This window comes from Micromonospora solifontis, from assembly GCF_003725545.1.
In the GTDB taxonomy this organism is placed as follows: domain Bacteria; phylum Actinomycetota; class Actinomycetes; order Mycobacteriales; family Micromonosporaceae; genus Micromonospora; species Micromonospora solifontis.
On record NZ_RJLN01000041.1, the window covers coordinates 1 to 48359 of the forward strand.

Genomic DNA, 48359 nt, shown 5'->3' on the forward strand with positions numbered 1-48359 from the left:
ACTCCGCTCAATAGACCGACCCGCCTACGACACCGTCGTCCAAGACCAGATCACCACCGCGAAGACCAACACCGACCAAACCCCCGAACAACAACTCGCGGGACTCCTCGCCAGCGGCGACACCTGGACGATCATGTAGCTCGACCGGAACACGGAAAGGGCCCGCGACCGTGAGGTCGCGGGCCCTTCCCGTTCAGCCGAACCGCGTCAGCCCGATCAGAAGACCAGGTTGAAGCCGCCCCAGCCGGCGGAGATCACCTTGCCGCTGGCGTCGATCCACTTGCCGTGCCCGTCCGTGGTGTACAGGCGCATCTGGTTGCTGCTGTTGACACCCAGCAGGTCCATCATGTTGTCGCCGTTCCAGTCGCCCGGGGTGAGGATGTTCTTGTAACCACCCCAGCCGCTACCGATCTGCGTACCCGACGGGTTGGTCCAGCCACCCTTGCCATCCGACTGGTACATCCGCAGGTAACCGGTCGAGGTACGGCCGATGATGACCTCCAGGCCGTCACCCTTCCAGGCACCCGGGGTCAGGAACAGGTTGAACCCGTTCCACCCGGTGCCGATCCGGGTACCCGACGGGTTGAGCCAGCCACCCGAACCGTTGCTCGTGTACCGCCACAGCTCACCGTTGGACTTCCGGACCATCAGGCTCGGCAGGTTGTTACCCAGCCAGTTGTTCGTCACCATCAGCGCCGTGAAGTTACCCCAACCGGAACCGATCTTCTTCGCACCGCCGACGAAGTTACCCTTGCCGTCGGTGTTGTAGATCAGCAGGTCACCGGCCGTGTTCACCGCCATGATCGACGGCTTCTTGTCACCGTTCCAGTTGTAGACCCGGAACACCCGCTTGAAGCTGCCCCAACCCGCGTTGATGTTCCGCGCCGACCAGAAACCGCCGTACCCGTCGTTGGCGAACCCGCTACCCACATACAGCCGCAGATTGCCCGACGAGTCACGAGCGATCAGATCGGTGTGACCATCACCGGTCCAATCCGCGTTGACCAACGGCGGACGAGTGAAATCCGCCTTGATCACGTTGGAGTAGTAGTTGACCTCCTCGTAGAAGCCCGGGTGCTCACCGCAGTTGCCGTAGCCCCAGTCGGTGATGCCGACCTGCTTGCCGTTGACCAGCAGCGGACCACCGGAGTCACCGTTGCAGGTGTCGGCGGACGGCGCGCTGGGCGTGCCGTCACCGGCGCAGAGCATCCGATCGGCGTAGAACGAGGAGCCGGCGTCGTTGGCGCAGTAGGTGTCGGACTGGATCGGCACCGACGCCTTGCGCAGCCGGCTGTCGCCGTTGTCGTTGATCGAGTCGGTGATGCCGTACCCGACGATGTCCGCCATCTGACCGGCCGTGTACGCCGCCTCGCCCTGCCCGGCCAGGGTGACCGGGGTGTAAGCCGAAGGCAGGTTCGTCTTCAGCGTCAGCACGGAGACGTCGTCGAGGATCGGCGCGTACGGGTCCGACTGCTGGGCGATGTTCCAGCTCTGGTGGGTCCAGGTGGAAGCGACCTCCGCGACGTACCCGACGTTGGAGATGATGTTGCCGGAGCTGTCGAGGAGCTGGTCGTGCCCGGCGATGACCCGGGTCGTACCGGCCCCGTCCGCGGTGCAGTGTGCCGCGGTCAGAATCTTGTTGGGGGCGACAACGGTGCCGGTGCACCAGCCGTAGCCGAGGTTGCCGTCGAGGTAGGTGACGACGCCGACGATCCACGGGTACTGCGAGGCGCTGACGGTGCTGCCCCCGACGATCCGGGGGGTGGCACTGGTCGCCGTCGACTGGAACAGCGGGCCCTTCAGACCCGGGGTGGGCGGGGTGAACTTCCCCGCCCGGAAGTGCGGCAGCTTGGTCGACCGGTCGGCCTGGACGGTCGACGCGTCGAACGCACCGCCGGCCGGAGCGGCCTGACCGGCCGTACCCGGCGCGACCGCCGCCGCACCACCGAGGGCGAGACCGGCAGCCAGGATTCCGGCCACCCGCCGCCGTCGGGCTCGTGCGATGTTTGCCTCTTCAGCCACTAGTTTTCCCGTCGTTCGGTTATCGAGGCACTCGAAATTGCCGATGTGGCGGGGCGCCGCAGGAGCTGACGACGAGACGCGAGGCGCATGGCCTCGCATGACAGTGGATCCCCCGTGTCGAGCCAATCAGGAGACGTCGGCGACAGATCGGGCACCGCGCCCATTGGCAATTCCAAGCGGCCTGACCGTAGCAAGCCTCGCGACGGATGCAAAGATCCGAGTGGTCAATTGTTCGATGTCCGACTCGCGGCGCGCGGCCCTGCCGAACGGCCATGGTCGCGCGGCGACGGACGGTCACGGAAAGGCGGTCGCGGTCGGCCGGTCGTCGCGGACGTGGACCAGCATGTCGCCGGTCTCGATCACCGCACCGGCCTTGTCGTTGAGGGTGACCACCTTGCCCCGCCGGACCAGTGCGATGACCAGGGACTCCAGTTCGCGAGGCGACCGGCCCACCTCGTCGCGCTCGGCCGAGCGCATGGCCAGCGCCATGCCCTGACCGGGGGTGAGCAGGTCCTCGACGACGTCGATCAGCGGCGGCGCGGAGGTGGAGAGGCCGAGCAGCCGCCCGGCGGTCGCCGAGGAGACGATGACGTGGTGCGCCCCGCTCTGCTTGAGCAGCGGCGCGTTCTCCGCCTCGCGGACCGCCGCGATGATCCGTACCTGTCCGGCGGTCAACTGCCGGACGGTCAGGGCCACCAGCACCGAGGCGTCGTCACTGTCGGTCGCGATGATCACGGCCTTGGCCGTCCGGACGTGCGCCTCCTCCAGGACCGACGAGCGGGTCGCGGAGCCCTCGATCGCGACCAGCCCGGCGGAGGTGGCCTGCCGCAGCCCGGCGCCGCTCCGCTCCACCACCACGATCCGGGACTTGTCCAGGCCGTTCTCCAGCAGCGCGGAGACGGCGCTGCGGCCCTTGGTGCCGTAGCCGCAGATGATGACGTGGTCCTTCACGGTTCTCCTCCACCGCGACAGGCGACGGCCGGTCCGGTACTGCTCGGTCAGGACTTCCAGGGTGGTGCCGACCAGGATGATCAGGAAGAGCACCCGGGCGGGGGTGACGAACAGGACGTTGACCAGGCGCGCCGACGGGGCGGCCGGGGTGATGTCGCCGTATCCGGTGGTGGAGAGCGAGACCACCGCGTAGTAGAAGCAGTCGAGGAGGGTGAGGCCGTCCTCGTTGACGTCGCGGTAGCCGTCCCGGTCGAACCAGACCGCGGCCACCACGGCGAACACCAGGCCCAGGGCGGCGAGCAGGCGCAGACTCAGCGCACTCAGCGGCCCCCGCCGTTGCGCGGGAAAATGGATCACCGTCGGTCCTGCTCCGCCGCTGTCGCCTGCACGTGCACAAGATAGCCGGTACGCGGCCGCCGGGCCCCCCGGGCGGCCTCCGGGGCGGCCTCCGGCACCCGGACGGGGCATGATGGGAGGGGCCAGGACGCCGACCACGAGGAGGCCCGCATGTCGTTGCTGCGACGGGTGATCGGCGGGGTGCTGCGTCGGGTACGGCTGCGGCAGGGCCGCACGCTGCGCGAGGTGGCCCTGGCGGCCGGGGTCTCGCTGCCCTACCTCTCGGAGGTGGAGCGCGGCCGCAAGGAGGCCTCCTCCGAGGTGCTGGCCGCGATCTGCCGGGCCCTCGGCATCCACCTCTCCGACCTGCTCGAGGAGGCCCGCGACGAGCTGCGCCGGGCCGAACGGCGGGCCCCGGTGACCTCGGGCTCCGGTCTGGTCCGGCTGGAGCGGGCTCCCGCCGGCCGGGGCGACGTACGCCTGCACGTCGGGTCGCGCCCGGGTCGGCCCCAGCCGCACCTGTCGCGCCGGCCCCGGTTCGGCGGTACGCCGCTGCTGGGCACCCGCGGGACGCTCACCGATCTCGGGCTGGCGGCCGGCGGGCCGATCGGCGCCGGGACCGGTTACGCCGTGCCGACCGTGCCCGGCACGGGCACCCGGATCTGGTTGATCCCGTCCCCGGCGCCGGCGCACCGTCGGCCGCGTACCGGCCGCCCGACGGCCCGGCGACGGACCGCCCGCGTCTGACGGCGGCCACCGGGCCGTCGGCGGCCGCGATCGATCTCCCGCGCGGGTGTCCCGGCAGCTACGGTGTGTGCCATGACCGGCGTAGCGCCCCTCATCGACGCCCTCATCGGGTTGGGTCTCACCCAGTACGCCGCCCGCGCCTACCTGGCCCTGGTGGCCCGCGAGCGGTACACCGCCGCGGAGCTGGCGCGGGCCTCCGGTGTGCCCCGGCAGCGGATCTACGACGTGCTCAACTCGCTGAACGAGCGCGGGCTGGTCCGGGTGCGTCCCGGCCCGGTGGTGCGCTACGCGGCCGTCGACCCCGAGGCGGCGGTCAGCCGGATGATGGAGGTCCACCGCACCGCGTACGAGCAACGTGAGCGGGCCGGCGCCGAGCTGATCGACCAGCTCGCCCCGCTCTGGACGCGCGGACGGTCCGAGGACGACCCGCTGGACTACGTCGAGGTCATCCGGGACCGGGAACAGCTCGGGGAGCGGTTCGCCGAACTCCAGTCGGGCGCCCGGCACCAGCTGCTCACCCTCGCCAAGATGCCCTACCTGGTGGTGGAGAATCCGGCCGGGATGGCGGCGGCTCAGCGGTTGGCCCGCGAGGGTGGGGACGTCCGCTGCGTCTACGAGCACGCGATGCTCGACGACCTGGCCCTGGTGGCGCACACCCGGGGCTTCGTGGGCGCCGGCGAGCGGGCCCGGCTGGTCGCCGAGGTGCCGATGCGACTCTGCATCGCCGACGGCGCGCGGGTGCTCATGTCGATGCGGGACCCGCGCGCGGACGAGGCGTCGAGCACGTCGCTGCTGATCGAACACCCGGCCCTCGCCCAACTGCTCATCCAGGCGTACGAGTCGATCTGGGCCGCCGGCGAGGAGTTCGAGGCGGCGGTGGCGCGGGTGGTCCCGGCGGCCGGCTGACCCTCCGGCGCCGGCCCGGCCGCTTCTGCCCAGGGCGGATCTGCCGGGGGCAGAATCGCTGGGCCGCGGGCCACCGCGCGCCGGAGGCTGGAGGCGGCCGGTTCCCGGGCGTCCCGTCGCCCGCCGGCGGCACGGAGGGTGGTCAGGTCATGGGGTACGGCATCTGGATGCTCGACGAGGGGCAGCCGTCGTTCGGCGACCGGGTCTTCGAACGGCTGCTCAAGGAGCGCATCATCTTCCTCGGCACCGAGGTCACCGACGCGTCGGCCAACCAGATCTGCGCGCAGATCCTGCTGCTGGCCGCCGAGGACCCGGAGCGGGACATCTTCCTCTACATCAACTCGCCGGGCGGTTCGGTCACCGCCGGGATGGCCGTCTACGACACCATGCGGTACGTCAAGAACGACGTCGGGACCCTGGCGCTCGGGCTGGCCGGTTCGATGGGGCAGTTCCTGCTCTGCGCCGGCGCGGCCGGGAAGCGGTTCGCGCTCCCCCATTCGCGGATCATGATGCACCAGCCGTCCGGCGGCATGGGCGGTACGGCCGCCGACATCACCATCCAGGCGGAGAACATGCTGCACGTGAAGCGCACGATGCAGGAGCTGATCGCCGGGCACAGCGGGCGCACGCTGGACGAGATCCAGCGCGACTGGGACCGGGACCGCTGGTTCACCGCCGAGCAGGCCCGCGAGTACGGCCTGATCGATCAGGTGGTCACCCGCGCCGAGCAGCTCGCCGGGTGAATGGAGGGGCCCCTGTCAACGGGGCCCCTCCATTCATCGGTCAGGGATAGTTGATCACCGGGCTGGTGCCGTACGAGCCGACGACCGGGGTGCCGGCCTCGTTGATCGTGCGTTCGATGCCGCCGCTGCCGTCCAGGAAGACGGTGATCGCGTCGTGGAACCGGACGCCCGCCCGGCGGGGCGCCTCGATCGCCCGGTCGCAGCGGATGTCCACGCCCTGGTTGAAGTACGAGTAGACGCCCAGCCCCCACGCCTCGTGCTTTCGCACGTGCCCGGCGACCTGGTAGGAGGCCCAGCCGTTGCCGGTCGGGCTCCGCCAGGCCGCCTGGCTCGGCGGGTCGTACGGCAGTTCGCTCTGGTAGAAGACGGTGCGGCCGCGCTCGCCGCGCCACACCGTCTGCCACCGCTGGTAGTGCTCGACGAAGAGGCCGTACGCGGTCACGTCGTCGGCGTTGACGACCACGCCGGTGTCGGCGGTGTTGACGGTCCAGCCGATGGTGCCGGGCCTGCCGTGGTCACCGCGCCAGGCCCAGATGTTGTCGATCAGGGTGTGCCGGCTGTTCACCACCAGGCTGGTGCGGGCCCTGCCGACGGTCGGGCCGCCGATCCGGAAGAAGACGTCCTGGAGCGAGATCGGGTTGCCGGCGTGCGGCCGGTGGCTGTGCGGCTTGCCGACCTCGACCAGCACCTCCGATTCGACCGGCCCGGCGTCGACCAGCACGCCGGCGATCCGTACCCCGTCGACGTCCTCGATCCGCAGGGCCGCGTCCCCGGTGGTCGGGGCGAGGCTGGGCATGCCGAGGCCGAGCACCACGGTGTCCGGGTGCTTGACCCGCAGCGCCCGGTCCAGGTGGTAGACGCCCGGGGTGAGCAGCAGGTGCCGGCCCCGGGACAGTTCCTGGTTGATCCGCTTGGCCGAGTCGGTGGGTCGGGCGACGAAGAAGTCGGCCAGCGGCAGCGAGGGCACCGGACGGGCGCCGGCGGCCCAGGTGGTGCCCGCGGTGTCGTGCCGCAGCGCGGGCACGGCGACCCGCCAGCCACCGGCCGCGTCCACGAAGAGGTACGGCTTCTCCCTGGTCACCGGGCTGGTCGGCAGGGTGGTGTACGGCGGGTTCGGGAAGCCCTGCGCCGGCGCGCCGAGCACCCCGGAGAAGACCTGGTTCCAGACCCCGTTGGTCCAGTCGCCGCCGAGTTCGCTGTCCCGGGTCAGCCACTGCTGCTGGGAGCCGTTGATGGTGATGCCGTCCACCTTGGAGTCGGCGATGTACCCGCCGCTGGAGTAGCCGCCGTTGCCGGGCTCCAGCCAGAGGATGCCCTTGATGTGCACCCGGCGCATCGGGGACGCCTGGGAGACCGCCCACTGGTTCGACCAGTCGGTGGGGGTGACGGCGAGGTTCTCCGCCGAGCGCCAGAAGTTGGTGAGGGCGGAGATCCCCGCGGGCGAGTTGGGGTCGGGCTGGCCGATCACCCGGACCGCGCCGTGGATCTCCACGTCGTCGGGGTGGGCGCCGAGGCCCGCGACGGTGGTGTAGTAGCCGAGCCGGGCGTTCACCTGGTACCGGCCGGGCTTGAAGAGCACGGCGTAGCGGTCGGCGCCCATCTCGTTGTGTTCCTGCGCGGCGAAGAGCCGGTCCAGGGTGGACTGGATCTCCTCGACAGGAGTGGTCGGGTCGTACACGAAGACGTTGGGGCCGAAGTCGGGCTCGGCGGCCCGGTCGCCGGCCGCGGGCGCGGCGGCAGCGGGCAGCGTGGGCAGTCCGAGGGCGGTCAGCGACGCCGCCGAGGCGGCGGTGACGGTGAGGAAGCGGCGGCGGGAGGGGTCGAGTGGTCTCATCTGCCTGCCTGTTCGGTGGTGGGGTACGGGCCGGCCAGCAGGCGTGAGAGCGCTCTCCTGACCGGACGTCCTGTTCCTACCCCATCGATCCCGCCCGCGCCAGACTCCGCCGGTTCCGGAACCGGGTCAGCGAGCGTCGTAGCGGGCCCGGGCGGCCTCCACCTCGGCCAGGTGGGTGCTGGCCCACGCCTCCAGGCCGGCGACCAGGTCGAGCAGGCTGCGACCGAGGTCGGTGAGCGCGTAGTCGACCCGGGGCGGCACGCTGGCGTGCACGGTGCGGGTGACGATGCCGTCGCGCTCCAGGCCGCGCAGGGTCTGGGTGAGCATCTTCTGGCTGATCCCGTCGACCCGCTCGGCGATCTCGCCGTAGCGCCGGCCGCCCTCGGCGAGGGTGAGCACGATCAGCACACTCCAGCGGTCGCCGATCCGGTCCAGGACCTTCCGGCTGCCGCAGTTCCGGTTGAACGGGTCCGCCTGCACGACTCACTCTCTCTCAGTGCGTACCGAACTTCAAGGTGCCTACTCTCCAACGGGAAGTAAGGCGGGAATGTTCCCGTTGCCGTGGGAAGACAGCTGATGTCGCAACCACAGGGAGTGCCCATGTCCATCGCCGTCACCGGTGCCACCGGTCCGCTCGGCCGCCTGATCATCTCCTCGCTGCTCGACCGGGGCGTACCCGCCGACCAGATCACGGCGGTCGGCCGGAACATCGACCGGCTCGCCGAACTCGCCGGGCGCGGCGTGGCCACCCAGCGGGCCGACTACGACGACCCCGGGTCGCTCCAGGCGGCCTTCGCGGGCGCCGAGAAGCTGATGTTCGTCTCCGGCAGCGAGGTCGGCAAGCGGGTGGTGCAGCACGGCAACGTGGTCACCGCCGCCAAGGAGGCCGGCGTCCGGCTGATCGTCTACACCAGCATCGCGCACGCGGACACCTCCAGCCTGGTGCTCGCCGCCGAACACAAGGCCACCGAGCAGCTGATCACGGATGCCGGGCTGCCGTACGTGTTCCTGCGCAACAGCTGGTACCTGGAGAACTACACCGGCCAGCTCCCGACGTACCTCCGGCACGGGGTGACGGGCGCGGCGGGTGACGGGCGGGTCAGCGCCGCCACCCGCGCCGACTACGCCGAGGCCGCCGCGGTGGTGCTCACCGCCGAGGGCCAGGCCGGCAGGGTGTACGAGCTGGGCGGCGCGCCCGTCACCATGACCGAGCTGGCCGCCGAGATCTCCCGGCAGGCCGGCCGGACCGTCTCCTACCTCGACCTGCCCGTCGACAAGTACACCGAACTGCTGGTCACGGCCGGCCTGCCCGAGGGGTACGCGGCCATGCTCGCCGACGGCGACCGCGGTCTCGCCCAGGGCGAGCTGGAGGTCGGCGACGACCTGACCACCCTGCTCGGCCGCACCCCGACCACGCTCGCCGAGGCGATCCGCGCCGCGCTCTGACGGCTCTCCCCGGCCGCCGTCCCGGACCAGCCGGGGCGGCGGTCAGCCGCGCTCGGCGCGCAGCTTCACCAGGTCGTCGACGAGGGCCTCCACATAGTCGGCCGTCTCCTCCCAGCGGGTCACCGGGATGCACTGGATGCCCATGGCCTTCACCGGGTAGTCGTTGCCGCCCACGTCGAGCCGGTCGCCGACGAAGAGCACGTTGTCCAGCTTCAGGTCCAGGCACTCCAGCAGCTTGCGCATGCCGTACGCCTTGTCCACACCCTTGCGGGTCACATCGATCGAGGTCGAGCCGCCGCCCCGCACCTCCAGGTCGGGCAGCTTCGCGGCGACCGCGTCCCGCAGCCGCTTCTTCCTGCTGCCGTCCGGGTCCCAGCCGTACTTCTCCGCCGGCGGGGCGGACTGGCCCAACGCGGAGAAGGTGATCTGGCTGCCCCGGTCCTCGATGATGTCACCCCAGGTCTTCGACTCCCAGAGACCGAGCGCCTGCGCCGACTCGGTGAGCGCCGCGACCACCCGGGCCTTGTCCGCCTCGCTCAGATCCTCGGCGTAGACCTGCCGCCACCCGCCGTCCAGCCAGCGGTAGTAGCGGGTGCCGCAGGTCGGCATCAGGTGCAGCCGGCCGCGCTGCTCCTCGGTGAGGTCGAGGTGGGCCAGCACCTGCATCTCGAACTGCTCGAACCGGCCCCCGGAGATGATCAGCACATCCACCTCGGTGAGCAGGTGGCCGAGGAGTTCCGCCATCCGACGATCGATCCGGGACTTGGAAACCGCCAGGGTGTCGTCCAGGTCGAACGCCACCACTCGAAGATCGTTCATCAAGTACCACCATGTCGTCGCGGGCAGGCCAGGACTTAGCAGGGTACCGACGGTGACCATCCGGCACCCGCGAGCCCCGATCGTCACGCTACGCAGTCCTCGAAGCAGGTTATCGCCTTCTCTCGGGTCAGCCCGCCGGAATGCGCCCGGCGGCCGCATGGACGGAGATCGCCAGCCTCGCGGTACCGCTTCCGCTCGACGCGCTCCGGCCGGCCGGCGAGGCACCGCCGCGGGTCAGCGGTCTGACCGCTACCCGTGGCGGCCGGGCCGTCCGGACGAGCCAGGCTTCGACCGGATCGCGCCTGCTGGTCATGGCCTCCTCACGCGACCTCCGCCACGGTGACGGCCCCCTTCAGGTCAGCTTCACCAGCGCGAGCCTGCTGTTCCTGGTCGGCGGTGACGGCGCGCTCCAGACGTGGCGGCTCGGCTTCTCGATCGAGCTGCCCCCGGCCTCCCGGGTCATCGTGAACCTCGAACACTCACCCGAGCTGTCGCTCCGGTGCCGGGTCGACTCGTCGGAATACCACTCCCTGGCGCAAGGCGTGGCGCAGGGGACGGTTCGGAAGATCGGGTTCTACCCGTCCGGCCGGGCGGACATGACCTACCTCTTCGGCCTGCACAGCGAGTCCCGCTTTCGCAGCCTGGCCATGCTGCCTTTCGCCGGCTCGGTGGGCCTCCTCGCCACCGGGCTCACGATCGCGCTCATGTACGCGGGGTACACGGACATGGCCGCGGTCGCACTCGCGTTGGCGTTGGCGCCCCCGGCCCTCCAAGCGGCTCGACCCTCGACCGGGTTCTACCGCTCGGCCGACATCCACAGTCGAGGCCCGGCGGTCTGGATATTCGCGCTCTCGATGGCGGCATACGTTCCCACCACCCTGTTCGCCATCCTCACCTTGACCGACCTCAGCCACCTCCGCCGGCTCAGCCAGTCACTCTGCTATTCCCTCGGAGTGCTGCTCGGCCTGTTCGGGATCGGCATCCTCGTCGCGGTTCGGGAACAGGTTCTCCCCGCTCACTACTGCGACGTCTGCACGCACCGGCTCTTCTGGCGCCGTCGCAGTCGGCTCCACTGGGCCAGCAGGCGTACCGTGTGCCAGGGGTGCTTCGCGGACATCGAGGCCCGCGAGCAGGCGGAGGGCTGAGCAGGTGGCGCAGGGACCGCTGTCGTTCGACATAGCCGCGGAGATCGCCGAGACGATCAGACCGGCCCTGGCAGACGCCGCCCGCACCGAATCGCTCGGCGAGATCACTCAGGACAAGGGTGGCGACCACACGGCACACCGGGTCGACGATGTGGCCGAGCGCGTGCTGTTCGACGCCCTTGAGCGGCGGCGGTTCGCCGGATGCGTCTTCTCCGAGGAGGCCGGTCTCGTTCGGCTCGGCGACGAGCCGCGGATCGTCGTCTGCGACCCGTACTGCAACACCACCCTGACCTTCCACGGCGTCCGCGAATCGGCAGTGGCGGTGTACGAGTACAACCTCGCCGGGGATTTCCTGAGCGGCGCGATCGCGGACATCCAGATCCCGCGAGTGGTCTGGGCCACGACCCGCGAACGGACCCGCGTCACCGCGTTGAACGGCAGCACCCGTCCGTCCCCGGCGTCCTGCTCGAAGATCCCGCAACTGGACCAGGCCTTTCTCGTGGTCTCCCTGCTGAAGCGCCGCCGCCGGCAGAACCCGCCGCTGAAACTCCTCAGCGGGCCGAAGTTGCTCAGCACCATCGACGGAGCGATCGTCGCCGCACGGATCGCGGTGGGCGAGGTCGACGGATTCGTGGACCATCAGTTCGGGCAACCGTCCTACGAGACACTGGCGTACGAGCTGGTCGTCCGCGCGGGCGGCGTGGTGACCGATCCCGCCGGGGCACCGATCGACTTCGGGGCGATCGTCCGTGGCCTCGGGCGTGGCGAGGTGGGCCGGCACCGGTTCGTCGCCTCAGCGAACCCGTCGCTGCACAGCGACGTGTTGGCACACCTGGCAGCCGACTGACGGCCGGCCGCCCGGGTCAGAAGTCGATCCGCATGACCACACGGCGGGGCGTCGGGTGGCTGACCTCGACCAGGCCGGCGTCCGCGAAGACGCTCGGGCTGCCCACGTACAACTCTCCCCAGGTGGCCTCCCGCCCGGGTGGCAGGACCAGCGGGTAGCCCTCCAGGGCGCGGGCGCCGCGGTCCCGGGCGAAGTCGACGGCGGCTCGGGCGAGTGCCCGGCTGACTCCCCGGCGCCGGTAGCCGACCCGGGTCACGAAGCAGGTCACCGCCCAGACACCCGGGTCGTCCCGGTCCTCGTCCCGGCCGGTCCACGGCACCCGGGTGAACCGGAGGCGCGGGTACGCGGTGCGCGGCTCGACCGCGCACCACCCGACCGGTTCGCCGTCCAGGTAGGCGACCAGCCCGCTGGTGGTGCCGGACTGCGGGTCCCCACAGTCGGTCTGGTCCCGCAGCCGCTCGGCCCGTGCCTCGACCGGCAGAGATTTCCAGTCCCGGTCGCGGACCTTGAACCACTGGCACTGGCAGCGTGCGGCCTCACCGCGTCGGCCGAACACGGCCTGCAGGTCGTCCCAGCTCGCCTCGTTGGCCGGCACCACGGTGATCGCCATCAGACCGCCTTCCCGCCGACCGTGCCGACGCAGGCCTCGTTGCCCTCCGGATCGGCCAGCACCCAGAACGAAGGAGCGTGCGCGTCGGTCACCAGACGGCCGCCGGCCGCGAGCGCCGCCGCGATCCGGGCCTCGGCCACGTCGTACGGGACCCAGACGTCGACATGCATCCGGTTGCGCTGCGGTCGCGGCGCGTCCATCCGCTGGAACCAGAATGCCGGCCCGCGCCCGTGCGGGTCGACCAGGTCCTCGGGGCTGCCCGCGCGGTACGCGTACCCGAGCAGGGCCCGCCAGAACGTGGTGACCGTGGGCAGGTCCAGCGCGTCGACGGTCACCTGCACGCTCTGCACGCCCGACGGCTCCCCGGGCACGCCCAGCTCACGCGCCACCGCCGAGATCGCGCGGGCCAGGTCCAGGTCCCGCCGGGTCAGCCCGTAGTGGTCGGCGGTCAACGTGACCAGGCGGACGAGCACCCCGTCGGAGCGCAGGTCGACGTCGGGTCGGTGGTCGTCCGGGCCGGGCAGCTCACCGATCGCCCGGATCAGCCGCAGCCCGGCCGCGAACGACCCGGTACGGAACCAGGCGCACGCCCCCTCGCCCAGCACCCGCCAGTCCGCCACTCCGTCCGCCGCGTGGAACTGCTCGGCGGTGATCCGCTCGGTCAACGTCACTCCCCTCGTCGGTGCCGTTCAGTCTGCACCCGGTCACCGACACCTTCCGGCGTACCGGTGGGCCACCGTGACGCCGCGGGTAGTGCCGGTCCGGCCTGCGGCGCGGTCCGCCGGGGCACGCGAAGGTCCGGCCCGGCTGCTGGCGGCGGGCGCTCGCCGCCCGCCGTCGCCGGGAGGAAATCGGTCGACAGGGCCGATCGCCGCGGCCATCGTCGGGGGCATGCTGAGTCAGGAGGAGATCTGGGACGCCGAGGCGGCCCAGCGATACGACACGCCCGGCACCGGTATGTTCGCGCCCGAGGTGCTGGGGCCGACCGTGGCGCGCCTCGCCGCGCTCGCCGGGGACGGGCGGGCCCTCGAGTTCGCCATCGGGACCGGCCGGGTGGCCGTGCCGCTCGCCGAGCGGGGCGTACCGGTCACCGGCATCGAGTTGTCCCGCGCGATGGTCGACAGGCTGCGGAGCAAGGTGGACGAGGCGGCCATCCCCGTGCTGGTCGGGGACATGACCGCCACCGTCGCCCCCGGCAGGTATTCGCTCGTCTACCTCGTCTACAACACCATCTCCAACCTGCAGACGCAGGCGGAGCAGGTGGAATGCTTCCGCAACGCGGCCCGCCACCTCACCCCGGGCGGGCGGTTCGTGATCGAACTCTGGGTACCGGAGCTGCGCAAGCTACCGCCGGGCCAGCAGGCCACCGTCTGGCACGCGGAGCCCGGCTACCTCGGCCTGGACACCTACGACGTGCTGCACCAACACGTCGTGTCCCATCATTTCCATTTCGGCGAGGGGACCGAGGCGCGGCTGTTCCGCAGCCCGCACCGCTACATCTGGCCGGCTGAACTGGACCTGATGGCGCAACTGGCCGGGTTCGAGTTGGAGTCCCGGCACGCCGACTGGTCCGGCGGCGAGTTCACCGCCGACTCCCGCTCCCACGTCTCGGTCTACCGCCGGCCGGAGTGACCCCGGTCGGCTGGCGCCGGCGCCCCGGCAGGATTCGAACCGGCGACACTCGGTCGAGGAAGTCTGGACACCGCGCCGGACCCGGGCGGCGCAGGCGCCGGCACGCCTCGGCCACCGCCCAGGGCCGCTGGCCGGCGTACCGCGGGCGGCTCAGCGTCCCGGCACCGGGGCCGGTCGAGGTGGTCCCGACGGCGCGGTGGCCGGGGCGCGCCACCAGCGGCGCGACGCCAGCGCGGCCAGCCCGGCGCCGGCGGCGTTGAGCAGTACGTCGTCCACCGAGGACACCCGGTCCAGCCGCAGGACGTACTGTGCGGCCTCGACCAGCATCGAGCAGCCCGCCGCGAGCGCCAGGATCCGCGGCACCGACGCCAACGCCGCGAACCGCACCGGGGCGAGGAACCCCAGCGTCGCGAACACCAGTAGGTTGCCGATGACCTGGAGCGTCACCGTCAGCGGCCCGGCGGCGAGGATCGTGAGCAGGTCCCGCAGCGGTACCAGGCTCACCCGACCGGGGACGTTGCCCGCCCGGTCGCCCGGCAACATGATCATCCACACCCACGGCACCGTCCCGTAGACGATGCCGACGTCGGCCAGCGACATCCGCCATGCCGCAGTGGTGCCGGTGGCACTGCGACGGTGCGCCAGCGCCCAGACCGCCAGCGCGGCCAACGGCAGTGCGGCCACCGTGATGAGCGCCACGCCGTTGAACGTACCCAGCCAGCCGTGCCACCCCCGGACCATGCCACCCCCGCTCCCGTCCGATCGCGAAATCTACCCCGGCCCGGGCGGTCGTGATGGTCCGCCCTGCTCTCGGCAGCCCTGGAAGCGATCGGGCAGGAAGCGGGCACGGAAGCCCCGGAAACCGGCGCGGTAATCGGTGATCTGGTGCCCCCGGGGTGACCCGCAGAGCATCCGCGACAATATCTGACCTGCGGAAACGCGCCCGGGCGGAGATCGAATACCGGTACGGGCTGCCCCCGAAGTAGCTTGCCCGGCAGCTCACGGCTTACGGTGCTGCGGTTTCGACGGGCACGTGTTCGTCCAACCCTGGCCCGCCGGCCCCGGCGACAAACGCCGCGACCACACCATCTTCTACCAGTACAAGGCGGATCGGGCCCGACGCACCCTGCGGGGGATCGACCAGCAGATCACCAAGGCCGAGAACGCCGACGCCGGCAAAACAGCGGTCAAGCGGAACCGGTACGTACGCCTGACCGGCGCGACCAAGAGCGTGAACCGGGCCCTGGAGGCCAAGAACCGGGCCCTCGCCGGCATCAAGGGCTACATCACCAACCTCCCGAACCCGGACCCGCAGCAGGTGATCGGCGCCTACAGCCGGCTGCTCCAGGTCGAGAAGTCCTTCCGGATGCCCAAGACCGACCTGGCCGCCCGGCCGATCTACCACCACACCCGCGAATCGATCGAAGCGCACCTGACCATCGTGTTCGCCGCCCTCGCCGTATCCCGCTGGATCGAGCACACCACCGGCTGGACCATCAAACGCTTCGTCACCACCGCCCGCCGCTACCGCACCATCCAAATCCAAGCCGGCGACCACACCATCACCGCAGCCGATCCCATACCCGCCGAACTCCAAGCCGCCCTCGACCTCATCCACGGCACGCACTAAATGAGCCAACTCGGGTCCAACACCCGCACCGAGTCGAGCTTGCTGGTCGGTTCAATGATCCTGGCCAGCACCAACGCCTTGAACACCTCGTCCTGCTCGGCCGCCACGGCGAACCCCAGGACGTCGTACCCACGGCCCAAAGCATCCAACAGGTGCCCGGCCCTCGTGGACGTGATCGGCAACGGGTCACCCCCGTTGGCCGGGCTGCTCGGCAGACGCAGATCCAACTCGCCCTGCCCCGCGGCCATCCGCTGCCGAGCCACCGCATTCAACAGTTCCAGGTCCGCATCCGTGTGCGCGGACCCGCTGTGCTCGATGTCCCGCGAGCCCCGCCGCTGGGAGTGCACGATCTGCACCGCCCGCGCCCCGGACGCCGTCTTCACCGTCCGCACGTACGCCACAGCCGACACGATAGAACCCGACCCATTTAGCGCGTGCCTACCGACACAACACCCCAGGTCACAGCCTCGCAGACCCCAGAATCAGCCGACCGTGAGCCAAGTCGGGTCTCACGACCACCAACGATGGACAAAACGGTCCAGCCGAAACGGTCAGGAAGGGAGCAAAAGCCTCTGACGGATCGAGGCTAGCCTTTACACTGCTTTCGGGCATCTGCGGCGAACTTCTCACGATCCATCGCTACCGCGCGTCCAGGCCCTCCAGTAAGAACCTCATTCACCTTCAGCTTATCTAGCCCACTGGAGTCGAAGTGGAATCTCATCAACAGCCCCACAGCGTAACCGACGATGTCCAATGTGTATTGTCTACCTGGAGTCAACTCCTTAAGGGAATTACTTTCGGACGTCCAGCCGTCCGCCTGTGCGAGCAACGGCACGTCGACCAACCGCGAGGACTGAGCCTCCTCACGACTCCGGCTAATGTGCCAAATCTCGCTCCCATCATCACTAGCGAATGCCTTGATCCCCACAATCGCCTCATCGGGGCAGCCGACGACCAATACGTGAGTCCGCCCGTCACTGTCCGAAATGAGCGCTGCGCGAGTATCGCGCGGCGGCTGACACGCTGAAATTGACAGCACGACTGACAAGGCAATGCCCAAGACAGTTCCCTGCCACCGCCTTCTCCCATAAATCATTCTTGGGATCCGTTCCACGAGAACTTAAGAACGAGGATTCCTGGGCCTACCTGAGATAGAGCCGGTAGTCCGGGACAGGGTTGCCGCCTTGCACAAATTGCCCGTTCACCTCTTTTGGCGCTTTCCAGTAACCACCCTGGAATGGCTGCGCCCCCACCTCGTAGTCGTTGCAGGCACTCCAATCGAGACACCTGATATACGAAGCACCGCTCTCCAGCTCGTAATCTGCGGCATAGGTCTTCCAACTCTTAGCCTTTGCCCATTGCTCCGAGTGCCTCGCCTCGTGCGCCAACAGATTTCGCGCGTAGTAGTCAGGATTAAGGCACTTTCCGCGATTATCACACGTCTTCGCGATGTCGGAATAAGCAGTCTTCTCGTCTTCCAACTCCTGATCGAGATCGGCGGGAGATCCTGGATAGAACAATACGTCACCAACGGTCATCGGGCGCCCCTGCATTGTCGGATCGAATCCAAAGCAAACGACCTGCTCTGCCTTGACCTCACATGCATCAATCGAGCCGAAGAGACGTACGTAGGCAAGGGCAAGGGCATCGCTCCCGTTGTCCACATTTCCCGGACGAATCTGCGGCGACTGTCTCGTGAGGCATCGACCCTGCACAAGCAGGCCGAAGCAGGTAGAAGGAGTTGGCGCCGCTTGCGGAGACGGTGCGGGCCGGGGGCCCTGTCGGCGATCGCGCCGCCGGTTGTCTTCTCTCTGCTGCGCCTTGCATGCGCTACCGCAGCCGGACCCGCCGTATCGGAGTTGAGTGTTGATCTCTGACTGTTGCGATGGCTTCCCACCACTCCATTGTGCGTCTTCTGGACTCAGGCCGGTCGGGTCGCTGAGGGTGGCGGGAGAGTTGTTGGAGTAGCTGTACCCATTCCACTGCTGAGGGTCTGCATTACTCATGATCGGGTCGACGCTGATGAATCGGCCGATGGTGGGGTCGTATTCGCGGGCGCCGAGGTGGGTGAGGCCGGTGGGGTCTTGGGTTCCGCCGACGAAGCCTTTGTCCAGGGTGGGGGCCCAGGTGCCGGTGGTGGTGCCGCGTTGTTCGCCGTAGGGGAGCATGTGGCGTTTGGCGACGGCGAGGGTGGTGGCGTTGATGGTGAGTTCGGCGGTGCCGTGGTGGTCGTTGGTGATCCAGTTGACGCCGGTGCCGGTGCGGATGGCGATGGTTTGGCCGGCGAAGGTGTAGTAGCGGGTGGCGGTTTTGGTGGTGGTGCTGGTGGTGTAGCGGACTTCGGTTCCGCCGGGCAGGTAGAGGGTCTTGCCGGTGGAGTCGGTGCGGATGAGCCGGTTGCCGTCGGCGTCGTAGATGTAGCTGCTGGTGGTGGCGCCTGACGTGCTTTGGAGGTGGCCTTCGCGGTCGAAGGTCAGGTTTTGGGTGGCGCCGGTGGTGGTGGGTCGGGTTGTGGTGTTGCCGGCGTTGTCGTAGCTGTAGCCGCGGGTCCAGGTGGCGGCGCCGCTGGCGGTGACGCTGTTGACGGCGTGCGGCCGGGCGGCGCCGTCGGTCGGGTAGGCGTAGGTGTAGGTGGTGTCGGTGGTGCTGTGGCGGACTTCGGTTTTGCGGTTGCCGTTCGAGAAGAGGTTCCAGGTGTGCCAGTAGGGGTAGGAGCCGCCGATCTGGGTCCAGGCGGTGGGTTTGGTGGCGCAGCTACCGGTGGCGGGGGTCCAGGCTTCGGTCATGCGGCGTAGGTAGTCGAGGGTGAAGCACTGGTGGTCGGCGACACCGCCGCCGGGGGTGTCGTGGATTTCGGTGACGTTGCCGGCGTTGTCGTAGGTGTAGTTGTAGTTCGCGGCTTCGGGTTTGAGTTCGGGGACGACGTTGGTGCTTTTGAGCCGGCGGGTGGGTTCGTCGATGTTCGAGGTGACGATGACACGTTTGCCGTATTCGCCGAGCTGGTACTGGGTGAGTTGGCCGAGTTTGTTGTAGGTGACGTCGTAGGTGTAGATCTGGGCCGCCGACAGCGGGCCGGCGGGGTCATCGACGTCGGTGTAGCCGTTGATGATCTTTTCGGAGGTGAGGTCGGCGGCGGCGGGCATGGTGACCTGGAAGGGCTTGCCGTTGGCCCGGTACGTCATGGTGGTGGTGTAGGTGCAGGTGTTGGGGCTGGCGGCGGCGCACAGGTTCGACTCCGCGGCGGGGAGCACGACGGAGGTGGAGGTGGGCCGTCCGTAGGTGTCGTAGGCGTCGACCTTGGTGGTGTATGGGTTGCCGCCGGAGTAGCGGGTGGCGGAGGTGAGTTTGCCTGTGCCGTTCGGGAGCGTGTCATACACCCAGGTGGCGCGCAGAGCGCCGGTGGCGGTGTCGTCGCGCATGCTGGTCTTGCGGCCGAGTTCGTCGTAGGTGTAGGCGGTGGTGGCGGTGCCGGTGCCCAGGGGGCTGGTGGTGGTGGCGACGTTGCCGGCGGCGTCGTAGGTGCTGGTGGTGGTGCCCTTGTCCGGGTCGACGGCCCGGGTTTGCCGGCCGCGCAGGTCGTAGGTGTAGGACCAGGTGTTGGCGCCGGTGACGTCGGTGACGGTTTTGAGCTGCCCGAGCAGGGTGTAGGTGTGGGTGGTTTTGTCGAACTTGGTGGTGTCGTCGCTGCCGACGTCGGCGCGGTTCTTGTACTGCCGCAGCGTTGTGGTGCGGCCTTGGGCGTCGCTGAGGGTGGTGGTGGCGGTGCCGCCGGCCGGCGGGGTGATGCTGACGCGTTCCCCGTTGTAGGTGGTGGTGGTGCGCCATTTCTCGGTGCCGTTGGCGAGCAGGATCTGCGCCGTCTGGCGGCCGGCGCCGTCGTAGGCGTTCTGGGTGATGGAGGGGATCTGCCCCTGCGGGGTGGCCAGGCTGGTGTTGACCGCGGTGTTGGTGGAGTCGTAGTAGGGGGCGGACGTCCAGGCGGTGGCGCCGAGGGTGTTGGTCAGGGTGTCGGTGATCGTGCGTCCACCGCCGGTGGCCTGGAGTTGGTTCTGCCGCAGGCGCAGGAACCCGTCATACAGGTTCACCGACTTCCGATACGCCGTCCCCGTCACGAGCAGTGTTTCCGTGGTGACCGCTGACGGACCGCCGCTCTTGCGCACCAGATACGTGAACTTGGCACTGGGCGTCTGGGTGGCCTTGTTCCGGCCGGGGATCCAGGTGTTGGTGAGCCGGCCGAGCCCGTCGTAGGTGAGGTCGGTGACCGCGCCGTTGGCGTCGGTGATCTTCGTCGGCGTCCCCCACGCCGGCTCCACCAGCGTGGTGGCGGTGTGGCCCTTCGCATTGGTCGCCACGGTTTGGGTGACCAGGCCGCCGTTGGCGGTGGTGTAGGCGGTGGTGGTGGTGTAGCCCCGCGGATCGGTGACCGACGTGACGCGGCCGTTGCCGTCGTAGGTGGTGGTGGCGGTGCGGGTGTAGACGGGGGTGCTGCCGTTGAACTTCTCGAGTTCTTCAGTGCGGACGAGGTTGCCGTGGGTGGGCGCCTGCCCAAAGGAGGTGTCGTCGACGTAGGTGTCGTAGAACGCCCGCGACCGGTTGAGCACGGTGGCCGGATCCGCGGGGGTGGGGGCGCCGGTGCAACGGACGGACAGGGTTTCGGTTTGGGAGACCCGGTCGATCATCCAGATGCTGTCGTTGCGGGCGTAGGTGTTGCGGGTGCAGGTGTCATCCGTGGTGATGGCCTCGTCGCCCTGGTCCTCGACGGTGGTGGGCAGGCCGTCGCTGTTGAAGCTGGTGATGGTCTTGGTGTAGCGGTAGCCGCCGCCGGCGAGGGGGGTGCGGGCGCGGGCGATGTCGGTGTTGGTCATCCACGCCCGGGTGGTGATCCCGTCGCGGGTCCGCGTCGCGGTGGGGCCGTTGATCCACGGGTTGTTGCGGGTGGAGGAGATCTCGGTGCCGCCGGGCCCGTTGTAGGTGATGGTTTGCAGTTCGAAGCCCTGCAGGGCTTCGTGGTCTTCGATGGCGCCGCCCCACGAGTCGGTGACCCACACGTCCTTGACGCCACTGGTCGCCTTGTCGCCGTCGAGGCCGCGTAGGTAGCGGTGCTCGACCGCGGTCTGCTGCCCGGCCGGGTCGCCGTGGCGGACGGTGACCTTGCCGTAGCCGCGCCAGTCGCTCCAGGTGCGGTACTTGTCCTTGGTCAACTCGTCGGTGTTGTACGCCCAGGCGGGGGTGTCGTAGTCGTACTCGGTGACCTCGGTGGGTTGGTCGGTGACGGTGTCGTCGAGGTCGATGCGGGTGACGACGTACTTGTGGAACCAGTCAAGCGTCGGGTTCACGCCGTCCGGGTCGTAGTACGACGGCATGCACCGCTTCGTGTTGCTCGCCGGTGACGGCAGGGTGGTACGGGTGCAGTCGGGTCCGGAGTAGGTGACGATGATGTCCCCACCGCTCTCGGTGTGCACCGCCTTGATCCGCCACCGGTTCAACGCCGACCGCTGGTCGGCGGGCCCGTCGACCCGGTTGGGCAGCGGCAGCGACCCGGTGTCGAAGGTGATCTCCGGGTCGGAGACAGCGGCGCCGCCGGCGGTGGTGACATGACCGGTGCGGGTGATGCCACGCAGCCACATCGGGGTGGACTCCCCGGTGCCGGCGTTGACGAACTCCTGCCGCAACGACCACGACTCCACATCCGCGTATGTGGTGGCGCCGTTACGGGTCTGCGCGGTGACCTTCGTCAACCGGCGGGCCGTCCAGAACGTGGGCGAGCCCTGCGTGGTGCACTGGTCGCCGGCCTTGCAGTACTGATCCCACGGCGTGTCATACCAGTTCGCGGTCACCGGGTCCGACGTCCACGCCGCCCCCGACCAGCAACTAGACAGGCATCGTTCGGCGGTGGTGAACACGACCCGCAGCGGTGCGGCCTGGGCGTACTCGGCGTTCTTGCGCATGCCGTACTCGATGCGCGCCAGCCAGCCGCCGCGGTCGTAGGTGGTGCGCTGGCTGGGGGTGTTGTCGCGGGCGTAGGCGCCGGTCTCCTTGCCGTAGAAGTACGCCATGCTGTTGCTGTTGGGGTCCACGACGTAGTCGAGGTTCCACCGCCACGCCTGGGAGCAGTAGGCGTTGGCGAACGTCGCGTTGTAGCAGGGCTCGCCGGAGTTGTTGCCGAACACCGGCACGGTCCACACCGAGTCGGTGACCGCGTTGCCGCTGGCCCAGCCGGGCAGCTTGTGGTAGCCGAAGTAGTACTGGGTGCCGTCGGTGGTGGTCACCTTCCAGTACTCGTTGTCGTTGTCCCCGTTATCCCGCGCGGAGCTGGTCAGCTTCTCCACCCGCGTGCCGTCGTCGTTGCGCAGCCGCCACACCGACCCGTCCTTGATCAACTCCCCGGCGTGGCCGTTGAGGGACAGGGTCGCGTTGTCGGTGAACCAGCACAGGTCACCGGTCTTGTGACCCGGGTTGTCATCCGCGCACGACTGGTACTTGCGCTCAATAAAGCCGGGCCAGGAGTCCCAGCCGTCACCGACCCACGAGCCCTGGTTGTTCGTCAGCGCCGTGCGCCCGTCGAGGCTGCCCGAGGAGTAGGAGAAACTGATGTTCGGGGCCGGCCCACCAAGGGCGGGTGGCACGCGCAGCGGATACGACCAGGAGAAGTCCCCGGTCTGGGTCGACACCTGCCACTGGCCGGCCGCCGACAGGCTGGTCGCGGTGTAGTCGCCGCTGTCCCCCGACGCGCCGGCTTCGGCTGCCAGCAGCATGTTGGTGCTCGACGTGAGCGAGATGTCCGTCGACAGGAGGCTGTCGGGGGTGTCGTTGAGCGTCGGCAGCGGGGTGCGCGTCTGACACGACGGCACCTGCGGGGTGGTCAGCGCGCACGCCGGAAGCGCCACCAGCCGCAGCCGCGATGCCCAGTCACCGCCATAGGCGTCCGCGAACCGGGCATAGTCCACCTGCAGACCGGTGTGCCCCGTGCCGGTCTTACCGTCCGCGCGGCCCACCGAGAACAGCAGGCCCCGCACCCCGGCCCTACCGGTCGTGGCCCGGTCATGCACCGTCACGGTCACCGAGGTGACAGCGTCACGCGGTGTCGTGTCGGCGCCGCCGCCGGACGGGACCGAGATCAGCACCGGAAGGGTTCCGGCGCGCGCCCGCACCGGCCCGGTCAGACCCGCCCGTGTGCTCTGCGCCTTGTCAGCTGCCCCGGTGGCCTGGGCGAGGTCGGCGATGCTCGTGCCCGCCGGCCAGACGATCTTCTTCGTGCCGGTCACCACACTCGAGGAGGCGTGATAGGAGCGGCTCTTGCCGGGCTTGGCGTCGCGCACCGGCACACCGGCGGCCTCTTTCGGCTTCGGAGGGTTCCACGTTGGTGCGGCTTGCGCCCGCTGCACCGGCTGCCCCAACGCGCTCGCTGTCAGCGCCACCGACAAACCGCCGGCCAGCAACACCGACCGCCACACCCGTCGACCGAAAACCATCTCCCGGCCCTGGCCGGAACCTGTTCCACTCACCACGACGCTCCCCTATGCGTACGGAAAAAGACCCTGACCGGCGCTGCCGGTGTGCCACGACGTCCTCAGGTGCCGGGTGGCCGTCACCCGTCTCGTGCCGCGCCGCCCGTGTGGGCCGGCGTCGCCGCCGCGCGCCCGGGGACGCTGGCCCCGGCCGCGGCGGCGCGTGTGTTACTGCGCTGCCTGCTGGCAGATCTCGAAATCCGTCAGCACCCGCTGATAAGCGCGGGCATCGTCGATATCACCGCGCCAGTAGGAGGTACCGGCCCCGGCCGACCAGCCACGCCCGATCGCGAACGACCCGGTCGCCGACCACGACGCCGCAGCGTTCACCTCGGCGACCTCACCCCCGCACGAGCGGGGGTCACCCATCACGTAGACGCGCATCTTCCCGGTGGCCTGGTCATAGCGGCCCGCCACGTGCACCCAGGTGCCGGTCGTTGGCAGCCCCGCCGACTGGCCGTCGGCGCAGGCGCTGACCGCGCCGCCGCCGCTGCTGTCACCAGTCATGGTGAAACACCAGCCACCCAGACCGCCGTTGGCGTTCTTGTTGTACTGCAACTCGAACCGCGAGGCCGTCGGACCGTCCTGCGCGAGGATCGTCTGCTTCTGCTGCGCCGCCAGGTCGGTCGGACGCACCCACGCCATCACCGTGAAACTCTTCGTCGTGTCCAACACCGGCCCGCTGGTCGTCACCACGTCCGGTGAACCGGACAGGTGCACCGCGTTGCCCAGATAACCAGACACGAAACGCGCCCCGCCGCCGAGACTGCCCGGCTTCTTAGCGCTGAAGCCGCTACCCGAATCCGCCGCCGTCTTCACCGGATCGGCCTCGTCGAACTTCCACAACGAGTAGGCCTCCGGCACGGGTGAGACCCAGAACTGGTAGTCGTAGGTGCCGCTGGTGTTACCGGCCTTGTCCTTCGCCTTCACATGCATGGTGTGCACCATGTCCGTAGTGGGCGTGTAGTTCGCCGACGCCGCCGTCGTCGTCGTCGCGGCACCACCATCGACGTCCCACGTGTACTCGTCCGCGCCCGACGCGGTGAAGGAGAAGGTGCCCGGCGTTCCCACCGTGGCCCCCCACTGCTTCCACTTGTACTGGTTGGAGGTCACGTTCGACACCGTCGGCGGGGTCGTGTCGACCGTGAAGCTGTACCAGAGTCCCCAACTGCTCCACAGACCCGCCTCGTCCCGACTCGAGGCATGCCAGTAGTACGTGCCACCCGACGACAACTTCCCGGCCGGCACCTGCGCCGTGGCCACACCCGTCGCGTTACCGACCGTGGTCACCACCGGGCGGGGCATCGTGGTGCTGTCCACCACGATCGGCGCGGCGAGATCCGCAGCGGTGCGGATCTCGAAAACCGTCAGCAACTGACCGCCATAAGGATCCTGCACCTGCACCCGCAACGTCGGAGTCACATTGCGCACCAGAGCAGGCGAGGAACACTGCTGGTAACAGTCCGACGTCGTCGTGAACGCCAACCCGACGGGCTTGACCGGCGCGAGATCGTAGGTGGCAACCAGATACGTCTTGTCGGTGTAGAACTTCTTCCACCGATCCTGACTCGACTCGTACTAATCAGTCGGGTTGCACGCACACAAACCCACCCAGTACGAACTACTGCTCAACACCTGCGCCTTCACGTCGTTCAACAGCGTCGATCCCTCGAACACCGCGCTCGCGTCCGGCTGGGTCGACCCGCAGCCACCGGTCTTGTTGGCGTTGCCCGCCCACGAATCCAGCCACGTCGCCGCCGAACCCAACGGGTGGGCCGTCCAACTCATCCGACCGCCGCTGGCCGTCGACCAACTCGACGTCCGATACAGATGCACCCACGTCGGATCACACGACCACGAGTGATACAGCTTCATCTGGACCTCAGCGGTCAACACCGTCTTGCCGGACATCGCCGACGTGTCGAAACTGAAATACGACCGGTATCGCGCCCCCGAATCCGGGCTCAAACCCACCCGCGCGTAGGTCGTGTCGTTGTTCTCCCCGTTACTCGTCGCGTACGCCCACTTCGACCGCTGCTTACTGAACGCCGGATCGATGAACAGCGGAAACACCGACGCCGGCGCGGACAACATCGCCGTGTCCGGGGTCAACACCAGATCACCCGTCGACACCGCCACCCCAACCGCAGCCGACGAGGCCACCTCACCCGGCCCCCGCGCGGTCGACACCAAATCCCCGCCGTCGCCGGCATCGGCAGTCGACGCCGCGACCGACGACTCCGTCCCCGACCCGGTCGCCGCCGGCTGCACCGCATCAGCCGACAGCGACGAGTCCCACATCACCGCCGGCGACGCCTGCAACAGCGGCTCACCACCCGCACCCGCCAGATCCAGGCCACCATCCGCGGTCCGCGTCACCCGCATATCACCGCCGAGCCCGTAACGGACCTGCCGCACCGCCGGACCCGCCGCCGCCTCCGGCGTCAACACCTCCAACACGTGACGAAAACCGTCCCTGCCCGCGATCACATGCAAATTCACACCCGGCAGAACACCGTCGTAGATCGCCGTGTCGCCGGCGATACGCGGCGCCGGCAACACCCCCGGCCAGCGCAACTCGAACGTCGAACCGGCCTCACGCCACGTCACCAACGGCCCCCAACCGCCACCCGAAAACGTGAGGTCAGCCGTCGTCGCCACCGGCGCGAAACCATCCCTTACCCGCCGCAAAGTGGTATCGACGTCAGCCCAACTGCCATCCGGACGGTGCACCCGCTGCGGCACCACCGACGACACCAACCTGCCCACCCCAGACGCGTCGACGAACACCTGCGTCGTCTCCGACCGCTCGCTCAACACCTCCACGCTCTTACCGCACTCCGCAGCAAACTGCCTCGCCGCCTGGACGTCCTCCACCACAGACCCCGAGCAATCCACAGCAGCCGCACCAGCCGACGTCGGCGCCACCACCCCGATACCCGCAGCCAACAGCACCGCCGTGAAGGACCCGAAGAACCCTCGACGCCGCCGCGTCGACAAACCGGACGCAGCTCTGAAGCGAAGATGCACAGCAACCACCGCAGACCCCCGTTGATCACACTCGATAGGTGGCCGAACTGTAGAAACTCCGATGAACACCTGTAAAGAGCGACTACAACTTGCTAGGACGAAACGGACGACAGCACAGCCACCCGGCAGCCGCGCAACGGAAAGTGACGGACGAAGCCCTCTGGGTCAAGGTCGGCGCCCGTCAACTCGCGGTGTGGATCGATGCGGTGCAGCAACGCTGGGTACGGATGGTTTGCGGCAACCCACCACCTATCCGCGTCGGTGATCTCATCATCGAGCCAGACGAACAGACGACCCGCGACGTACCGCATCAGCGGTACGGTCTTCCAATGCACGCAACGCGCCTGCTCGTCGGTGTCCCGCCAATCGACGAACGGCAGAGCAGGAAGGCCGAGCCGTGGCGCTACCTCGCTCACCTCCGCCATCCACGTACCAGCCCACACCAGACCGTCCAGCAGCGCCCGCAACCGGAGGCCGTCACCAGGTTCGAGCCGGTCGAGCAACGGATTGCCGGCGCCGCACGGTGGGGCCGCCGCACAGACGCCGGCGCGGCAACTCGTGCCGGCCAGCCGAGCCCGGAACGGCAGCAGCACACCGTCGACATCCACGAAGATCAAAGACCGAGCGGCGCCAGCCCCTCTGTCTGCCCATGCCGATGGCGGGCGGGCACATCCCTGCCATCGGTTGGGTGATCATCATGACCACGGCTCGAACCTGCGACAATCCGCACAGCACTGACCTGCTACGACGGGCCGGACGCGGCTCGGACTGCGACAACTCCTCACGACCCGCTCAGCCATCTTGACCAGCCCATTCGCCAGACCATGGGCGATATGTCCGAATGGGTGCCCCCGGCAGGATTCGAACCTGCGACACACGGTTTAGGAAACCGATGCTCTATCCCCTGAGCTACGAGGGCGCGAGGGCCTAGTCTAGCGACCTGGGGGTTCACCTGGGGTGGCAGGGAGTGGCCCACGTTCACCCACGTTCACCCGACCGCCGTTCTCGCAGCCCAGGACCACACCTGGAGCACACGAACCCCGGTTTGCGACCGGCGGTCGGCCGCAGTGCCCCGTGTTGGCACCGGTTCACCCGGGTTGGCATTCGCTGGAGAGCACACACCGCGCACATCATCGGAGATCATGATGTGCGCTCCCTCGGCCCGGTATCCAAGGGCCGGGCACCGGAACGTGGTGACCGACGCCTGTCAGCCTCGGCCTCCCCCGGGCCGAAGACTCCGACGAGGCAGCGCCACGAGAGGCGCGACGCCCGGCTCCACGTCGAACGGCCGCTATGGCTGTGTCGTGTCACGCCAAGCGCTGGTGAGTTCAGCAACGCTGGAGTACCGGTCCTCGGGCACCTTCTGTGTCGCGCGATCCACGACATCACGCTGACGGGCGGACCCTCGCCAGCCCGCTGGGGAGTCAAGCAGGTGCCCGACCATGCGACCGAGGGTGTAAACGGTGGTGCGCTGGTCGATGACAGCACCGCGAACGAACTCCTCGGGCGCCATGTAGCGGCGAGAGCCGGGCAACCGATCGGCGTCGAGGACGAACGGGCCGGGCCGGTACTCATCCAGGTCGATTAAGCGCATCCGGCGGGCGACGAAGTCGTACAGGAGACAGCCGTCGTATAGGTCGACCGCGACGAACCCAGCGGTGACGACGGCCTGGTGTGCGTCAAGAATCGTGTCGACGGCTGCCTCCACCTCGCCGATGGGAAGCTGCTGGAACCGGGCCAGCGCCGCACGGTCCGACCCGTGGATGGTGGCTCGGTTCAGGACGCTGCCGTCGTGCCACGGGTACACCAGCACCGGTCCGTCCGGGCCATCGAGGATCTGGTCGGGGCCGACGATCGCCGGGTGCGCGACTGCGGCGTGCAGTCGGCTGGCCCGCGCCAGCGAAAGCCGGGCTTCGGGTGTGGTGGCACGCTTTACGAACCAACGCCGCCCCATTACCTCGATGCCGTGGGACAGGCAGCCAGAGCCCTGAGCGTCGAAGGTCACGAACGCGGACGACAGTGGCAGGTCGAGCACCGATCTAACCTACGGCAAACAGCTGGCCCTGGGTTGACTACTCAGGGTGGGCGGCACGCAGAGGCTACCGCGCCTTGCGCGGCTCAAGGGATGGTTGACACGATCGGGGCCCACTGCCCTTCGCGCGCATCGCGGCACCCGTCAGCCCACAACACGACGCCGCCGTCTGAGATGATCAGCTGTTGCCGAATTGTAGGAGAGGCACGTCGTACAACGCGGGATCGGGGACACGGCGCATTGTCGGCGCGGCAACCTCCATAACCAACATTTCGGTGAGGAACTGGACGGTGGCGGCAAGCAGGTGGCTGGTGTGGCCGGAGGCGCTGTGTTCCTTGAGGCCGACGCTGACGTGGATGTGCGGCAGGATCCGGTCCTCGGCCTCGTCGTAGGCGATGGTGCCGCCGCCGAGTGCTTCGACGTTGGACAGGTGCACCCGGTCCCACACGGGTGCCTGGGGGTTGTCGAGGCGTTGGCATGTGCCGACGATCTCGACACTGCTGAAGCCGGCGATGAAGACGGGGATGTAGCCGTGGCGGATGCCGTTAATGCGGCAGGCGTCGGTGAGGGCCGTGAAGAAGTCCTCGCCGTGGTCGAACGTGACGCCGATCATGCGGCCGGGCGTGAGGTCGTGGCTACGCATGCTGCATCTCCGGCTGTTGGCTGAGGGCCGGCCAGGGCCAGCGGGCAGGATCGCCGGTGCCGCAGGCGCCGAATGCGGCGGCGATGATCTCGGGCTCGGCGCCCGCGGCGAGAAGGGTGTGCAGCAGGATGCGCGCCTTGTAGGGGTCGAGGAAGCCGGCGCTGACGAGCCCTCGGCGCTGCAGGTCGCTCTCCGAGCCGGGGAAGGCGTAGGTGGACGCCAAGACCGGCCCGGCACCAGTACGGGAGGCGAGCACGACCGGGATCCTCGCGGCGAGGGCGGTGAGCTTCTCGACGAGGCGTTGAGGTACGTGGCCGACGCCGAACCCCGCCACGACGAGGCCGTCGAGTCCCTCGGCGCCGGCGAGGAGGGCACCGTCGTCGCCCAGGGATACGGTGTACAGCCCGACTCGTGGAACCCGGATGACCGTCTCCAGCGGCACGGTCAGGCGGTGCGGTGGGTGGTTGAGCAGCCGTACTGTGCCCTCGACGACGTGGCCGAGCGGGCCGGTGTTCGGCGAGCGGAAGGCGCCGCCGCTGGTGGAGTGCGTCTTGCGGACGTGCCGGGCGGCGTGGATCTCGTCGGCGAAGACCACGAGGGCGCCGAGGCCGCGGGCGGCCGGGCTGGCGGCGGTGCGGATCGCGGCGAGGATGTTCGCGGGTCCGTCGGCGCCAGCAATGGTGGGGTTGCGCATCGCACCGGTGACTACAACCGGCGCCTTGCCGGTGTGCAGTAGGTCGAGCAGGTAGGCGGTTTCCTCGATGGTGTCGGTGCCCTGGGTGACCACGACGCCATCCATACCGTCGGTCGCGGTGCGGTCGGCGATCAGTGCGGCCAGCGCCGTGAGGTCGTCGAAGCTGAGCGAGGCACCCGGCAGTTGGCGGAAGGTCTGGACGTGCACGTCGATACCAGTCTCGGCCAGTCCAGGTACGGCGGCGATGAGCTCCTCGGCGGTCAGGTTCGGCACGACGCCACCAGCGTCGCTGCCGGCGGTCATCGCGATTGTCCCGCCGAGGGAGAGCATCAAGACCGATGTCGCCTTCTCCGCCACCGCACCTCCTCGTCCCGTGCCTGTGTGCCTGCGGCAGCCTGTCACAGTTTCTGAGTGAAGCGAAGGCTTAAGGGAGGCTGGCCAGGTAGCGGCAGGCTGCGTTGATCCCGTCGGTGGTTAGTAACCGGCTGCGTGGTCGGATCATCCCTTCGACGCCGACGGCGGCCAGTTCGGTGCAGCGTCGACGCAGCCAGGGCCATTCCAGGCCGAGGTATTCGGCGAGGATTCGTAGGCGGCGGGTGGACTGGCCCGATGCGGTGATGGAGCCGGCTTGGCCGCCGCGGGTAACGTCGTCGTAGCGGCGTAGCGCGGTACGGCGATCGAGGGCGTCGACGTGCCAGAGTCCATCGGCGCGCACCCAGTTGGCGAGAATGACCTGCGTGTGTGGGGTCAGCACGAAGCCTTCGACGGTGGCGTACGCCGGGTCTGGACTCACGTGCACGGCGACGCGCAGGGATTCCATGAACGCTGCCGAGAGCAGCAGCAGGATGCGTTCCGCGTGGGGGCTGCCCCGCACGGCGGTTTCTGGGATGCAGAAGACGCGGGCAGCCGGGGCGGTGGGTGTGGTGAAGCGTTCGCTCGTGGCGTGCAGATAGTCGATCTTGTGGCGGAAGAGCAGCCAGGTACTGGCTTCTTCGCCGTACTGCTCGCGGGTCCAGAACACGGGCTGGTCGGTCGCGGCGTCGAGGCGGTGGCTGATGTAGCGGGCGCAGAAGTCGGAGCCAAGCCACATCTGGCTCAAGGTGTTGAGGTCGGCGGCGACGTTGCGGCTGACTGCGGAGCCGGGTAGTTGAGCGTAGCGGCGTAGTTTGGGGACGCTGTCGGCGAGCGCGGCATCATCGGCCAGGAGAGCGTCGTCCATGCCGCACAGGGCCCACAGGATGCCGATGGTGAAGGCGTCGAGGCGGTATGCCGGTACCGCCATTCCAAGGGTGGGCGTTGTGGCCACGGCGAGGATGGGCTCGTCGCCGGCCAGCAGTTCCGTCGCCACGAGATCGCGCAGGCCGAAGGCGGCGGCGTGGCCACCGTTGAGCGTCCGTGGGTAGCGGGCGGCGTGGCGGCGGTCTTGGACAGGAATGCTGGTGAGGGTCAGGGTCGTAGCGGGTACGGCTCGGCCGAATGGCAGGGTCAGCAGTCGGTCGACCGGCCATGCCGGTGGGGGCGCCGTGAGTTGCACACCGGGCAGCGCTGATGCCCAATCCGCCGCCGCACCAGTGGCGATCTCACCCGGTGAGGCGGCGAACGCGGATGCCGTTGGCGTGGTGCTGCGCCGCTGCTGGGAGACGGCGGCGCGCACCGCGCGGGCGGTGGCGGCCACGGCGGCACGCTCCTGGTGTCGCTCCAGTTCGACCAGCGGAAGCAGGTTGGTGAGCGCGCCTCCTGCGGCGAGCGCGGTGTCGCAGGCGGTTGCGAATTCCGGGGTCGGCCAGCGCAGGGCCTTCTCGATCTTCGCGATGAGATCCGAACTGACGTGCAGGTGCTCGCCGAGCCGCGCTTGAGACCAGCCGCGCTGTTCTCGCCATGATCGCAGCTGGGCGCCGAAGTAGTGCTTGGCGGAGGTCTTGGGTGCGAGTTCGCGTGGAGTCTGGGCCATCCCAACCTCACGGAATGCGCCGGCCGTGTGCCCGGTTCGGAGGGCGGATTCGGCGGTCACTTGGTAGCGATCGGTGTCGCCCACGGTACACGGTGCACACGGCGATGTCCGTCCTACCTCACCATCGCTGATCAGGTCGGCTGCGCGGCGGTGATGCTGACGGCGGTGGCGAAGACCTTGGTCATACGGCGGCGTAGCTCGTCGTGGTCGACCAGTGTGATGGCGGTCTGGAAGCTGTCCCTTGCTTGGGCGAGTTGTTCGGCCTGCAGGCGCAGATGGGCGGTGAGAAAGGTGCGTACCTCGGCTGGCGCAGTGGAGGCGACGCGTGCGGCGTACAGGACGGTGAGCGGGAAGGCCCAGCAGGCGTGGAGGAAGCCGAAGGCGGGTCGTTCGGTGGCTCGCCAGGGTGAGTAGAAGTGCCGGTCGTCGGGGATGGTGACGTGGCAGGCGACCAGGGCGTCGTTGAGCCAGTTGTGGCCGGCTTCGTGGATGAGGTCGCGGGCGAGGACGATTGGGTGGTTGGTGTAGTCGGTGAAGACGGTGCCGGGCAGGCGGGTGATGGTCCAGCTGAGCAGGGTGTCGTGGAGCGTCTTCCGTTCGAGGAGGCAGATGATCGGCGCGTGGTCGCGCAGGAGCGTGCCAAAGCCGGCGCTGACTGCTGCCGCGAGCCCGTTCCGCACTTGCTCCAGGGCGGGCGGGCTGGCCGGCGTCGTTTCGGGGTTGATGACGTAGTAGGGCGTGGCGGCGAGGTCCGAGCGGCGCAGTTGCTCCGGCTTCGGGTTGACCACAATCGGGATATTGTCGCCAGGGTCGGTGCGTAGGCGGGCGGCGTCACTGGCCGTGGCGTGGCGGTACCAGGCCAGCAGCGTGCCGTCGGCGGATCGTGCCGCGGCTTCGGCACCTTCAAGCCAGTGGTGGGCGAGGGCGTAGCTGAGCGGGGTGCTGGCGGGAGCGTTCGTGCCGAGGACGCGGTGGATAGCGGTCGTGCGTCGCCGGCGTAGGTCGGTGGTGGCCGGCAGGCTGAAGAGGTCGTCAAGGGGCGGCACCGACTGTTCTCCTTTGCGGCGTGGTGGGCGCCTGGTGCCGGGGCGGGGCCCGGCACCAGGCGAGAACAGACGGTTACTGCTGGCCTGTGGAGCTGTCTACGTTGTCTGCGGGAGGCCAGCCGGTGGTGGATACGTTGGAGGTGTGCGCGGTGACCTGGACGGTGGTGTCGTCGCCGCGGAGCTGATCGACGGCGGTGAGGAAGTCGTCGTAGGGCGTGGGTGTGTCCACGATGTGCTCCTTGTCTGGGTGTCTCGGGAGTCAGGGCTGCTGAGGGCGGTGAGCGGCGGCGGGCTGCGGGTGCGCGGTGGCACTGGCGTTCACCGTTCGGCGATGAGCCAGCTGATGAACTTGCGGGACCGTCCGGAGCTGACTGGTTCGGTGCCGTGGGTCAGTTGGGAGCCGTAGACGATGGCGTCGCCAAGGCGGGGGCGGACGGTCCAGCGGGTGCGTGGTAGGTCGCGGAACCAGGCGGAGGAGTTGTCGGCGCCGTCGTGGATGAGCGACATGCCGGGTACGTATCCGGCGGCGCTGGCCACGTCTGTGCTGGCCCAGATGTCAGGGGCTCCTGTCGTCTCGACGTAGAAGTCGCCTCCGGCATCGGCGTGGCGGATGGGGATGCCAATGCCGCCAATCTGGCGGGGCCAGGTGCGGGGGTCGGGGGCGATGCCGTCGGCGTGCGGGGTGATGTGCTGTCCGGTGCGGTACTCGACGTAGGTCCAGGGACGCAGCGCGGTCACCGACGGCATGGCGCGGCGGATGGTCGGCATGGCACGGTTCGTCGCCCGGTCGAGGATGGCGGTCACCGATGAAGGCAGCTCAGTGATCTCGATACGTCCGGCTGGTTCGTAGACCGCCATGGCCTGCGCGGCGGTCAGGCCCGGGATCTCATGCATGGTGGTGGTACGGCCACAGTCGAAACGGCGCGTGCCGGCCGCGGCAAGGATCTCGTCCATGGCTGTCGCGAGCTGTTCGACGTCGGTAGGGCTCAGGAAGCCCTCCACGCTGTGGCTGGTCAGGGTTTCGGCTACGTGGATCATGGCGTCCGTCCTCCCGGGGTGGGCGGGCTCAGGGGCGGCATTCGCAATCGGCGGGCGCGGTGCTGGCGATGTCGATGAGTGCGGTGGTGACGGCGGTGACGGCCTCGTCGAGGGCGGCGAAGTAGGCGTCCCAGCCGGCCGTCGGGGCGAGGGAGAGCCCGAGGACCGGGTACTGGCGGCTGGTGGTCTCGCATGTGAGCCGGTCCCGACCGACCAGCAGCTGGCAGGCGGCCGGCAGCACCTGTCGCGCTCGAGTGTCCAGCCGGCAGAGAACGGCGCTGAGCCGGGCTGACTCGGTACGGTGTCGCGGGAGAACGCCGACATGCAGTCCGACCGGTGCGAGGTCGAGACCCGTGTACCGGTGGCCCTGACAGCTGTCGTAGGTGACGTAGCCTAGGCGCCGGGTGAGCAGGTCGACCAGCGGCCAGACGGCGGGCTCGATGCCGTCGCGCCACTGGGGATGGTGGGGGTCGAGGTCGTCGGCCGGGTGGGTACCGACCAACCCGGCGCTGTTGATGTTGCCGTGATCGCTGTGCCGTAAGGTGGCCGCCGGTCGGGGTCGGCTGGGGTCGTCCCAGCGGGCGAGGAAGCCAGCGACGTCGGGCATGGAGTTGGGCCGACGGGGGCGCCATGGCACCGCGCGGCATGAGGCGCCACCGGGTCGTTGGGGTTCGGCGAGGAGAGCTGCGATGCCGTTGACCAGACGCATTCGGTAGGCGCAGTACTCATCGTCGCCGTCGGCGTGGCGGTGCGCCCGCCACCGGGTGGCGACGCAGCCGCCGCCGCAGGTGTCGCGGTACCGGCAGCTCGCGCACTTGGCCATCAGCGACCGGCCCGCCTCAAGCAGCGGCAGGCGGCGCTGCGCGCCAATGATGTCGGCCTCCTCAGGAGCCCTCGGCAGGCCGGTGAGCTGGGCCTGCGGCGCCGGTAGCTCGTCGCAGCTGCCCATGCGCCCGTCGGGGTAGGCGGTGAAGACGTGGTCACACTTGGCGTCGGAGAAGTGGCAGATGTTCGCCGCTGCGCCGGTGAGCCGGTGGATGGTCGACACCGCGGGTTCGAGCTTGATGCGCCGGAACAGGCCGCTGCCGATCCAGTGCGCGGTCGCGCTGAGGACAAAGGACGCGTACTCGGCAGGCGTGATCGCCCAGGCCGGCCCGGAGCCACCGGTGAGGGCCGCCTGTTGCAGATGGCGGCTCGCTGGCACACGTGCACCAGCGAGCCGGGTCGGGGCGGCGACGGTGGCGTCGAAGCAGGGGACGAGGTTGACGGCGCGCACGGCGGCAAATCCGGCGAGGTGGTCGAGGATCTCCGCGGCGCGGCCGAGCATGGCAGAGGTGACGACGCTGATGACCCCGACGTGCCGTCCGCGGGCGGCGAGCAGGCGCAGGGCGGCGGCGACCCGGTCGTATGTGGGCTGCGCGTCGTAGCCGACGCGCCAGGCATTGCCGGCCGCATCGCCGTCGAGCGAGATCCCGATTTCCAGCCCGGGGTAGTGCGCGTCGATGAGGTCCAGCCAGCTGTCGTCGAGAAGGAGGCCGTTGGTCTGCATTGAGACGCGCACGACGTTGGGTTGGGCCGCGAGCCGGTCAAGGATTTCGGCGAAGGCGGCGCGGCCAACCGTCAGCGGCTCGCCGCCGTGCAACTCGACGGCGACGGGGCGGGCACCGAAGATCGCGGTCAGCCGGGCGGCGTCGGCGGCGGACAGTCGTGCTCCGCCGGGGGCTTCCTTGCGCTTTTCGTAGCAGTAAAGGCAGTCGATGTTGCAGGTCTCGCCGCGAAGTTTGAGGATGACCGAGACCGGCCGGCGGTCGTCGGCGAACAGGGGCCGGTACATGGCCTCCGGGGTGGGGGTGGCCGGTGGCATGGTTAGCCTCCCTGGCGGTTCGCCCGGTGCCAGCCGGTGAGCTGGCCGGGGGTTAGGCGGATACGTTCGTCGCCGCAGCGCAGGAACCAGCCGTCGGTGTAGCGCTGGGGCAGCCAACCCAGCTCGCCGGTACCAGCGGGAGGCGGCTCTTCGGCGGTGGTGCGGTCCGGCCAACACCGAAGGAGTGCGGCGATGACCCGCTTCCGGACGGACGGGAACCAGGAGGTGTCGTCGGCGTTCCAGCATGGGGCGAGCAGCGACGGTGGCGGGCCGTCGTTGGCTCGACGCCAGAGGGCGGGTAGCCACTTGTCGCCGAGCAGCGGTTGGCCCGCCGCGACGACATCGAGGCCGAGAAGGCAGATCTCCAGCTGGCGGCGTACCACCTCGGCCTCGGCATACAGGTGATCGGTGGTGAGTCCGAGGAGGTCTTCGACAAGACTGAGGACGTGCTCGACCCGGTCCGCCACGGCCCAGTACCGGTAGTTGGCTACGTCGTCGCCAGTGACGGCCGGCTGCCATCCCGTCAGCGTGTACCGCCGTGCGGTGCGCAGTCGGGTCAGTTGCCCGAGTGCGGCGCGGACCTGCCGGAAGCGCTCGACGTCGTCGAAGCGCACGTCGAAGGAGCCCAGCATGCTCCGCAGCGGTTCGATCATGGCGGGGGTACACGCGGCGAGGTCGACCCGTACGCCGTCCACCAACCGCGAGCGCAGCGCGGAGGGCTGGTCGTGGAATACAACGCGCAGGTCGATGTCGCTGCGGGCATGGGCTAGGCCGGCACCCAGCGCGCCCTCCAGCCAAACCTCGCTGACCTTCGGGTCATCGCAGAACTCGGCCGCGACCCGGGCAGCGATCCTGGCACGGATATCGACTGCGCTGGTCATCGGTCCTCCTGCCGTCCACCAAGCAGGGCGGTGCGCAGAGTCTCGGCCGTCCAGCGGTCGAGGATGCCCCGCACGTCCGGGCGCTGCGCTCCGATATGCGGGGTGAGGAGCAGGTTGCGCGGCTCACCCGGTCCTGTGAGCGAGCCGACGTGTTCGGGGTCGATCGCGTCGATGGCCAGGCCACTCAACGTGCCGGCGTCGAGGGCGTCCAGGCAGGCTGGCAGGTCGAGGGTCTCCATCCGCCCGGCACAGATCAACGCCGGGTGGCGCCGCCCAGCATGGGCCAGCCAAGCCGGACCGAAGACCGCTCGGGTGGTTTCACGCAGCGGCAGCGCCACGACGTGCAGATCTGCCCAACTGGTCAGCAGCTCAGCGGGGCGTTGGGGCAGCTTCGGCGGGTTGGACGGCCATGCCGCGTACGCCACGTCACTTACCGCCGAGCGGAGCGCCTGCCCGATGGCGAGACCGACGGGCCCAGCGCCCCAGATCGCGAGGTGCTGCTCGGCCAGGAGACGTCCAAGGCAGGCGGCCTTGAGGTGACGGCCGGCGGCGAGGCCGTTGTGCCCGAGTGCCGCACGGCGGCTGAGGGTCAGCGCGGCCAGCAGCGTCCATTCGGCGACGGCCGCGGCGTTCGCGGTTGGGTTGCGATGCAGAGTGATGCCGCGGGCCGCGAGTGCGAGAAGGTCGATGTTGTCGGTGCCGGAGCCCGGTCGAACGACATGTCGCAGCGCCGGCAGGCAGGCGAGGTGGCGAGCCGACAGCCGGGTGCCGGAACGCATGACGGCCGCAACCGCCGGGTGGGATACCGCCGGTAGCCGGTCGAGTACCTCGACGCGCACTCCGGGCAGCGCCTGGGTCAGCCGGTGAGGGTCGGCGCTGCCCTCGACGACCACGACGGTGGTCATGCGGACCGCCGGTACAGGCCGAAGGCGAGGTCGCCGTCGCCGTCGCCGACGAGGACCTCAACCGGCGTCGGCGTGCCGAAGTAGTCGTCGCAGGCGCGCTTGACGCCGGGTAGGCCGTCCCAGGCCTTCGGATTGACGACGGTGTCGGCGTAGTCATCGATGATCAGTGCACCGAGGTGACTCAGGCGGGGAACACAGTGGGTGAGCGAGACGTAGATGGAGTCGTAGAAGTCACCGTCCAGGTAACCGAACGCGATTGTCTCGGGCATCTGGTCGGGCAGGGTGTCGGCGAACCAGCCGGGATGGATGACCGGACTCGGTTTGTGCCAGGCGGCGTGAGTGGACACGACGTCCGCCGGCGTACTCATCAGTTCGCCTTCACCGAGGTGGTTGGAGTCCCGATCACCGGGGGCCGGCAGGCCCGCAAACGAGTCGTAGACGTGGATCGGCCGATCCTTGTCGCCGAGTTCGTCAAGTACGGCACGCATCCACAGCGCCATGGCGCCCCGGTAGCAGCCAACCTCCACAACCGCCCCCTCGACGCCGTCTTTCACCATGTGCCGCAGCTGGGTGGCGATGGCGGTCAGCCGGTCGGCGTCAACGGTGTTGGCATGCTCGGCGAGCAACCAGCCGCGAAGCGCGGACAGGTGCACGGTCATCGCGGTCACCACCGGTCCACAAGACAGTCGCCGCAGTCCTGGCCGAGCGTGTCGAGCAGGTGCGGCACCACGCGCGGCAGAAGGTACTTACTCGCCAGCGCGGTCACCGGCACCCACTCGAACCCGACGTGGTGGGGGTCGGGCGGGTCGGGCATGCGGGGTGCGGCGTCGTCGAGGGGGTCGGCGAGGAAGTTGAATTGGACCTTCTGCACGTCGCCGAACTCGCCTTGCCAGGCCTCGGGCACGTACTCGACGACGAACAGCAGTCGGCGCGCCCGCACACGCAGCCCGGTTTCCTCGGCGACCTTGCGGCACACGGCGTCGCGCAGGCACTCTCCCTCGCGGGCCTTGCCGCCGGGAAGGTTGTAGTGGAAGCCTGCGGCGTCGTCGTAGGACAAGAGCAAGACGTGATCTGCGCGCATGACGGCGGCCTTCACCGACACGCTGATCCGCGGCAATGGGGGCATGTGGGATCTCCTGGTTGAGGGGTCGGACGCAGGGCTCAGACGCGGGCGTAGGGATCGCCGATCGCCAGCAGCTCGCCCACGGTGGCCAGCGGCACCGTGCCCGGCGAGCCGGTGCCAGCCAGCTCCGCGGCGACGGCGCGCATGCCCGCCAAGGCGGCGCGGCTGAGCTGATTGGCGTAGATGCACATGGCGAACCCGGCCCGGCCCAGCTCTTGCCATCCGAGGTGGGCAAAGGCGGTCGGCACGGTCACCAGCGGGGTCGGTGCGCTCCATTCCCGCGCCGTGCGCAGCGCCTCGTCTCCTGAGACGTCACGGGAGTGGATCAGTACCGCGTCCGCGCCGTTCGCGGCGTAGTACCGGGCCCGGTCCAGGGCGTGGGAGAAGGGTGCGCCGGCGATCAGCGCCTCCGTGCGGGCTATGAGCACCAGTTCGTCGCTGGCCCGGCGCATCTCTCGCAGCTGGTCCGCGACGACATCGACGTCAGCCAGGCCCTGCGTGCGGTGGGTGCTGAAGCTGTTGCACTTCGGATAGGCGCTGTCCTCCAGGCACAGCGCGGCAGCGCCTGCGCGGGCCAGGTCGAAGGCGCAGCGGCGGGCGGAGTTCGCGGACCCGCCGGCGTTGTCGACGTCGACCACCACGGGCAGGTGGGCGGTGCGCCCGACGGCGAGCACCACGTCGCACAGGTCACGCACCCCGAGCACGTTCGCGTCGGCAAGGCCGGCGGCGGCGGAGACCTCCAGGCTGCTGACCCACAGTGCGTCGAAGCCAGCACCGGCGGCGGCAGTAGCGGCGAGGGCGTTGACTGCGCCGACCGCCCGGACCGGGGCGCCGGTACCCGCCGTCAATGCCCGGCGCAGAATGTCAGCGGTCACCGGCCACCGCCTCCGTTGCGGGATCGAGTGACGGCACGAGGTCATGCGCGATGAGGGCCTGCCAGACCTGGTCCAACACGCCGCCGGGGCTCGCGCTGGCGTCGATGTGTGCCACTTCGCCCAACAGCGGATAGGCAGCCGGCTCGCTCACGATCTCGGTGTAGACCTGACGCACTCGGGCCTGCACGTCCAACACGTCCCAGTCCGCCCGGACCGCGTCGCCCTGCCGGCCGTGCGCCCGCTGCAGCGAGTCGCGCGGGTCTAGATCGAGCACCAGCGTCAGATCAACCGGCTGGGTGATGCCGGCGGCGAGCCGCTCGTAGGTCTCCCCCGGCTTCATGTCGTGCTTGACGGCGAAGAACGCCAGCTCGCTCACCAGCCAGCGGTCGCTGATCACCGGGCGGTTGGGCAACGCCGGCCGCACCAGCCGCGCCAGCGTCGCCGCCTTGTCGGCCACCAGCGCCTGCAGGTACCGGTCCCGGTTGTCCGCCGACGGCTGGTATTTACCCTTCACGATGTCGGCGGCCGCATCAGCGGCCAGGAAGTTGCTGGTCAGGACGCACAGGGGTGTCACCTCGTAGAGGCCTTCCCAGAGCCGGAACAGGCCCTTGCGCACCGTGGTCTTCCCCGTGCCGTCCAGGCCCTCGATCACGATGAACGGAAACCGCTGCATCACTCCACCTGCCCCGCGCCGGTACCACCGGCGTACTTCGTGAACCGACCCCGCCACGGCACCGCCATCGACACCAGATCGACCAAGCGCAGCTCGCCGAGTTCCTCCAACAACGCCGGCATTCGTCGCTCGACCGCGACGCTCGCCGCCAACGCACGGCAGTACGCCATCCGCAAGCCGGCCTCAGCGACTCCGCCTGCTCGCAGGTGTTCCTCCAACACGCGGATCGCCATACCAAGCGCGACAATGCCGGCTGCCTCCTCCAGCACCATCCGCGCTATTGATGCAGTGCTGGGTTGCAAACTGCGGTGATGCACACCGCGATGGCGGATGATCGCAAAGAACCCGACCCACCAGGCCGCCGCGCCACAAACAGCCGCTAGATCGGCAGCCACCACCTGGTCGACCCCATCCATGATTAGCTCGTCGGCCCGAGCCATTGCCGCAGGTCTGAGCACGTTCGTTGGACCTACTGGAAACGCATAGCGCGCTGGAAGGTCCAGCCACGGACGAAGTCCGGCGTCATCGATGTGACTGGACACAGACGCTAGGTGTGTGAACTCAACGGCTGCCAACGCCGCTGCGAGTCCAACACCGTGGACGTCCGGCAAAGGGGTGTTCGATGCAATCGCCTCTCGCCACTCGGAGAGATGCAGGTGAACCCGCTGTACTTGGAGGCCGTCACCGACCGTCAGCCACATGCGGTGCAGGGGTACTGCTGAAGTAGGTCGTAACTGAGGTGAGGCAGGCACGGATTCTCCTCATGCAGGATCGGGCGGCGGGCTAACGGCAGCAGCCGCACGTCGATTGACGCAGACTCAGTTACAGAGAGCCAGGAGGCGCATGCGGACAGAAGAACTTGTCCGCATGCCCGAACAGGTTGTCCGCATTCGGCGAGCTCACGGGTGAGTACTGCAACCACCAGTTGTTCTTGGTTGCGCCCCGCTGAACACTGAGTGACCCTATGTACGAGATGTCAACGCTGCTCGATGCCATCGTCCCGCGAGCAGCCCGAAAGGCGGTGTCATGGGCCAGGCCCCGCGGGCGCTCCAGCCGTCCCTGTCCGAGCGCCACTTCTTCGGCGCTGAACTGCGTCGGCTGCGCGAACGCGCCAACCTCTCGCAGGCGCGGCTCGGCATCATGATCCGTTTTAGTGCCGATCTGGTGCGTCGTGTGGAGACGGCCGACCGGTTCCCCTCCCGCGAGTTCGTCGAGGCCTGCGACAAGGCGCTGGCGACCGGGGGCGCACTGATGCGCCTGCTGCCGCTGCTCGACAAGGACCGGACCAGCAACAGCAAGCCGGCCATCAGCTCACCAGCCGGCGTCGGCCTCAGCAGCGTCCTGTCTGATCGCCTGGCCGAAACGTCGGGGTTGGCCGAGATGGTTGCTCGGGTTCCGTTCCAACCCGGTGTCCTCGATCGCGCCGCCCTTGACTGGCTGAACGCTGCGGCGGGACCCCGCCTGTCCGTGGCCGGACGACCCGGCTCGCCTGACCAGGTTGACGAAGAGGATCTTCATTCGGCGGAGACCGCTCTGGCGATGTTCCGGCAGTTGGACCACACCCACGGCGCCGGACGAGTCCACGCCCAAGTGCAGCGCTACGTCGAAGGCGAACTGAATCGGCTGTTGGCGAACACTCCCGTCTCCGAGGCTGTCGGCCGGCACCTCTACACGTTGGCGGCGGGATTCTTCGAGCTGTGTGGGTACCAGGCGGTCGACACCGGTGCCCATGGCCTCGCCCAGCGCCGTTACCTTCGCGCTCTGCGTCTGACGGAAGCCGCCGACGACCGCCTGTACGGCAGCTACCTGCTTGCCGTGAACATCGGCCACCTCGCGTTGCACTGCGGCCATCCTGAGCCGGCACGCAGGATGGCGCTGACGGCGGTGAGAGGAAGCGAGACCCAGACGACGCCCGCCGTGGCAGCCGCGCTGCACGCCGTGGTGGCGCGCACGCACGCCCGCCTTGGACGCGAAGACGACTGCCTGACCCACCTCGACATCGCGGAAAGGCAACTGGCCCGTAGCAAGCCCGACGACGAGCCGGCGTGGATCCGGTATTTCGACGCGGCCTACCTCGCCGACGAGATCGCCCACTGCTTCCACGACCTGGGCCGACCGCAGCACACCCAACGGCACCTGGGCGACGCCCTCACCGCCCTGAGCCCCACCCACGTCCGAAGGCTCGCCATCGACACCGCGCTCCTGGCCTCGTCGCTTGCCGCCGCCGGCCGCATCGACGAAGCCTGCGCCACCGCACGCGAGGCAGTCGACCACGCCGCACGAACCACCTCACACCGCTGCCTGCAGCGCATCGTCGAGGTACAGGCCGACCTCGAGCCCTACCGGTGCGAGCCGGAGGTCCGCGAGTTCGGCGAGTACGTGCGTCACCGACTACCGCTGGCCGCTGTGTAACGCCCGTTGATCATTGGCCGCATCCGCCATCACCGAGAGGTAGTGAGCCAGCTCCGCCTCCAGCGCCGCGCCCGCTCGACGGGACGACGCCACATAGTGGCCGACATCGGCAAGAAGCAACACCTCAGGTGCCATGCCGAGAGACGTCAACTCCTCGGCGAGGTCGCGGACATCCTCGACCACGGCCACCTCGTCGGCGGTGCCATGAATGAGCAGCACCGGCCCTTGGACAGCGGCGGCACGGACCCGGCCGGCACCACCTCGCAACCGCATCGCGTGCGCCCGCTGGAACCGGGGCACCGTCTGCGCCCACCGGTCAGGATCCACGATCGCCGACACGGCCGTGGCAGCAGCGAACGGGCCGTCCTGTGCCACCGCGTGCAACGCGGTGTAGCCGCCGGCGCTGGCACCACGGATGAACACCTGCCCCGGCACCGCCCGCCCCGCCGACAGCAGGTGCACCGCCACCGCCGCGCAGTCATCGACGTCGTCCAGACCCCACCGGCCGTACAGCGACTCCCGGAACACCCGGCCGTACCCGGTGCTACCCAAGTAGTCGACATCAACGACGGCGAACCCGCGACTGGTGAAGAACTGCGCCTGCCAGTCCAGGCGCAGCAGGCAGGAGGCGGTAGGCCCTGGATGCGCCCGGACGATCACCGGTGCCCGCCAGTCCGCCGCCGAGCCCGTCGGCGGATACACCAGGGCAAGCACCTCCCGATCGCTCGCCACTCGAACGCGCAGCTGCGTCGGCGTCGATACGCGCGCCCCGTCGAGTGCGGCGTGCTCCGGCCTGGCAAGCACCTCCACCCGGGGGTCGGCGTCAGCCAAGTCCACGAGCGCGACCTGCGGGGCAGCGGTCGGTGACGATCCGATCAACGCCACCGTCGTCCCTCGGACGGCGAGGTACGGCTTGATCGACGTGTACGGGAGGTCGACCGGGCGGACAGTGCCGTCGGGCTCGATGACGACGAGGCGGTGTCGCGGCCCCTCCTGCACCGCCACGACGATCCGACCGTCGTCGAGGAAGCCGTACGACGCGTAACCCAGCTCCCACGGCTCCGCGGTGCACTCACCCGCGATCGGTGCCACCGCCTCGACCTCGAGGCCGTCCCACCGGTAGAGGTTCCACCAGCCACTGCGGTCCGACACGAAGTACAACGCCCCGTCGGGTCCCCACTGCGGCTCCACCGCAGACTCATCCGGACCGCCGGCCAGTCTCACTGCACGCTCGACCGAACCACGCGGCGAGTAGGAGGCCACCCACACCTCACACGCATCCCAGGGCATGTCGCGCTCGCTCCACGCGGTCCAGGCCAACCATCCCGGACCCGGCCGAGGCGCACTGAGAAACCCGCGGGACGAGGCGAGAGTTCGCATCGGCGGAGCACCGGTGAGCGACACCGCGACGAGTTCGTCGCCCTGCTCTGACTCCCGCACGGCCAGCAACTCGCCGTCGCCGACCGTCAGGTCACCAAAGCACCCATGGCTGACCAAATCGAGTTCATCGCCGTGACGACGGCTCCGGTAGAGGCCATCTCCGCCGACACACCACAACGTCCCCTCGGCGACAGCGAACGATCCGCCTCCGTACGCGTGAACTCCGTTGGCGACATCGAAGTCCTTCGGACTGACATCACGCTTGCCCTCGCCGGGCCGCCACCCTGTCACCGTCGCACGTCCGTCGGCGTCGGGGCGAGTCTCTAACCAGTACAGGCCGTCATCACCGGTACGCAGTTGGTCATAGCTGACCGAGGCGCGGACGGCGTCGTTCACCGACACTTCAGCGATCCTGTCCGCCAGTCTCACGGGTCCTCCTCGAACAACTTGCACGCGCGACGGGACGACGGCGGGCTCGTCAACCGCTCGCCGGGGTGCCCCGCAAGGCCAGCGAAAGTTTCGGTCCTCCGGGCCGGCGCGAGCGATCAGACGTGGCGACTCTACGCCCGAGCGCCTTGCACGTGCCGCTGGATGTCCCCTCGCAAACTGCCCGCCGGCCCGTTCGCTCTCGCTGGGGCACCGTCGATGCGGACAACATCTCTTGTCCGCATCGACGGTATCGACCAAGCCATTCGAGTGGGGCCACCATTCGGAGCGGTAAGGCCATTCACGGGTGGCGTGGCAATGAATTTTCCGTCCCTCAATAACGACGTCAATGGAAGGGTCCGATGCAACTACAGGAGGAATTGGCGCGCTACGGGTATCGCCAGGAATTGGCCCGGAAGCTGCGCTTCCGCGACCTTGTGGCGTATGGGCTGGTCTATATGGTGCCGATCGCGCCGATGGCGATCTTCGGCAGCGTTTACGCTGGCTCCGGCGGGATGGCGGCTCTGGCGTACGCGGTCGGTGTGGTGGCGTTGGTGTTCACCGCGTTCTCGTACGCACAGATGGTCAAGGCGTTCCCCATGAGTGGCAGCGTCTACAACTACGCCGGCCGAGGCATCAGCGCGCCGGTGGGGTTCCTGGCCGGCTGGGTGATCCTGCTCGACTACGTCCTCGTACCAGGCCTGCTGTACCTGGTGGCGTCGGTAGCGATGCACTCCACCGTGCCGGCCGTGCCGGTGTGGCTGTGGTTGCTCGGGTTCGTCGCGGTCAACACGATCGTCAACTCGGTCGGCATCCGGATGACCGCGATGGTGACCCGGGTGATGCTCGTCGGCGAGTTGATCGTCCTGGCGGTCTTCCTCGTTGTCGCCGGTTGGGCTCTCGCCTCAGGCAGGGGGCGGTTCAGCTGGGACGCCTTCTACAACTCCGACACGTTCACCTGGTCTCTCGTGGCGGGCGCCGTGTCGATCGCGGTGCTGTCCTTCCTCGGCTTCGACGGGATCAGCATGCTGGCCGAGGAGACCAAGGGCGGTTCCCGGCAGATCGGCCGCGCCATGGCCGCCGTCCTCATCCTCGCCGGCGTGCTGTTCATCGCCCAGACCTGGCTGGCCGCGATGCTCGTACCCGAGCCGGCCTCGCTGCTCAGTGACGGGGATCCGAACGGCACCGCCTTCTACGACGCCGCGCAGGTGGCTGGCGGAGGTTGGCTGGCAACGTTGTGCGCGGTCGCGACCGCGATCGCGTGGGGCCTGCCGAACTCGATGGTCGCGCAGGTCGCCACATCCCGGCTGCTATACGCGATGGCCCGGGACCGGCAACTGCCCGCCTTCTTGGCGAAGGTGTCGATCCGCCGCAACGTGCCGATCAACGCGACCCTGCTCACGGGCGTCGTGTCCCTCGCGCTGGGCCTGTACATGGCGACCCGGGCGGACGGGATCACGCTGCTGTCGTCGCTGATCAATTTCGGGGCGATGGTCGCGTTCCTGGTCCTGCACGTCTCCGTGGTTGTGCACCACCTCATCCGCCAGCGCAGCGGCAACTGGTGGGCGCACCTGGTCATGCCCGGGATCGGGTTCGTGATCCTCGCCTACGTGGTGGTCAACGCGAACATCGCCGCGCAGCGTCTCGGTCTGGCCTGGCTCGCCCTCGGCATGGTCGTACTCGCGGGCCTGTACCTGACCGGTCGCCGGCCCGCCCTGTCGGGTCTGGCGCCCGCGCAGCCGCAGGCCCGCCACGTCGAGCGGGTGTGACGACCATGGACGCGATTACCTACCGGCCCGCCCGCGACGAGCTGGCCTACACCTTCGGTGGCCGGATGCCCGTGGCCCACGTCCGCTCCGGCGACGTGCTGCGGGTGCACACCGAGGACTGCTTCGGCGGCCTCGTCCGGGGCCCGGCGGACCTGCCGTCGCAGGTGTGCCGCATGCCCTACCTGAACCCCGTGTGCGGGCCGTTCTTCGTCGAGGACGCAGAGCCAGGCGACACCCTCGCCGTCCACCTCGCCTCGATCGTTCCGGCCCGCGACTGGGGAATCTCCTCGACGTTCCCGCACTTCGGGGCACTGACCTCCACCTCGCACACGGCGACCCTGCAGCCGCCTCTGCAGGAGCGGGTGTGGGTGTACGACATCGACCAGCAGGCGGGCACGGTTCGCTTTCACGCCACCGGCAGCGACCACACGGTCGACCTGCCGCTGGACCCGATGATCGGCACCATCGGGGTGGCGCCGGGCGGTTTTGAGGCGCGTTCGACCATCGTGCCCGACAGCCATGGCGGGAACCTCGACACGCCGGAGCTGCGCGCGGGTACCACCCTGTATCTGGGGGTGAATGTGCACGGGGCGATGCTCGCCCTCGGCGACGGCCACGCCCGCCAGGGCGAGGGTGAGGCCTGTGGCGTCGGGGTGGAGATCGCCACGACCACCACCCTGATCATCGAGGTCATTAAAGGCGTTCCGACGGTGTGGCCGCGCCTGGAGACCGACACGTCGATCATGTCGGTTGGCTGCGCCCGTCCCCTCGAAGACGCGTACCGGATCGCGCACCGCGACCTGGTCGGCTGGGTGGGTGACCTCACCGGCTTGGAGCAGCTTGACGCGTACCAGTTGGTGTCGCAGGCGGGGCGGGCGCCGATCGGCAACGTCTGCGACCCGAACTACACGGTCCTCGCCGCCGTCGACAAGCTGCTGCTTCCGCAGCCGCAGGCCGCCTACGACGGGGTGCACGCCCGCCTGCGGCAGCACGTCGGCGGGCCACGGTAGGGGACGGGATCCAGATGACCTCGTCCATCCCCCAGTTGTCGTTGCGGGACGAGTTGTTCCTGCTGGGCCACGACGACGACACCGGCCAGCCGCACATCCACCGCCAGACCCTCGCCCTCGGCCTGGCTGGTGCGGTGCTGATCGACCTGTTCCTCGCCGGGCGGATCGTCCTCGACACTACCGACGACACCGGGCCGGGCGGGGAGCAGCGGCTGCGGCTGCACTTGGACCGGCCGGTCGGGGACCTGATCGCCGACACCGCCTTGGCCTCCATCCGCTACGCCCGTCCGACCCCACCGCTGCGGGGGTGGCTACCCGGGTTCGCCGCCGACCTGTACGACCGCACCCGCGCCGGCCTGCAGGCCGGCGGGATCCTGCGCCACGACGTGCGCCGCCGCCTCGGCGGGCTCGCCCGCACCGACCGCTACCTGCCCACGGACCTGAAGTGGCCGGTCGTCGCCCGCGCCCGGCTGCACTACATCGCCACCGGCCGTAGCCAGCCCGACAACCACACCGCCGCCCTCGGCGGCCTGATCGCGACCCTCGGCCTGACCAATCACCTGTACCTCGCCGACGACACCGCCGCCCTCACCGTGCAGCTACGCACCATCGCCGAGCAGCACCACCGGCAGGTACGCGACATCATCGCCGCGGTCGACGCCGCCGTCGGTGACCTCGCCACCGCCACCTACCGGTAAGCCCGCCCCACCCACCCGCTGCCCTTGGAGGCATCCCATGGACGTCATCCCGCGTATCCGTGCCGCCCGGTGGGCGGACAAGGAACCGGTCGCCGCGCTGATCGCCGACGCCCTGCACTCCGGCCCCCTCGCCCAGTGGCTGGTGCCCGACCCGACCTGCCGGGGGCGGGTCCTCACCGACGTGGCCGTGATCTGGGTGGAACACGCCATGTTCTTCGGCGACATCCAGATCACCGACGACCTGAGCGCCGCTGCGATGGGGTTTCACCGCTACCGCAGCATCCCGCCACCGTCGAACTACCGCAGCAGACTGGCCAACGCCGCCGGCCCGCACGCGCGGCAGTTCGAGCTCCTCGACCAACTACTCACCCAGGTCCGACCCACCGAACCTCACCACCACCTGGCAGTCCTCGCCGTCCTTCCCGCCGCCCAACGACGCGGCATCGGCAAGGCGATGCTCACCCACCATGAAAGCCGCGTCGACCGCATCGACATGCCCTCGTGGACCGAAATCGCGCCCGACAGCCAGGACCTGTACCGCAGGCACGGCTACCTCCCGAGACCCGCGCTCACCCTGCCCGACGGGCCGGTCCTCGCCCCGATGCGCCGCAACCCTCACCCGAACCGCGGCTCCTGGCCCCTGAACACCGCCAGGCCGGCAACCGTCACCGCCGCGGCCCGCGCCCAGTCCGACGCCCAACACTAGGCCCTGGGTTTCGGTAGCCAGGTCCGG

The 48359-nt window shown here is 69.1% G+C and carries 40 protein-coding genes, 1 tRNA gene and 2 pseudogenes; 13 read left to right on the plus strand and 30 right to left on the minus strand.

The window, feature by feature from the left end; all coding sequences use genetic code 11:
* Positions 1-216: 216 nt before the first annotated feature.
* Together EFE23_RS15780 and EFE23_RS15785 are read right to left on the minus strand one after the other, a co-directional pair.
* A complete protein-coding gene (locus tag EFE23_RS15780) occupies positions 217-1980 on the minus strand; it encodes a trypsin-like serine protease (RefSeq protein WP_123241691.1) in 1764 nt (587 codons plus the stop codon).
* Between the two features lie 336 nt (positions 1981-2316).
* Positions 2317-3330 (minus strand): potassium channel family protein, encoded by a 1014-nt coding sequence (locus tag EFE23_RS15785; protein WP_123241692.1) that lies wholly within the window; start codon positions 3328-3330, stop codon positions 2317-2319.
* Between the two features lie 150 nt (positions 3331-3480).
* On the opposite strand from EFE23_RS15785, the gene EFE23_RS15790 reads away from it, so the two are divergent.
* The 3 genes from EFE23_RS15790 to EFE23_RS15800 all read left to right on the plus strand — a co-directional run bounded on the left by EFE23_RS15790 (position 3481) and on the right by EFE23_RS15800 (position 5705).
* Complete coding sequence (locus EFE23_RS15790; protein WP_123241693.1) at positions 3481-4056, plus strand: helix-turn-helix domain-containing protein; 576 nt, start codon at positions 3481-3483, stop codon at positions 4054-4056.
* Positions 4057-4128: 72 nt separating this feature from the next.
* Positions 4129-4962, plus strand: coding sequence for a TrmB family transcriptional regulator (locus tag EFE23_RS15795; protein WP_123241694.1), 834 nt, complete (start codon positions 4129-4131; stop codon positions 4960-4962).
* Between the two features lie 149 nt (positions 4963-5111).
* Complete coding sequence (locus tag EFE23_RS15800) at positions 5112-5705, plus strand: ATP-dependent Clp protease proteolytic subunit (RefSeq protein WP_123241695.1); 594 nt, start codon at positions 5112-5114, stop codon at positions 5703-5705.
* Between the two features lie 40 nt (positions 5706-5745).
* Here the strand turns inward: EFE23_RS15800 and EFE23_RS15805 are convergent, their stop codons facing one another.
* Together EFE23_RS15805 and EFE23_RS15810 are read right to left on the minus strand one after the other, a co-directional pair.
* Complete coding sequence (locus EFE23_RS15805) at positions 5746-7539, minus strand: pectate lyase-like domain-containing protein (RefSeq protein ID WP_123241696.1); 1794 nt, start codon at positions 7537-7539, stop codon at positions 5746-5748.
* Between the two features lie 126 nt (positions 7540-7665).
* Positions 7666-8019, minus strand: a complete 354-nt coding sequence (locus tag EFE23_RS15810; RefSeq protein WP_123241697.1) for a winged helix-turn-helix transcriptional regulator — start codon at positions 8017-8019, stop codon at positions 7666-7668.
* 120 nt (positions 8020-8139) lie between these two features.
* Here EFE23_RS15810 and EFE23_RS15815 point away from each other — a divergent pair, with 120 nt between their 5' ends.
* Positions 8140-8985: an SDR family oxidoreductase gene (locus tag EFE23_RS15815; protein ID WP_123241698.1), complete on the plus strand. Its 846-nt coding sequence runs from the start codon at positions 8140-8142 to the stop codon at positions 8983-8985.
* Between the two features lie 42 nt (positions 8986-9027).
* Here EFE23_RS15815 and EFE23_RS15820 read toward each other — a convergent pair whose 3' ends face one another.
* Positions 9028-9804: an HAD-IIB family hydrolase gene (locus EFE23_RS15820; protein WP_123241699.1), complete on the minus strand. Its 777-nt coding sequence runs from the start codon at positions 9802-9804 to the stop codon at positions 9028-9030.
* A gap of 140 nt (positions 9805-9944) precedes the next feature.
* Between EFE23_RS15820 and EFE23_RS28185 the strand changes: the two genes are divergently transcribed.
* Entirely contained in the window at positions 9945-10949 is a 1005-nt protein-coding gene (locus EFE23_RS28185) for a hypothetical protein (RefSeq protein ID WP_158675870.1), read from the plus strand.
* Positions 10950-10953: 4 nt separating this feature from the next.
* The gene (locus EFE23_RS15825) at positions 10954-11796 is read left to right on the plus strand and encodes an inositol monophosphatase family protein (RefSeq protein WP_158675871.1); all 843 of its coding nucleotides are present in this window, start codon (positions 10954-10956) and stop codon (positions 11794-11796) included.
* A 16-nt stretch (positions 11797-11812) separates the two neighbouring features.
* Here EFE23_RS15825 and EFE23_RS15830 read toward each other — a convergent pair whose 3' ends face one another.
* The gene (locus tag EFE23_RS15830) at positions 11813-12406 is read right to left on the minus strand and encodes a GNAT family N-acetyltransferase (protein ID WP_123241701.1); all 594 of its coding nucleotides are present in this window, start codon (positions 12404-12406) and stop codon (positions 11813-11815) included.
* Positions 12406-13071 (minus strand): 4a-hydroxytetrahydrobiopterin dehydratase, encoded by a 666-nt coding sequence (locus EFE23_RS15835; protein WP_123241723.1) that lies wholly within the window; start codon positions 13069-13071, stop codon positions 12406-12408. The genes EFE23_RS15830 and EFE23_RS15835 overlap by 1 nt, the downstream gene beginning before the upstream one ends.
* A gap of 226 nt (positions 13072-13297) precedes the next feature.
* Here EFE23_RS15835 and EFE23_RS15840 point away from each other — a divergent pair, with 226 nt between their 5' ends.
* A complete protein-coding gene (locus tag EFE23_RS15840; protein ID WP_233601008.1) occupies positions 13298-14038 on the plus strand; it encodes a class I SAM-dependent DNA methyltransferase in 741 nt (246 codons plus the stop codon).
* A 150-nt stretch (positions 14039-14188) separates the two neighbouring features.
* Here the strand turns inward: EFE23_RS15840 and EFE23_RS15845 are convergent, their stop codons facing one another.
* Positions 14189-14779 carry a VanZ family protein gene (locus EFE23_RS15845; protein WP_123241702.1) on the minus strand — a complete coding sequence of 197 codons (591 nt, stop codon included), beginning with the start codon at positions 14777-14779 and terminating at the stop codon, positions 14189-14191.
* 283 nt (positions 14780-15062) lie between these two features.
* Here EFE23_RS15845 and EFE23_RS15850 point away from each other — a divergent pair.
* A pseudogene (locus EFE23_RS15850) lies at positions 15063-15668 on the plus strand (IS1634 family transposase); the annotation flags it as partial.
* Between the two features lie 17 nt (positions 15669-15685).
* Here the strand turns inward: EFE23_RS15850 and EFE23_RS15855 are convergent.
* From EFE23_RS15855 to EFE23_RS15950, 21 genes and pseudogenes are all read right to left on the minus strand, one after another.
* Positions 15686-16069 (minus strand): annotated as a pseudogene (locus tag EFE23_RS15855) (IS1634 family transposase); the annotation flags it as partial.
* Between the two features lie 741 nt (positions 16070-16810).
* Entirely contained in the window at positions 16811-23140 is a 6330-nt protein-coding gene (locus EFE23_RS15860) for an RHS repeat domain-containing protein (RefSeq protein ID WP_204335516.1), read from the minus strand.
* Positions 23141-23344: 204 nt separating this feature from the next.
* Positions 23345-24607: a LamG domain-containing protein gene (locus EFE23_RS15865; protein ID WP_148058455.1), complete on the minus strand. Its 1263-nt coding sequence runs from the start codon at positions 24605-24607 to the stop codon at positions 23345-23347.
* A gap of 147 nt (positions 24608-24754) precedes the next feature.
* Positions 24755-26053, minus strand: a complete 1299-nt coding sequence (locus EFE23_RS15870) for a hypothetical protein (RefSeq protein ID WP_148058456.1) — start codon at positions 26051-26053, stop codon at positions 24755-24757.
* A gap of 245 nt (positions 26054-26298) precedes the next feature.
* Entirely contained in the window at positions 26299-26814 is a 516-nt protein-coding gene (locus tag EFE23_RS15875) for a hypothetical protein (protein WP_233601012.1), read from the minus strand.
* Positions 26815-27052: 238 nt separating this feature from the next.
* Positions 27053-27125, minus strand: a tRNA-Arg gene (locus EFE23_RS15880).
* Positions 27126-27497: 372 nt separating this feature from the next.
* Positions 27498-28241: a protein kinase family protein gene (locus EFE23_RS15885; RefSeq protein WP_123241706.1), complete on the minus strand. Its 744-nt coding sequence runs from the start codon at positions 28239-28241 to the stop codon at positions 27498-27500.
* A 175-nt stretch (positions 28242-28416) separates the two neighbouring features.
* Positions 28417-28881, minus strand: a complete 465-nt coding sequence (locus tag EFE23_RS15890) for a PPC domain-containing DNA-binding protein (RefSeq protein WP_123241707.1) — start codon at positions 28879-28881, stop codon at positions 28417-28419.
* Positions 28874-29932 (minus strand): asparaginase, encoded by a 1059-nt coding sequence (locus tag EFE23_RS15895; RefSeq protein ID WP_123241708.1) that lies wholly within the window; start codon positions 29930-29932, stop codon positions 28874-28876. Before EFE23_RS15895 ends, EFE23_RS15890 begins: the two co-directional genes overlap by 8 nt.
* A 67-nt stretch (positions 29933-29999) precedes the next feature.
* Positions 30000-31610 carry a helix-turn-helix domain-containing protein gene (locus tag EFE23_RS15900; RefSeq protein WP_233601009.1) on the minus strand — a complete coding sequence of 537 codons (1611 nt, stop codon included), beginning with the start codon at positions 31608-31610 and terminating at the stop codon, positions 30000-30002.
* 47 nt (positions 31611-31657) lie between these two features.
* On the minus strand, positions 31658-32572 hold the full coding sequence (locus tag EFE23_RS15905) for an aKG-HExxH-type peptide beta-hydroxylase (protein WP_123241709.1): 915 nt from the start codon (positions 32570-32572) through the stop codon (positions 31658-31660).
* A 73-nt stretch (positions 32573-32645) separates the two neighbouring features.
* The gene (locus tag EFE23_RS28535; RefSeq protein WP_199737098.1) at positions 32646-32801 is read right to left on the minus strand and encodes a hypothetical protein; all 156 of its coding nucleotides are present in this window, start codon (positions 32799-32801) and stop codon (positions 32646-32648) included.
* Positions 32802-32890: 89 nt separating this feature from the next.
* Entirely contained in the window at positions 32891-33610 is a 720-nt protein-coding gene (locus EFE23_RS15910; RefSeq protein WP_123241710.1) for a hypothetical protein, read from the minus strand.
* 28 nt (positions 33611-33638) lie between these two features.
* Positions 33639-35474: a radical SAM/SPASM domain-containing protein gene (locus EFE23_RS15915; RefSeq protein WP_123241711.1), complete on the minus strand. Its 1836-nt coding sequence runs from the start codon at positions 35472-35474 to the stop codon at positions 33639-33641.
* A gap of 2 nt (positions 35475-35476) precedes the next feature.
* On the minus strand, positions 35477-36355 hold the full coding sequence (locus EFE23_RS15920) for a hypothetical protein (RefSeq protein ID WP_123241712.1): 879 nt from the start codon (positions 36353-36355) through the stop codon (positions 35477-35479).
* On the minus strand, positions 36352-37260 hold the full coding sequence (locus EFE23_RS15925) for an NAD(P)-dependent oxidoreductase (RefSeq protein WP_123241713.1): 909 nt from the start codon (positions 37258-37260) through the stop codon (positions 36352-36354). The genes EFE23_RS15920 and EFE23_RS15925 overlap by 4 nt, the downstream gene beginning before the upstream one ends.
* On the minus strand, positions 37257-37919 hold the full coding sequence (locus EFE23_RS15930; protein WP_123241726.1) for a TylF/MycF/NovP-related O-methyltransferase: 663 nt from the start codon (positions 37917-37919) through the stop codon (positions 37257-37259). The genes EFE23_RS15925 and EFE23_RS15930 overlap by 4 nt, the downstream gene beginning before the upstream one ends.
* Positions 37920-37924: 5 nt before the next feature.
* Positions 37925-38386 (minus strand): NUDIX domain-containing protein, encoded by a 462-nt coding sequence (locus EFE23_RS15935; protein ID WP_123241714.1) that lies wholly within the window; start codon positions 38384-38386, stop codon positions 37925-37927.
* Between the two features lie 35 nt (positions 38387-38421).
* Complete coding sequence (locus EFE23_RS15940; protein WP_123241715.1) at positions 38422-39258, minus strand: isocitrate lyase/phosphoenolpyruvate mutase family protein; 837 nt, start codon at positions 39256-39258, stop codon at positions 38422-38424.
* Positions 39248-39931 carry a dTMP kinase gene (locus tag EFE23_RS15945; RefSeq protein ID WP_123241716.1) on the minus strand — a complete coding sequence of 228 codons (684 nt, stop codon included), beginning with the start codon at positions 39929-39931 and terminating at the stop codon, positions 39248-39250. Before EFE23_RS15945 ends, EFE23_RS15940 begins: the two co-directional genes overlap by 11 nt.
* Positions 39931-40347, minus strand: coding sequence for a hypothetical protein (locus tag EFE23_RS15950; RefSeq protein WP_233601010.1), 417 nt, complete (start codon positions 40345-40347; stop codon positions 39931-39933). Before EFE23_RS15950 ends, EFE23_RS15945 begins: the two co-directional genes overlap by 1 nt.
* A 610-nt stretch (positions 40348-40957) precedes the next feature.
* On the opposite strand from EFE23_RS15950, the gene EFE23_RS15955 reads away from it, so the two are divergent.
* Entirely contained in the window at positions 40958-42343 is a 1386-nt protein-coding gene (locus EFE23_RS15955; RefSeq protein ID WP_123241718.1) for a helix-turn-helix domain-containing protein, read from the plus strand.
* Here EFE23_RS15955 and EFE23_RS28955 read toward each other — a convergent pair.
* Positions 42323-44152, minus strand: coding sequence for a S9 family peptidase (locus tag EFE23_RS28955; RefSeq protein ID WP_233601011.1), 1830 nt, complete (start codon positions 44150-44152; stop codon positions 42323-42325). The genes EFE23_RS15955 and EFE23_RS28955 overlap by 21 nt on opposite strands.
* A 359-nt stretch (positions 44153-44511) precedes the next feature.
* Here EFE23_RS28955 and EFE23_RS15970 point away from each other — a divergent pair, with 359 nt between their 5' ends.
* The 4 genes from EFE23_RS15970 to EFE23_RS15985 are packed head-to-tail and all read left to right on the plus strand — an operon-like array spanning position 44512 to position 48332.
* Entirely contained in the window at positions 44512-45918 is a 1407-nt protein-coding gene (locus EFE23_RS15970) for an APC family permease (RefSeq protein WP_123241719.1), read from the plus strand.
* Positions 45915-46928 carry an acetamidase/formamidase family protein gene (locus EFE23_RS15975; RefSeq protein WP_123241720.1) on the plus strand — a complete coding sequence of 338 codons (1014 nt, stop codon included), beginning with the start codon at positions 45915-45917 and terminating at the stop codon, positions 46926-46928. Before EFE23_RS15970 ends, EFE23_RS15975 begins: the two co-directional genes overlap by 4 nt.
* Before the next feature lie 14 nt (positions 46929-46942).
* A complete protein-coding gene (locus EFE23_RS15980; RefSeq protein ID WP_123241721.1) occupies positions 46943-47626 on the plus strand; it encodes a GOLPH3/VPS74 family protein in 684 nt (227 codons plus the stop codon).
* Positions 47627-47663: 37 nt separating this feature from the next.
* A complete protein-coding gene (locus EFE23_RS15985; protein ID WP_123241722.1) occupies positions 47664-48332 on the plus strand; it encodes a GNAT family N-acetyltransferase in 669 nt (222 codons plus the stop codon).
* Positions 48333-48359 lie beyond the last annotated feature (27 nt).

Coding starts and splice junctions, on each gene's coding strand:
- EFE23_RS15790 (WP_123241693.1), top strand. CDS start 3,481: ATGTCGTTGCTGCGACGGGTGATCGGCGGGGTGCTGCGTCGGGTACGG.
- EFE23_RS15795 (WP_123241694.1), top strand. CDS start 4,129: ATGACCGGCGTAGCGCCCCTCATCGACGCCCTCATCGGGTTGGGTCTC.
- EFE23_RS15800 (WP_123241695.1), top strand. CDS start 5,112: ATGGGGTACGGCATCTGGATGCTCGACGAGGGGCAGCCGTCGTTCGGC.
- EFE23_RS15805 (WP_123241696.1), bottom strand. CDS start 7,539: ATGAGACCACTCGACCCCTCCCGCCGCCGCTTCCTCACCGTCACCGCC.
- EFE23_RS15815 (WP_123241698.1), top strand. CDS start 8,140: ATGTCCATCGCCGTCACCGGTGCCACCGGTCCGCTCGGCCGCCTGATC.
- EFE23_RS15820 (WP_123241699.1), bottom strand. CDS start 9,804: ATGAACGATCTTCGAGTGGTGGCGTTCGACCTGGACGACACCCTGGCG.
- EFE23_RS28185 (WP_158675870.1), top strand. CDS start 9,945: ATGCGCCCGGCGGCCGCATGGACGGAGATCGCCAGCCTCGCGGTACCG.
- EFE23_RS15830 (WP_123241701.1), bottom strand. CDS start 12,406: ATGGCGATCACCGTGGTGCCGGCCAACGAGGCGAGCTGGGACGACCTG.
- EFE23_RS15840 (WP_233601008.1), top strand. CDS start 13,298: ATGCTGAGTCAGGAGGAGATCTGGGACGCCGAGGCGGCCCAGCGATAC.
- EFE23_RS15845 (WP_123241702.1), bottom strand. CDS start 14,779: ATGGTCCGGGGGTGGCACGGCTGGCTGGGTACGTTCAACGGCGTGGCG.
- EFE23_RS15860 (WP_204335516.1), bottom strand. CDS start 23,140: ATGGTTTTCGGTCGACGGGTGTGGCGGTCGGTGTTGCTGGCCGGCGGT.
- EFE23_RS15890 (WP_123241707.1), bottom strand. CDS start 28,881: ATGCGTAGCCACGACCTCACGCCCGGCCGCATGATCGGCGTCACGTTC.
- EFE23_RS15910 (WP_123241710.1), bottom strand. CDS start 33,610: ATGATCCACGTAGCCGAAACCCTGACCAGCCACAGCGTGGAGGGCTTC.
- EFE23_RS15915 (WP_123241711.1), bottom strand. CDS start 35,474: ATGCCACCGGCCACCCCCACCCCGGAGGCCATGTACCGGCCCCTGTTC.
- EFE23_RS15920 (WP_123241712.1), bottom strand. CDS start 36,355: ATGACCAGCGCAGTCGATATCCGTGCCAGGATCGCTGCCCGGGTCGCG.
- EFE23_RS15925 (WP_123241713.1), bottom strand. CDS start 37,260: ATGACCACCGTCGTGGTCGTCGAGGGCAGCGCCGACCCTCACCGGCTG.
- EFE23_RS15930 (WP_123241726.1), bottom strand. CDS start 37,919: ATGACCGTGCACCTGTCCGCGCTTCGCGGCTGGTTGCTCGCCGAGCAT.
- EFE23_RS15935 (WP_123241714.1), bottom strand. CDS start 38,386: ATGCCCCCATTGCCGCGGATCAGCGTGTCGGTGAAGGCCGCCGTCATG.
- EFE23_RS15945 (WP_123241716.1), bottom strand. CDS start 39,931: ATGCAGCGGTTTCCGTTCATCGTGATCGAGGGCCTGGACGGCACGGGG.
- EFE23_RS15950 (WP_233601010.1), bottom strand. CDS start 40,347: ATGGATGGGGTCGACCAGGTGGTGGCTGCCGATCTAGCGGCTGTTTGT.
- EFE23_RS15955 (WP_123241718.1), top strand. CDS start 40,958: ATGGGCCAGGCCCCGCGGGCGCTCCAGCCGTCCCTGTCCGAGCGCCAC.
- EFE23_RS15970 (WP_123241719.1), top strand. CDS start 44,512: ATGCAACTACAGGAGGAATTGGCGCGCTACGGGTATCGCCAGGAATTG.
- EFE23_RS15980 (WP_123241721.1), top strand. CDS start 46,943: ATGACCTCGTCCATCCCCCAGTTGTCGTTGCGGGACGAGTTGTTCCTG.
- EFE23_RS15985 (WP_123241722.1), top strand. CDS start 47,664: ATGGACGTCATCCCGCGTATCCGTGCCGCCCGGTGGGCGGACAAGGAA.